At 65.6% G+C, this 56089-nt stretch carries 53 protein-coding genes and 1 pseudogene (2 of these 54 cut by a window edge); 22 read left to right on the top strand and 32 right to left on the bottom strand.

Translation table 11 applies throughout. The annotated features are described in order from the left end of the window. A protein-coding gene (locus tag ACIGJC_RS07590) for a sigma 54-interacting transcriptional regulator (protein ID WP_483711384.1) crosses the window boundary here: on the bottom strand, window positions 1-1495 show its 5' portion. Its footprint begins 128 nt before the window's first position; 1495 of the gene's 1623 nt are visible here — the first part of the coding sequence; it begins with the start codon at window positions 1493-1495; its stop codon lies off the left edge, out of view. Between the two features lie 341 nt (window positions 1496-1836). Here ACIGJC_RS07590 and ACIGJC_RS07585 point away from each other — a divergent pair, with 341 nt between their 5' ends. The 8 genes from ACIGJC_RS07585 to ACIGJC_RS07550 all read left to right on the top strand — a co-directional run bounded on the left by ACIGJC_RS07585 (window position 1837) and on the right by ACIGJC_RS07550 (window position 8161). After that, window positions 1837-2091 carry a phenol hydroxylase subunit gene (locus tag ACIGJC_RS07585; RefSeq protein WP_483711383.1) on the top strand — a complete coding sequence of 85 codons (255 nt, stop codon included), beginning with the start codon at window positions 1837-1839 and terminating at the stop codon, window positions 2089-2091. Between the two features lie 47 nt (window positions 2092-2138). Further along, window positions 2139-3146, top strand: a complete 1008-nt coding sequence (locus ACIGJC_RS07580; protein ID WP_483711382.1) for an aromatic/alkene monooxygenase hydroxylase subunit beta — start codon at window positions 2139-2141, stop codon at window positions 3144-3146. 17 nt (window positions 3147-3163) lie between these two features. Next, window positions 3164-3436: an MmoB/DmpM family protein gene (locus ACIGJC_RS07575; protein ID WP_483711381.1), complete on the top strand. Its 273-nt coding sequence runs from the start codon at window positions 3164-3166 to the stop codon at window positions 3434-3436. Window positions 3437-3474: 38 nt separating this feature from the next. After that, window positions 3475-5067 carry an aromatic/alkene/methane monooxygenase hydroxylase/oxygenase subunit alpha gene (locus tag ACIGJC_RS07570; RefSeq protein WP_483711380.1) on the top strand — a complete coding sequence of 531 codons (1593 nt, stop codon included), beginning with the start codon at window positions 3475-3477 and terminating at the stop codon, window positions 5065-5067. Window positions 5068-5087: 20 nt separating this feature from the next. Further along, window positions 5088-5450 carry a phenol hydroxylase subunit P4 gene (locus ACIGJC_RS07565; protein WP_483711379.1) on the top strand — a complete coding sequence of 121 codons (363 nt, stop codon included), beginning with the start codon at window positions 5088-5090 and terminating at the stop codon, window positions 5448-5450. A gap of 48 nt (window positions 5451-5498) precedes the next feature. After that, complete coding sequence (locus tag ACIGJC_RS07560) at window positions 5499-6557, top strand: 2Fe-2S iron-sulfur cluster-binding protein (protein ID WP_483711378.1); 1059 nt, start codon at window positions 5499-5501, stop codon at window positions 6555-6557. A gap of 52 nt (window positions 6558-6609) precedes the next feature. Then, window positions 6610-7527: a catechol 1,2-dioxygenase gene (gene catA / locus ACIGJC_RS07555; protein WP_483711377.1), complete on the top strand. Its 918-nt coding sequence runs from the start codon at window positions 6610-6612 to the stop codon at window positions 7525-7527. 253 nt (window positions 7528-7780) lie between these two features. Then, a complete protein-coding gene (locus ACIGJC_RS07550) occupies window positions 7781-8161 on the top strand; it encodes a hypothetical protein (protein WP_483711376.1) in 381 nt (126 codons plus the stop codon). A 72-nt stretch (window positions 8162-8233) separates the two neighbouring features. On the opposite strand, the gene ACIGJC_RS07545 is transcribed toward ACIGJC_RS07550, so the two are convergent. From ACIGJC_RS07545 to pcaB, 5 genes are all read right to left on the bottom strand, one after another. Further along, window positions 8234-9472 (bottom strand): hypothetical protein, encoded by a 1239-nt coding sequence (locus ACIGJC_RS07545; protein WP_483711375.1) that lies wholly within the window; start codon window positions 9470-9472, stop codon window positions 8234-8236. Between the two features lie 312 nt (window positions 9473-9784). Beyond that, window positions 9785-11176: a 3-deoxy-D-arabino-heptulosonate 7-phosphate synthase gene (locus ACIGJC_RS07540; protein ID WP_483711489.1), complete on the bottom strand. Its 1392-nt coding sequence runs from the start codon at window positions 11174-11176 to the stop codon at window positions 9785-9787. 128 nt (window positions 11177-11304) lie between these two features. Continuing rightward, complete coding sequence (locus ACIGJC_RS07535; protein ID WP_483711374.1) at window positions 11305-12693, bottom strand: class II fumarate hydratase; 1389 nt, start codon at window positions 12691-12693, stop codon at window positions 11305-11307. A 25-nt stretch (window positions 12694-12718) separates the two neighbouring features. Continuing rightward, the gene (locus tag ACIGJC_RS07530; RefSeq protein ID WP_483711373.1) at window positions 12719-14128 is read right to left on the bottom strand and encodes a cation:dicarboxylate symporter family transporter; all 1410 of its coding nucleotides are present in this window, start codon (window positions 14126-14128) and stop codon (window positions 12719-12721) included. Window positions 14129-14155: 27 nt separating this feature from the next. After that, window positions 14156-15529, bottom strand: a complete 1374-nt coding sequence (gene pcaB / locus ACIGJC_RS07525; protein ID WP_483711372.1) for a 3-carboxy-cis,cis-muconate cycloisomerase — start codon at window positions 15527-15529, stop codon at window positions 14156-14158. A 137-nt stretch (window positions 15530-15666) separates the two neighbouring features. Here pcaB and ACIGJC_RS07520 point away from each other — a divergent pair, with 137 nt between their 5' ends. Next, window positions 15667-16398 (top strand): GntR family transcriptional regulator, encoded by a 732-nt coding sequence (locus ACIGJC_RS07520; protein WP_483711371.1) that lies wholly within the window; start codon window positions 15667-15669, stop codon window positions 16396-16398. 161 nt (window positions 16399-16559) lie between these two features. Then, on the top strand, window positions 16560-16931 hold the full coding sequence (locus ACIGJC_RS07515) for a hypothetical protein (protein ID WP_483711370.1): 372 nt from the start codon (window positions 16560-16562) through the stop codon (window positions 16929-16931). Window positions 16932-16970: 39 nt separating this feature from the next. On the opposite strand, the gene ACIGJC_RS07510 is transcribed toward ACIGJC_RS07515, so the two are convergent. From ACIGJC_RS07510 to ACIGJC_RS07490, 5 genes are all read right to left on the bottom strand, one after another. Further along, the gene (locus ACIGJC_RS07510; RefSeq protein WP_483711369.1) at window positions 16971-17108 is read right to left on the bottom strand and encodes a hypothetical protein; all 138 of its coding nucleotides are present in this window, start codon (window positions 17106-17108) and stop codon (window positions 16971-16973) included. Window positions 17109-17250: 142 nt separating this feature from the next. Next, window positions 17251-17631 (bottom strand): hypothetical protein, encoded by a 381-nt coding sequence (locus tag ACIGJC_RS07505; RefSeq protein ID WP_483711368.1) that lies wholly within the window; start codon window positions 17629-17631, stop codon window positions 17251-17253. A gap of 160 nt (window positions 17632-17791) precedes the next feature. After that, window positions 17792-18985: a M20 aminoacylase family protein gene (locus tag ACIGJC_RS07500; RefSeq protein ID WP_483711367.1), complete on the bottom strand. Its 1194-nt coding sequence runs from the start codon at window positions 18983-18985 to the stop codon at window positions 17792-17794. Between the two features lie 24 nt (window positions 18986-19009). Beyond that, window positions 19010-20329 (bottom strand): MFS transporter, encoded by a 1320-nt coding sequence (locus ACIGJC_RS07495; RefSeq protein ID WP_483711366.1) that lies wholly within the window; start codon window positions 20327-20329, stop codon window positions 19010-19012. Window positions 20330-20527: 198 nt separating this feature from the next. Then, a complete protein-coding gene (locus ACIGJC_RS07490; RefSeq protein ID WP_483711365.1) occupies window positions 20528-21445 on the bottom strand; it encodes a LysR substrate-binding domain-containing protein in 918 nt (305 codons plus the stop codon). Between the two features lie 252 nt (window positions 21446-21697). On the opposite strand from ACIGJC_RS07490, the gene ACIGJC_RS07485 reads away from it, so the two are divergent. From ACIGJC_RS07485 to ACIGJC_RS07475, 3 genes are all read left to right on the top strand, one after another. Continuing rightward, window positions 21698-22222, top strand: a complete 525-nt coding sequence (locus ACIGJC_RS07485; protein WP_483711364.1) for a metal-dependent hydrolase — start codon at window positions 21698-21700, stop codon at window positions 22220-22222. A gap of 250 nt (window positions 22223-22472) precedes the next feature. After that, a complete protein-coding gene (locus tag ACIGJC_RS07480; protein WP_483711363.1) occupies window positions 22473-24227 on the top strand; it encodes a tannase/feruloyl esterase family alpha/beta hydrolase in 1755 nt (584 codons plus the stop codon). Window positions 24228-24446: 219 nt separating this feature from the next. Continuing rightward, complete coding sequence (locus ACIGJC_RS07475; RefSeq protein WP_483711362.1) at window positions 24447-25493, top strand: GGDEF domain-containing protein; 1047 nt, start codon at window positions 24447-24449, stop codon at window positions 25491-25493. Window positions 25494-25544: 51 nt separating this feature from the next. Here ACIGJC_RS07475 and ACIGJC_RS07470 read toward each other — a convergent pair whose 3' ends face one another. Both ACIGJC_RS07470 and ACIGJC_RS07465 read right to left on the bottom strand, forming a co-directional pair. After that, entirely contained in the window at window positions 25545-25691 is a 147-nt protein-coding gene (locus tag ACIGJC_RS07470; RefSeq protein ID WP_483711488.1) for a DUF3096 domain-containing protein, read from the bottom strand. A gap of 131 nt (window positions 25692-25822) precedes the next feature. Further along, the gene (locus ACIGJC_RS07465; protein ID WP_483711361.1) at window positions 25823-26950 is read right to left on the bottom strand and encodes a porin; all 1128 of its coding nucleotides are present in this window, start codon (window positions 26948-26950) and stop codon (window positions 25823-25825) included. Window positions 26951-27278: 328 nt separating this feature from the next. Between ACIGJC_RS07465 and ACIGJC_RS07460 the strand changes: the two genes are divergently transcribed. After that, window positions 27279-28328, top strand: coding sequence for a cytochrome D1 domain-containing protein (locus ACIGJC_RS07460; RefSeq protein ID WP_483711360.1), 1050 nt, complete (start codon window positions 27279-27281; stop codon window positions 28326-28328). A gap of 4 nt (window positions 28329-28332) precedes the next feature. Next, entirely contained in the window at window positions 28333-28911 is a 579-nt protein-coding gene (locus ACIGJC_RS07455) for a cytochrome b (RefSeq protein ID WP_483711359.1), read from the top strand. An 18-nt stretch (window positions 28912-28929) separates the two neighbouring features. On the opposite strand, the gene ACIGJC_RS07450 is transcribed toward ACIGJC_RS07455, so the two are convergent. Further along, entirely contained in the window at window positions 28930-29157 is a 228-nt protein-coding gene (locus ACIGJC_RS07450; protein ID WP_483711487.1) for a hypervirulence associated TUDOR domain-containing protein, read from the bottom strand. Window positions 29158-29321: 164 nt separating this feature from the next. Further along, window positions 29322-31775 carry a TonB-dependent receptor gene (locus tag ACIGJC_RS07445; RefSeq protein WP_483711358.1) on the bottom strand — a complete coding sequence of 818 codons (2454 nt, stop codon included), beginning with the start codon at window positions 31773-31775 and terminating at the stop codon, window positions 29322-29324. Window positions 31776-31930: 155 nt separating this feature from the next. Between ACIGJC_RS07445 and ACIGJC_RS07440 the strand changes: the two genes are divergently transcribed. The 4 genes from ACIGJC_RS07440 (at window position 31931) to ACIGJC_RS07425 (ending at window position 36245) form a co-directional block, all read left to right on the top strand. Then, window positions 31931-33283 carry a histidine kinase gene (locus ACIGJC_RS07440; protein ID WP_483711357.1) on the top strand — a complete coding sequence of 451 codons (1353 nt, stop codon included), beginning with the start codon at window positions 31931-31933 and terminating at the stop codon, window positions 33281-33283. Further along, a complete protein-coding gene (locus ACIGJC_RS07435) occupies window positions 33280-33900 on the top strand; it encodes a response regulator (RefSeq protein ID WP_483711356.1) in 621 nt (206 codons plus the stop codon). The genes ACIGJC_RS07440 and ACIGJC_RS07435 overlap by 4 nt, the downstream gene beginning before the upstream one ends. Window positions 33901-34096: 196 nt before the next feature. Then, entirely contained in the window at window positions 34097-35839 is a 1743-nt protein-coding gene (locus tag ACIGJC_RS07430) for a PQQ-dependent methanol/ethanol family dehydrogenase (RefSeq protein ID WP_483711355.1), read from the top strand. 82 nt (window positions 35840-35921) lie between these two features. After that, window positions 35922-36245, top strand: coding sequence for a c-type cytochrome (locus ACIGJC_RS07425; RefSeq protein WP_483711354.1), 324 nt, complete (start codon window positions 35922-35924; stop codon window positions 36243-36245). Window positions 36246-36307: 62 nt separating this feature from the next. Here ACIGJC_RS07425 and pqqE read toward each other — a convergent pair whose 3' ends face one another. The 5 genes from pqqE to pqqA all read right to left on the bottom strand — a co-directional run bounded on the left by pqqE (window position 36308) and on the right by pqqA (window position 39570). After that, complete coding sequence (gene pqqE / locus ACIGJC_RS07420; protein ID WP_483711486.1) at window positions 36308-37477, bottom strand: pyrroloquinoline quinone biosynthesis protein PqqE; 1170 nt, start codon at window positions 37475-37477, stop codon at window positions 36308-36310. Further along, window positions 37449-37721: a pyrroloquinoline quinone biosynthesis peptide chaperone PqqD gene (pqqD, locus tag ACIGJC_RS07415; RefSeq protein ID WP_483711353.1), complete on the bottom strand. Its 273-nt coding sequence runs from the start codon at window positions 37719-37721 to the stop codon at window positions 37449-37451. Before pqqD ends, pqqE begins: the two co-directional genes overlap by 29 nt. Next, on the bottom strand, window positions 37718-38410 hold the full coding sequence (gene pqqC, locus ACIGJC_RS07410; RefSeq protein WP_483711352.1) for a pyrroloquinoline-quinone synthase PqqC: 693 nt from the start codon (window positions 38408-38410) through the stop codon (window positions 37718-37720). The genes pqqD and pqqC overlap by 4 nt, the downstream gene beginning before the upstream one ends. Next, the gene (pqqB, locus tag ACIGJC_RS07405) at window positions 38407-39324 is read right to left on the bottom strand and encodes a pyrroloquinoline quinone biosynthesis protein PqqB (RefSeq protein WP_483711351.1); all 918 of its coding nucleotides are present in this window, start codon (window positions 39322-39324) and stop codon (window positions 38407-38409) included. The genes pqqC and pqqB overlap by 4 nt, the downstream gene beginning before the upstream one ends. Window positions 39325-39495: 171 nt before the next feature. Continuing rightward, a complete protein-coding gene (pqqA, locus tag ACIGJC_RS07400) occupies window positions 39496-39570 on the bottom strand; it encodes a pyrroloquinoline quinone precursor peptide PqqA (protein ID WP_009277446.1) in 75 nt (24 codons plus the stop codon). An 83-nt stretch (window positions 39571-39653) separates the two neighbouring features. Here pqqA and ACIGJC_RS07395 point away from each other — a divergent pair, with 83 nt between their 5' ends. Further along, window positions 39654-40595 (top strand): alpha/beta fold hydrolase, encoded by a 942-nt coding sequence (locus ACIGJC_RS07395; RefSeq protein WP_483711350.1) that lies wholly within the window; start codon window positions 39654-39656, stop codon window positions 40593-40595. Between the two features lie 22 nt (window positions 40596-40617). Here ACIGJC_RS07395 and ACIGJC_RS07390 read toward each other — a convergent pair whose 3' ends face one another. Then, on the bottom strand, window positions 40618-42642 hold the full coding sequence (locus tag ACIGJC_RS07390; protein WP_483711349.1) for a sigma-54-dependent Fis family transcriptional regulator: 2025 nt from the start codon (window positions 42640-42642) through the stop codon (window positions 40618-40620). Window positions 42643-42907: 265 nt separating this feature from the next. On the opposite strand from ACIGJC_RS07390, the gene pedF reads away from it, so the two are divergent. Together pedF and ACIGJC_RS07380 are read left to right on the top strand one after the other, a co-directional pair. Next, entirely contained in the window at window positions 42908-43387 is a 480-nt protein-coding gene (pedF, locus tag ACIGJC_RS07385; protein WP_483711348.1) for a cytochrome c-550 PedF, read from the top strand. A 65-nt stretch (window positions 43388-43452) separates the two neighbouring features. Next, the gene (locus ACIGJC_RS07380) at window positions 43453-44349 is read left to right on the top strand and encodes a substrate-binding periplasmic protein (RefSeq protein ID WP_483711347.1); all 897 of its coding nucleotides are present in this window, start codon (window positions 43453-43455) and stop codon (window positions 44347-44349) included. 3 nt (window positions 44350-44352) lie between these two features. On the opposite strand, the pseudogene ACIGJC_RS07375 reads toward ACIGJC_RS07380, so the two are convergent. The 11 genes and pseudogenes from ACIGJC_RS07375 to ACIGJC_RS07325 form a co-directional block, all read right to left on the bottom strand. Beyond that, window positions 44353-44570 (bottom strand): annotated as a pseudogene (locus ACIGJC_RS07375) (helix-turn-helix domain-containing protein); the annotation flags it as partial. 303 nt (window positions 44571-44873) lie between these two features. Next, window positions 44874-46274 (bottom strand): ISNCY family transposase, encoded by a 1401-nt coding sequence (locus ACIGJC_RS07370; RefSeq protein WP_483711346.1) that lies wholly within the window; start codon window positions 46272-46274, stop codon window positions 44874-44876. 619 nt (window positions 46275-46893) lie between these two features. Then, window positions 46894-47652 carry a tol-pal system protein YbgF gene (gene ybgF / locus ACIGJC_RS07365; RefSeq protein ID WP_483711345.1) on the bottom strand — a complete coding sequence of 253 codons (759 nt, stop codon included), beginning with the start codon at window positions 47650-47652 and terminating at the stop codon, window positions 46894-46896. 410 nt (window positions 47653-48062) lie between these two features. Next, a complete protein-coding gene (locus ACIGJC_RS07360; protein ID WP_483711344.1) occupies window positions 48063-48266 on the bottom strand; it encodes a cold-shock protein in 204 nt (67 codons plus the stop codon). A 237-nt stretch (window positions 48267-48503) separates the two neighbouring features. After that, window positions 48504-48725 carry a hypothetical protein gene (locus ACIGJC_RS07355; protein WP_483711343.1) on the bottom strand — a complete coding sequence of 74 codons (222 nt, stop codon included), beginning with the start codon at window positions 48723-48725 and terminating at the stop codon, window positions 48504-48506. Window positions 48726-48946: 221 nt separating this feature from the next. Continuing rightward, entirely contained in the window at window positions 48947-50380 is a 1434-nt protein-coding gene (locus ACIGJC_RS07350) for an HDOD domain-containing protein (RefSeq protein ID WP_483711342.1), read from the bottom strand. 8 nt (window positions 50381-50388) lie between these two features. After that, window positions 50389-52095 (bottom strand): putative bifunctional diguanylate cyclase/phosphodiesterase, encoded by a 1707-nt coding sequence (locus ACIGJC_RS07345; RefSeq protein WP_483711341.1) that lies wholly within the window; start codon window positions 52093-52095, stop codon window positions 50389-50391. Between the two features lie 448 nt (window positions 52096-52543). Then, the gene (locus ACIGJC_RS07340; RefSeq protein WP_483711340.1) at window positions 52544-52993 is read right to left on the bottom strand and encodes an ion channel; all 450 of its coding nucleotides are present in this window, start codon (window positions 52991-52993) and stop codon (window positions 52544-52546) included. Window positions 52994-53008: 15 nt separating this feature from the next. Further along, window positions 53009-54049 (bottom strand): DUF2955 domain-containing protein, encoded by a 1041-nt coding sequence (locus ACIGJC_RS07335; protein WP_483711339.1) that lies wholly within the window; start codon window positions 54047-54049, stop codon window positions 53009-53011. Then, window positions 54039-55154, bottom strand: coding sequence for an HlyD family secretion protein (locus ACIGJC_RS07330; protein ID WP_483711338.1), 1116 nt, complete (start codon window positions 55152-55154; stop codon window positions 54039-54041). Before ACIGJC_RS07330 ends, ACIGJC_RS07335 begins: the two co-directional genes overlap by 11 nt. Continuing rightward, on the bottom strand, window positions 55147-56089 hold the 3' portion of the coding sequence (locus tag ACIGJC_RS07325) for an efflux transporter outer membrane subunit (RefSeq protein WP_483711337.1). It continues 608 nt past the right edge of the window; the window shows 943 of its 1551 coding nt (coding positions 609-1551); its start codon lies beyond the right edge, outside the window — the gene reads right to left on this strand; its stop codon occupies window positions 55147-55149. The genes ACIGJC_RS07330 and ACIGJC_RS07325 overlap by 8 nt, the downstream gene beginning before the upstream one ends.

Below are 56089 nucleotides of genomic sequence, written 5' to 3'. Positions count from 1 at the left end.
CCTGCTGGTCCAGCAGCTTTTGCAGCAGGGCATCGGCGTCCTCGGGCGCTTCGGTGGCCTGCTGCTGGCTGGCGAACAGGTGGGAAATGTCGATCAGCCCCGCCGCGGGCGCGAGCAGCACGCCTCGCTCGATCATGTTCTCGAGTTCACGGATATTGCCGGGCCACTGGTACTGCATCAGCGCATCGCGGGCGCGCTGGCTCAGCCCGCGCACCTGCTTCTGGTAGCGCGCGTTGAAGCGCTGGATGAACGCCTGCGCAAGTTCCGGGATATCCTCGCGCCGTTCGCGCAGGGCCGGGATGGCGACCGGGTAGGTGCTGATCCGGTAGAACAGGTCCGCGCGGAACTGCCCCTGGCGGATCGCCTGTGCCAGGTTGACGTTGGTGGCCGCAATCAGCCGCACATCGATCTTGCGCGTCTCGACCCCGCCAAGCCGCTCGACTTCCGCGTTCTGCAACACACGCAGCAGCTTGACCTGTGCCGACAGCGGCAGGTCGCCGATCTCGTCGAGGAACAGCGTGCCGCCGTGCGCGCGCTCGAAGCGGCCGGGGCGTGACTGCTGTGCGCCCGTGTAGGCGCCTTTCTCGACGCCGAACAGCTCGGATTCGATCAGCTCGTGCGGGATCGCCGCGCAATTCACGGCAATGAACGGCTGCTCGGCGCGCGGGCCGTGGTCGTGCAGCCAGCGCGCGAACATCTCCTTGCCGGCGCCGGTCTCGCCAGTCAGCAGCACGGTGATATGGCTGTCCGCCGCCGCCGACAGCAGGCCGAAGGCTTCGCGGAACGCCGGGGACTGGCCGATCAGGTTGCCCTGGTTGGCGCCGCACAGGGTCTCGCGCAGCGTGCTGACTTCCTGCTGCAGCGTGAGCAGGTCGCTGATGACCGAGTCGGGCTCGAAGTACTTCAGGTAGTCGGGGTCGTCCCAGGCCTCGGCTGGCTTGCCGACGATGCGGCACAGCGCATCGAGGCGGCGCTGGCACTCGGTTTCCTTGTAGATGACCAGCCGGTCCATGAAGGTGCTGCTGTAGCCCGACGCATAGCCGAGCTGCACCCAGCAGCCGCCTTCCTCGCGGCTCAGTTCCTCGTTGTAGGGCGCTTCGCCTTCCCAGGAGTCCTGCCAAAGGAATTCCCCATAGAAGTGGCCGGTGTCGCGATCGATCTCCAGCCGGACCGGATCGACCCGCGTCACGCCTTCCAGCATGTGCAGTTGCGGGCCAAGCAGGAACGCGTCGTTGGGCGAGGTCTCGAGTTCCTCCTTGCGTTCGCGCTTGACCATCTCGGCGTCCCGCATGCCCTGCGCGTAGCCCATGCGGATCAGCAGACCCTTGCCGCGTTCCAGGCCCAGCGTATCGAGGATCTCCTTGCGCAGGTAGCTCAGGGCCTCGGTGTGCATCAGCACCATGCGGGAATCGCCGAGCCGGATCTGTGCGGCCTTGGGGTCGATCGTCAGCAGCGAAGCCAGGTCGAATGGCGGCTGCTTGGGGGGCGCGGTCATCTCCATCTCCAGAATGCCTGCGGGCGCGAATCGATCCGGAGAGGAACGTCCTTGGCCTCGGTTTTTCCGTAGCCTAACACGCGGTTTCGCAAGCCAGGCAAGCGCGGGGATTCCCCGTGGACAGCATGGTGCGTCGCAATATCCGTGGATTTGATCATTTGATGAAAACAGGCTTGATCCCCTCATCAAATCATCAAGCGGGTGCGCCGTGGCAACGCCTTGGAATTTCCCGCAGTCCCTTGTGCCATGCGGCCTGGCAGCCGGTGGCACGGCCTTCGCTATATGTCTCCACACCCGGAACCATGCACACCCACCGATGTGCATCGCAGCAGGAGCGAGACATGACCACACCGTTTTTCCATGCCAACGTCCCGGCCCGCGGACGTGCCCAGCCCTATGTCCGGGTGACCGCGCGCGATGAACACTGGGTCGAGTTCGAGTTCTCGCTCGGCGACCCGGCGCTCTACGTGGAGCTGGTCATGCGCCCCGAACAGTTCTCCGCGTTCTGCGCCACGCAGTGCGCCATCACGGTGTCGCACCTGCTGGGCCGCGCACTGGAATTCGAGCGCGACAAATGGAGCGAAACCGTGGCCTGACGCCGCGGCCGATCCGAACACCACAAGGGAGACAGGAGCAACCCACCATGCAAATCGATATCCGTACCGACAGCGTCAGTCCGATCCGCCAGACCTTCGCCAACCTGCAACGGCGCCTGGGCGCCGACAAGCCGGCCACGCGTTACCAGGAGGCGATGTACGACCTGCAGCCGGAGACCAGCTTCCATTACCGCCCGCTGTGGCAGCCGCAATACGAACTCTACGACGTGCGCCGCACGCAGGTGGTCATGCAGGACTGGTACGCGCTGAAGGACCCGCGCCAGTTCTACTACGGCACGTACGTCAACGCCCGTGCGCGCCAGCAGGACGCGATGGAGAAGAACCTGGACTTCGTCGAGAAGCGCGGCCTGCTGGCATCGCTGCCGGCGCCCCTGCGCGAACTGCTGACGCTCGGCGTGGTGCCGCTGCGCCATGTCGAGTGGGCGGCGAACATGAACAACGCCGCGATCACGGCCTATGGCTACGGCTCGGCCATCACCGAAGCCGCCATGTTCCACACCATGGATCGCCTGGGCATTGCGCAGTACCTGACCCGCATCGGCCTGCTGGTCGGCGACAAGGCCGCGGTCGAAGCCGCCAAGACGGCATGGATGGAAGACCTGGCCTGGCAGCCATTGCGCCATGCGATCGAAGACCTGATCGTGCGTAACGACTGGTTCGAACTGCACGTGGCGCAGAACCTCGTGATGGACGGGCTGCTTTACCCGCTGGTCTACCAGCGCCTGGATGCGCGCCTGTCCGCCGAAAGCCCCGCGTTCTCGCTGGTCACCGACTTCATGACCGCCTGGTATGCCGAGACCACGCGCTGGGTCGATGCAACGGTGAAGGCAGCCGCGCAGGAATCTCCCGCGAATGCCGGCGTGATCGCAGGCTTTGCCTTTGCATGGCTCGACCGCTTCCAGCACGCGCTGGCCCCGCTGGTACGCCGCCTGTTCGCCGGCGAAGCCGATGCGGTGCTTGGTGAAGCGGTTGCCACGCTGGACAAGCGCCTGGCGGGGCTGGGGCTGCTCCGCGTCACCGACGCTGTTGCATGACATCAAGGACGAACGCCATGACCGCACAGATCGTATTCATCGCCCTGCAGGCCAACGAAGAGATGCGTCCCGTGATCGACGCAATCGAGGCCGACAACCCGCACGCCACCATCAACCGCTATCCGGCCATGGTCAAGATCGACGCGCCCGGGCGCCTGGAAATCAACCGCGCCAGCGTGGAAGAGCGCATCGGCCGCGCGTGGGACGTGCAGGAACTGCAGCTCGGCCTGATTTCGCTGGCCGGCAATATCGACGAAAGCGAAGACCAGTTCGTACTGGCGTGGCACTGAGCCGAAAGTTGAACAGCAAGAACACTGGAGACAAGGATATGACCACCGCCACTGCAATCGCCACCGCCGCGCGGCAGGCTACCAGCCCCAAGCTGTCGCTCAAGGAGAAGTACGCGATCCTCACGCGCGACCTCGGCTGGGAAACCACCTATCAGCCCATGGATGCCGTATTCCCGCACGACAAGTTCGAAGGCATCGTGATCCATGACTGGGACGGCTGGGAAGATCCGTTCCGCCTGACCATGGATGCGTACTGGAAATTCCAGTCCGAGAAGGAGCGCAAGCTGTACGCGATCATCGACGCGTTCCAGCAGAACAACGGCCAGCTCAATGTCAGCGACGCGCGCTACGTCAACGCGCTCAAGCTGTTCCTGACAGGCGTGTCGCCGCTGGAGTATGCCGCGCACCGCGGCTTTGCCATGGCCGGGCGCACGCTGCGCGGCGTGGGCGCGCGCGTGGCGTGCCAGATGCAGTCGATCGACGAGCTGCGCCACTGCCAGACCCAGGTCCACACCATCAGCCACTACAACAAGTACTTCAACGGCTTTTCCGACTGGCGCCACCTGCATGACCGGCTGTGGTACCTGTCGGTGCCGAAGTCGTACTTCGAAGACGCCATGACGGCGGGGCCGTTCGAGTTCATCACGGCGATCTCGTTCTCGTTCGAGTACGTCCTGACCAACCTGCTGTTCATGCCCTTCATGTCGGGCGCCGCCTACAACGGCGACATGGCCACGGTGACCTTCGGCTTCTCCGCGCAGTCCGATGAATCGCGCCACATGACGCTCGGGCTCGAAGTGGTGAAGTTCATGCTGGAGCAGGACCCGGCCAACCGTCCGATCATCCAGAAGTGGATCGACAAGTGGTTCTGGCGCGGCTACCGGCTGCTGACGCTGGTGGCGATGATGATGGACTACATGCTGCCCAGGCGCGTGATGAGCTGGAAGGAAGCCTGGGAAATCTACTTCGAGCAGAACGGCGGCGCGCTGTTCGCCGACCTGGCGCGCTACGGCATCCGCATGCCCAAGTATCACGAGCAGGCCGCGAAGGAGAAGGACCACCTGTCGCACATCGCCTGGTCGATCTTCTACAACTTCAACCACGCCGCAGCGATCCACACCTGGGTGCCGGAGGCGTCCGAAATGACGTGGTTGGCCGAGAAGTATCCCGACAGCTTCGACCGGCACTACAAGCCGCGCTTCGATTACTGGCAGCAGCAACAGCAGGCCGGCCAGCGCTGGTACAACCCGGGCCTGCCGATGCTGTGCCAGGTGTGCCAGATCCCGATGGCTTTCACCGAGCCCGACGACCCGACGCAGATTTGCTACCGCGAGGCCGAGCACGACGGCGACCGCTATCACTTCTGCTCGGACGGCTGCCGCGACATCTTCGTTGACGAGCCCGAGAAGTACGTGCAGGCCTGGCTGCCGGTGCACCAGATCTTCCAGGGCAACTGCGGCGGCGCGACGCTGCCCGAGGTGCTCGACTGGTACCACCTGAGCCCCGCCGACCGCGGCGACTTCGCCGACTCGCAGGACCGCGCCAACTGGGACCGCTGGACCGGTGCCGCAGGCACGCCGGCAGCGGAGCAGGGCGGCAGCGCGCCGTGCTGCGACCACGGACACGACTGAACCCCACACCGGAGACCATCATGCCAGTCATCGCACTGAATCCCGGCTACGCGGGCGAAACCCGCGACCGCGTCGAGAACTTCCACGGCAACCAGCTGGTGTACTTCGGCTGGGACCAGCACCTGCTGTTCTGCAGCCCCTTCACGCTCCCGCTGCCACCTGACATGCCGTTCGGCGCCCTGGTCAGTGATGTCATCACGCCATTGCTGGCGGCGCATCCCGATGGTGCGGCTATCGACTGGACGCAAGTCCAATGGCTGCGCGGCGGCGAGCCATTCGCGCCGGACACGTCCGCCAGCCTTGCGGCCAACGGCCTCGGGCACAAGTCGCTGCTGCGGCTGCGTACCCCCGGCCTGAATGGCATTGGCGGCTCTGGCAACTGACGCTGTCACACCACGGCACCACGGCATTACGGCATTACGGAGGCTGACATGACCTACCAACTGACCATCGAACCACTCGGCCAGACCATCGACATCGAAGAGGGCCAGACCGTGCTCGACGCGTGCCTGCGCGCGGGAGTTTGGCTGCCGCATGCCTGCGGCCACGGCCTGTGCGGAACCTGCAAGGTGCAGACCCTGCAAGGCGAACTCGACCATGGCGAGGCCTCGCCGTTCGCCCTGATGGATTTCGAGCGCGACGAAGCGAAGTGCCTGGCCTGCTGCGCCAGGCCGATGTCGGACATGGTGATCGAGGCCGATATCGAGCCCGACCCCGACGCGCAATGCCTGCCGCTGCTGGACTTCACCGCGGAAGTGGCCCGCATCGAGGCGCTCACGCCAACTATCAAGGGCGTGTTCCTGCGCATCGAAGGCGAGCCGCTGCAGTTCCAGCCGGGCCAGTACGTCAATGTGTGGATCGGCAAGGAAGCCACGCCGCGCGCGTTCTCGATTGCCAGCGCGCCGGCGGCGGGCGAGATCGAGCTGAACATCCGGCTGGTCCCGGGCGGCAGTGCGACCACCTATGTGCATGAGCACTTGCAGGTCGGCGAACGCTTGCAGCTATCCGGCCCGCTGGGCCGCTTCTTCGTGCGCAAGAGTGATCCACGGCCGCTGGTGTTCATGGCCGGCGGCTCGGGGCTGTCGAGCCCGCGCTCGATGATCCTCGACCTGCTGGCATGCGGCGACCCGCGCGAGATCGTGCTGGTGCAAGGCGCGCGCAATGCCGGCGAACTGTATTACCGCGAAGCATTCGAGGCGCTCGCGCAGCAGCACGACAACTTCGCCTACCTGCCAGTGCTGTCCGGCGAGCCAGAGCAGAGCGCTTGGAGCGGCGAACGCGGCTATGTCCACGACCTGGCCGGGCGCCACTTCCGCCACGACTTCCGCGGCTGGCGCGCCTACCTGTGCGGGCCGCCGCCAATGATCGAGGCCTGCATCGCCACGCTGATGCAGGGCCGGCTGTTCGAGAAGGACATCTTCACCGAGAAGTTCCTGTCGGCGGCCGACGCGAGCCAGGCCACCCGCAGCCCGCTGTTCCGCTCGCTTTGACATCGACAACGTTCCCCATATCACTTCACCCACAAGGCCATAGGAGACAACCATGGACAAGATCGCCATCGACGCCGTACTGAACCGCATCGAAGAGACCACCGGCCCGGATGCCAATCCGCGCATCGCCGCGATCGTGCACCGGATGGTGCGCGACTTGTTCCACATGATCGAGGATCTCGACATCCAGCCCGAGGAGTTCTGGGCCGGCCTCAACTACCTGGCCGAGGCGGGCCGCAGCGGCGAACTCGGCCTGATCGCGCCCGGCCTGGGCTTCGACCACTTCCTGGACCTGCGCATGGACGAAGCCGAAGCGCGCGCGGGCATTGGCGGCGGCACGCCGCGCACCATCGAGGGCCCCCTGTACGTGGCCGGCGCGCCGGTCGCGCAGGGCGAAGCCCGGCTTGACGACGGCACCGACGACGGCGAGGTGCTGGTGATGGAGGGTCGGGTATTCGACGAAACCGGCAAGCCGCTGCGCAATGCGAACGTAGAGGTCTGGCATGCGAATTCGCTGGGCAACTACTCGTACTTCGATGCGACCCAGAGCGCGTTCAACCTGCGCCGCACCATCGTCACCGACAGCGAAGGGCGCTATCGCCTGCGCAGCATCGTGCCGGTGGGCTACAGCGTGCCGCCGGGCGGCGCCACCGACCGCCTGCTCAAGACGCTCGATCGCCACGGCACGCGCCCGGCCCATATCCACTTCTTCGTCTCGGCGCCGGGCCACCGCAAGCTGACCACGCAGATCAACATCGACGGCGATCCCTATCTGTGGGACGACTTCGCCTTTGCCACGCGCGAAGGGCTGGTGCCGCCGGTGACGCGCATCGACGACGCGGCCGCGATGCAGGCGCTCGGCGTCGACAAGCCGTTCTCGCTGATCCGCTTCGACTTCACGCTGCATGCCGACAACGCGGGCGCCCCGCAGGCCGAAGTTGCTCGCCAGCGGGCGGTGGCAGCGATGTAAAAGGGCGCTGGTCCCGAAGGAGGATTTTCGTTGGCTCCGCACCAACAGGGCATGGCAGGGGCGCCGCCGGGAGAATCATCTGGTCCGGCAAATATCCTGCCTCGCCGCGCAAGGGGTGGTGTCTCGCTCACAATTTGCCGTGCAAAGCGGGCCGGCCGGGCGGCAATGGGTCGGTTCGCGCACAAGGCCTCGACACTGGCCGGAAAATTGCTTCTCCTGCTGTGTGAAGCCACTCGCACAGTCTGGAGGTTCCATGCACGCGCGCATCACTGCTCACAAGGGGATTCTGGTTGTCGAACTGGTGCAGAACCAGACAGAGGACGGCGGCCGTTCAGGCGCGGACAAGCTGCGCACCCTCGGCACGATCGTCCATGACACGCGACGCTATCTTGGCGTGTCGAATGAGGCGCTGGCATTGTTGAAGGTCGTCAAGCGCGGCCTCGACCGGATCGGCGATTTCGCCTGGTTCCGAAGCGACGATGGCATGGATCATTTTGCCTGGCTTGGCGGCCCAAAGCGGCTGGTGGATCCGAAGGAAGTGGCGACGGCCCGCACTTACGAGATCCTTGCGCACCGGGTCATTCCGAACGAGGTCCCGGAGGGCGCAAAGGCCGCCATCGAAGCGAACTTCTGAACGCCAGAGCGGCGGCAGGATTTGCATCCTGCCGCCGCCCTGGCACCTCCGCTCCCCTGTTTGAGCCTGGCCTTATTTCACGCAGGCCAGATTGACAGCGAGCCCGCCCCAACCGGTAGCCTGGTTGGTGTTGAGCTGCACCTGCAGCTTGTCGTTATGGTTGACGGTCCCGGCCGGCATTTCCTGGCTGCAGCTTTGCTGCCCGTTGCTGATCCGGCAGCTCAGGTTGCTCACCGGGGTACTGGTCGCACCCGCGCCCGAGCCCGTAACCTTGTAAACCGCCATGGTGAGGCTTCCGATGGGCTTGCCGAGCGTGGACGCGGTCAGCTTGACGCTGGCGCAGTCATAAGGAATCACGACGGCGAAGTCCGACGGCAATGCCACCGCGCCCCCGGCACCCGTCATGACATACAGCCCGCGGCTGAGCGAGTCCGGCACGTTGAAGTTGCCGTTATAGACCGTAGGTACGGTGGCGCCCGTGGTCGGCCAATGGCCGCCGGCCTTGGGCCCATATAGCGTGCCGGTCGATGTATCGAAGTAGAAGTCGCCATCGACGCCAATGCTGTCGGTCGGCGCACCGCTGCCGTAGATCACCTGGCCGCCGTTGCCGACAGGGGTGCCTCCGGTGCCGCCAGTGCCGCCACTGCCACCGCCGGGCTGGCCGGCCAGCACCACGCCCGCGGGCCATTGGCCGTTGACCTTGGGTCCATAGAGCGTCCAGGTATCGGTGTCGAGGTAGTAGTCGCCATCGGCGCCAATATCGTTGCCCGGCGCCCCGTGGCCGGTCAGGACCGTGCCGCTACCGCTTCCCGATGAGCCGCCGCCGAGCTGCACGCCCGGTGGCCAGGTGCCATCGGCCTTCGGCCCGAACAGCGTCCCGGTCGAGGTGTTGATGTAGTAGTCGCCGTTATTGCCAACGGTACTGGTCGGGTCCACCGAGCCGGTCAGGATCGTGCTGCCGGCGGTCCCGGTATTGCCCGGTGCGCCCGTATCCCCCTTGGCTCCCGGAGATCCTGCGACCGCAACACCGGGAGGCCACGCGCCGTTTGCCTTGGGCCCGAACAGCATCCCGGTGGTGGTGTTCACGTAGAAATCCCCGTCCTTGCCGATATCGGGCCCCGGATCAGTGGTGCCCGACAGCAAGGCGCTGGTGGACGCAGTCGGCGTCGTCACTGGCGCGGTGGTGCTGGAGCCTGGAGCCGCCGTGGTAGCGGCCGGGGCCGAGTCGCCACCGCCTCCGCCACAACCGGCAACAACGACGGCCAGGCATGCTAGTGGCACGACCGCCAGCTTCACGTGGATGTTTTTCATGACCGCTCCCCGGGTTGTGCGAATGATCGAAGTTCGATGGCACTTCTTCGATGCCAGCGATGCGTTCAATCTAGTCGCGCGACAGGGAGGCGGAAATACGCTCTATGGACGAGCCGGGCATGGTCCAGAGTGCTGACCATCGGTATGGAAAAGGTCGAGTTTTCCCGCGGAAAAGTCGTGGTTTACGGTCCGACACCCCGACTGCCGATGGAGGCCGATCAGGCAACCCCACGAAGGGGGAAAGCAAAAGTGTGAGTCAGAATTGAAACGGGTGAGCGGGGAAGGCGGGGGCCAGCACTATCGATCGGGCCATCAAACCTTGCCAACGGCCCGGTCGATCGCACGAAGCAGGTCTTCGGTATGGACCATCAGTTCACGCACCTGCCGCAACGTCGAATACTGGTTGAGCACGGTTTTCCAGCGCTCGGCTTCCAGCAACGGAAGCCAGAGCGGTTCAAGGTCCCCGGCATCCGCAGGCTCGTTTGCCGCGAGGTGGCTGGCGAATGCAAGGCTCTCGTCCGCCGACAGGAGCTGCATGCGACTCGCCGCGCCGAGCAGGCGCGGGGCCGTCTCGGCGCGGGCGTCGCAGCAATAGAGCACCGTACGCGTCAGCGTGGGCGCGGCACAGAGCGCGGCAAGCGCGGCGCCGCGCAGGCGCACCGTTCCCTCGTGGGAGGCGAACGCATAAGCCGCATCGTCCTTCGCGTGGGCAAGCAGGCGCAGGCCGCGCAGCAGGCGCGGAAAGTCCGTGGTCGCCGCGTCCACGGACGCCTTGACCTCTACGAGCAGGCAGACATCCCAGGCTGGCTGGCGATCGACCGGAACCGACCGGCGCAGCAAGACCACGTCCCATTCGGTCTTTGCGCGTTCATGGCTCGCGGGAATCGAAGCCGGGACGCGCAGCGAAGTCACGACGCGATAGCGCGCAGGGTCGCGTTCCGCCTCGTTCAGGCGCTGCGCGAGAACCTGGAGCGCTTGCGCCGCCAGGGCCTCGGCGCCGGCCCCGCGTTGCTGCGCTGACGCACCCTGGGCAACCGCTGTCGCGCTTCCCGGGCGAGGTCCGGCGCGATCCCATAGCGAAGCGTACTGGCGCACCAGTTCGTCCGTTTGCAGGGCTTCGATGCGCTGCAAGCGCTGCAGGGCAGGGTTGTCCAGCAGCCGCGTCAGGGCGAGCGCTACGGGCGAGTCATTCTTGCTATCCGGCGCGTCGATGAGGCGTTGGGCAATGCCGCGCAGCGATGGCCATGATGAAGCAGCCGCCGACGCATGCAGGTCTGCCAATGCTTCACGCTGCGAGCCTGGGGCCATCCGTTGTTGCCGGTTCGGGTGCGCCACCGCGTTCACGGCAGCCAGGACCGCGCGCCGGTCCCCTTCGGCGCGCGCCGACAGCGACGCGAACTCGCGCACGGGCGCGGCCCTGTGCCGAAGCACCATGGCCTGGAAGACCGGGTCGCCGGAATCGGGATGAATGGCTTCATGGATCATGTCCGCGAGCGCGTCGGCAAACTGGCGTTTCAGCGAAGCATCCGGCACCTCGCCGCGGGCCAGCGAGTGCCGCGCCTGCTCGATGGCCATCGCGACCCGCTCGGCCGCGCGGGCTTCGCGGCTCTGGCCCGATGGAACGGGCGTCTCCGGCACCTGGTAGCGGCGGGTGACGGTACGCAGGACTTCGTCGAGAAGAGGCGGGGACGGCGTTGCGGTCATCACGGTGGCGACGGGGAAAAGGCGCTGCATGGTTTGCGTTGCCGTTCCCGATTGGCGCGCGCGGGAGTCTCGGCAGGCGTCAGGATAGCCGGTTCGCGTCGCGCCGTCTTCGAACCGGCCTCATCCGATCATCTTCCCGCCATGCGCCGCAGGTCCACCAGCCTGTCGAAGGTTTCCCCATCCAGCAATCCAAGCTCGATCGCCGCCGCGCGGGGCGTGATCTTGCGGCGCGTGGCGTGGTGGGTAATGGCAGCCGCCCGGTCGTACCCGATGACCGGATTGAGCGCCGTCACGGCCAGCAAGGGGCTTTGCAGATCCCGCTCCAGCCGTTCGGCGCCCGGCTGAATGCCCGGGATCAGGCGCGTCGCCACCACGTTCGCGCAATCGGCCAGCAGCCGGATCGACTGCAGCACGTTGTAGACCAGCACGGGCTTCGCGACGTTCAGTTCGAAGTTGCCGGACGAGGCCGCCATGGTCACCGTCACGTGGTTGCCCGCGACCTGCATGGACGCCTGCACCATGACTTCCGCGATGGTCGGATTGCGCTTGCCCGGCATGATGGACGACGTCAGCCTGTCGTCAGGCAGCAGCAGTTCGCCCAGCCCCGAGTTCGGGCCAGAGCTCATCCAGCGCAGGTCGTTGGCGATCTTCGTGAACGAGGCGGCAATCACATTGAGCACGCCCGAGAGTTCCAGCAGTGCATCGTGCGCCGCCATCCCTTCGACCTTGCAGGGATTGGGTCGGAATGCGAGGCCGCTCAGCCGGCTGGCCTCCTCGCAGAAGGCATGGTCGAAGCCGGGCGGGGCGTTCAGGCCAGTGCCTGCGGCGGTGCCCCCTTGTGGCAGCACCAGCAGGCGCGGCATGGCATCGCGCAGGCGCGCGAGCGCGTTGTCGACCTGCGCCGCGAAGCCGTCGAAACTGCGGCCAAGCGTGGTGGGTACTGCGTCCATGAGGTGGGTGCGGGCCATCTTGAGCACGTCGGCGAACGCGGCGGCGCGCTCGCGCAAGCTGTCGCGCAGGCCGCCAAGCGCCGGGACAAGCCGGTCTTCCAGCTCGATGGCCGCGCCCATGTGCATGACCGATGGAAAGCTGTCGTTGGAGGACTGCGAGGCATTCACGTGGTCGTTCGGATGAACGGGCGATTTGGTGCCCAGCGGCTGCCCCAGCCGTTCGTTGGCCCGGTTCGCGATGACCTCGTTGGCATTCATGTTGGTCTGCGTGCCGGAGCCGGTCTGCCAGATCGTCAGCGGAAAATGATCGTCGAAGCGGCCGCTGCGCAATTCCGCGGCGGCGGCGACGATGGCGTCGCCGAGCGGGGCATCGAGCACGCTACAACGCAGATTGGCCTGAGCGGCGGCCATCTTGTGCAGGCCGAAAGCATGGATCAGGCAGCCGGGGAAGCGTTCCTCCCCCACCTCGAATACGCCGAGTGCGCGCTGCGTCTGCGCCCCCCAGTAGCGGTCGGCGGGAATGTCCACCGGACCGAAGGCGTCATGCTCCGTGCGGTACGTTGCCATGATAGGTTCGTTCCTGTGGTGCCGTTCAGTGGGCGGTGGCGCGCTGCATCGGGATGCCCGACGAATGCGGATTGGCGGCGTTGGCGTCGTCCCCCAGCAGCGTGCCGTCGTCGAGCGTCGCATCGGCGGCGGCCATGTCGGGATAGCGCTCGGGATACAGGTGGCGCTTCGCGGTCTCGGCATCGAAGGTGCCGGACCACTTGGCCACGACCACGGTCGCGACGCTGTTGCCGATCGTGTTGCAGGTGGAAATCGCCATCGACAGGAAGCGGTACACGCCGAAGATCACCGCCAGGCCCTCGACCGGCAGCACCCCGGTCGACGTCACGGTTGCGGCGAACACCACGAAGGAACCGCCCGACACCGTGGCCGCGCCCTTCGACGTCAGCAGCATCAGCACGAGAATGCCGAGCTGGTGGTCGAGCGTGAGCGGCACCCCGTAGGCATGCGAGATGAACATCACGCCCATCGCCATGAAGATCGACGTGCCATCGAGGTTGAAGGCATAGCCGGTCGGCAGGACCAGGCCGACGGTCTGCTTGGCGCAGCCCAGCCGCTGGAGCTTGATCAGCAGGCGCGGCAGGGCGCTTTCCGACGATGCCGTGCCGAGCACGATCAGGATTTCATCCTTGATGTACCGCAGGAAGCGCCACAGGCTGAATCCGGCCAGCTTGGCCACGATGCCGAGCACGACGGCAATGAACAGCACCACCACCGCATAGAAGCTCAGGACGAACTGCGCCAGCGCGACCAGCACGGCGACGCCGTTGCTGCCGACCGAGTAGGCCACCGCGCCGAATGTGCCGATCGGCGCCAGCTTCATGACCAGGTTGATGAACGAGAACAGGACTTCCGAGATGGTGTCGAGGCCGTCGTTGATCCTGGCGCGGCGCGTCTCCGGAATGGCAAGGATGCCGATGCCGACCATCACCGCCAGCACCACCACCTGGAGCAGTTCACCCTTGGCGAAGGCGCCGACGAAATTGTCGGGCACGATATGCATCATGAACTCCAGGAAACCCTGCGGCGCGGCGGCCTTCGCGGCCGGCGCGGCGGCGCTGCCGGCGACGTTCGACATGCCCTTGCCGATCTCCAGCAGGTTGCCGGCGAGCATGCCGATCAGCAGCGCAATGGTCGAGATGACCTCGAAGTAGAGGATCGAGCGCCAGCCCACGCGCCCGGCGCTCTTCACGTCGCCGGCCGAGGCGATGCCGTGGACGATGGTCAGGAACACCAGCGGCGCCACGCCGGCCTTGATCAGCGACAGGAACATATCGCCGAGCAGCTTCAGCTTCGACGCGAACGCCGGGAACGCAAAGCCGACGGCGATGCCGAGGATCAGCGAAACGAGCACCTGCATGCCGAGCTTGCGATACCAAGGCAGCCGCGGGGCAGCCGGCGGTGCGGCAGGGGTCTGGATGGTCTGGTCTTGCATGTTGTCTTCCTCCACCGGGGTTCGTGCTCAGGCCACCTTGCCTGAAAGTTCGATGGCGCGATCCACCATCTGCGGGGCGAGCCCCAGATAGTTGGCCGGGTCGCACAGGCGCTCGATCGCCGCGCGGTCAAAATGCTCGGTCACGGCGGGCAGAGCGCACAGCGCTTCGGCCAGCGTGCCGCCGGCTTCATTGACGGTGCGGCAGGCGTCGTAAACTATGTCGTGGGCCTGTTGGCGGCCAATATGCGGCGCCATGCCCATCATTACGGCCTCGGCCACGATCAGGCCATTGGTGATGCCAAGGTTGTGCTTCATGCGCGCGGTGTCCACCACGAGTCCGCCGAGCGCAAACTTCGCCTGGTGCAGGGCGCCGGAGGTCAGGATGAAGCTTTCCGGAATGGCGATCCACTCCGCATGCCAGGGGCCGGTTGCGCGTTCGAAATCCTGCACCATCGCGTCGACCATCAGACCGGCGTGCTGGCGCACGGCCTTTGACGCCGCCAGCATCAGTTCGCTCGAGATCGGGTTGCGCTTCTGCGGCATCGTGCTGCTGGCGCCACGGCCCTTCACGAACGGCTCATAGACTTCCGCGAATTCCGTCGACGCCATGATCATGATGTCGAGCGCGATCTTGCCCAGCGAGCCAGTGACCAGCGCAAGCAGGTTCACGGCTTCGGCGAAGCCGTCGCGCGCCACGTGCCACGTGGTGGCCGGCACGCCCAGGCCCAGCTCCTCGGCCAGCGCGCGCTGCACTTCGAAGCCCTTGTCTCCGAGCGACGCGAGTGTGCCGGCAGCGCCGGCGAACTCCACCACGGCCACACGCGGACGCAGTTCGGCGAGGCGCTGCTGGTGGCGGTCGAACATCGCCAGCCAGATCGCGGTCTTGTAGCCGAAGGTGACGGGCAGCGCCTGCTGCAGGTGCGTGCGGCCGGCCATCGGGGTATTGCGGTGCTTCCCCGACAAATCGGCGAGAATGGCGCGCAGTTCGCGGATGTCGGCGTCGATGCTGTCCAGCGCATCGCGGACCTGGAGCGCGACCGCGGTGTCCATGATGTCCTGCGTGGTAGCGCCCCAATGCACGTAGCGGCCGGCTTCACCGCACATTGTCACGAGCTGGTGCACCAGCGGCAGGATCGGGTAGCCGACAATGTCGGTCTCCTCGCGCATGTGGTTGAAGTCGATCCGTTCGATGTTCGATTCGCGCGCGATGACCTCGGCCGCTTCAGCCGGAATCACGCCGACACGCGCTTCCGCCTTGGCCAGGGCGACCTCGACGTCGATGTAGCGTTGGACGAGCGCGCCGTCGGAGAAGATGGCTCGCATTTTCTTGGTGCCGAAAGCGTCGCGGAAGAGCGCGGAGTCGACTACGGTGCTGGCGGCGGGAATCGCGTAGAGGGACATGTTGCTACCTTGTGGCAAGAGATCGGGTTCGCTAATATGTTCGAACATGTTCAGCATTAAATATGTTCGAACATATTTATGAAATGAGGGTTTACCCCTTAACCGATTCCCATGACAACGGATGTAGTCGGAACCAGATGAGCAAAACCAACTCGGCGGAGATCGCCAGGCAACTTCTTGACGGCATCGTCGGCGGCCAGTTTCCCGTCGGGTCGCTGCTGCCCACGGAGTTCGAGCTATGCGAGCAGTTCAACGCGAGCCGCTACACGATCCGCGCGGTGCTGCAGGAATTGCAGGACCAGGGCCTTGTGTCGCGGCGCAAGAACGTGGGCACCCGGGTGGAGGCGTCGCGGCCCAAGGCGAAATTCCGGCCCACGCTGGCGTCGGTCGACGATCTGGTCCAGTTCGGGGTCGAACATTCGCGCCGGGTGCAATCGGTGGAGATCGTCAGCGTGGCGGGGGAACTCGCGCGCGACATCGGCTGTGCGGAAGGCACGCCGAGGCTGCGGATCTCCAGCATCCGCCTGGACGAAGGGCCTGCCGCCTCGCCGATGGCGTGGACGGACATCTATATCGACCCGGCCTACACGGACATTGGCGAGCTGGTGACCACGTCACCGGAGCTGGTCAGTACGCTGATCGAGTCGCGCTATGGCCGGCAGATCGCCGAGATCGAACAGGACGTGCGCGCCTCGACGCTTGCGGACGCGCGTGTCGTCAAGGCGCTCGGGCTGGAGGAGGGCGCGGCCGTGCTCAAGATCCTGCGCCGCTATCTGGACGCGGCCGGCGAAGCGTTCGAGTTCTCGGTGACGGTGCACCCCGCGGACAGCTTCTCGCTGTCGATGCGGCTAAAGCGCTCGACCGGATAAGCGACGCCACCGCGGCAAGATCGTCGCCCATCGAATTCCGGTCTCACCGCAAAGTCCTATCCTTGAAGGACGAGGGTATTGGACGCATCGCCGGGCCGCGCTCGCGCCACGCGCGAGGCGTCTCGCCAGCGTTGGGGTACAGGCAGCAGGACGGTGGCGAGATGAACCGGGTTCACGCATGGATTGTCGTATGCAGCCTGATGACGGGCTGTGTATCGACGGGCGTCGACGTCATGCCGGAACAACTGGAGAACTTCCTTCCGGGATTTACCACCATCGGCGACGTGACCGGACAACTTGGCGCACCGACATCCCGGGCGGCCTTGAGCAATGGGGCGCTCATACTGGTCTATTCGTTTGCGACCTCAAAGCCTCACGCGGAGAGTTTTATTCCCTTCATCGGCCCGCTGTTCTCGGGCGGCGAGATCCGATCGTCGACCGTCCTGTTCGAGTTCGACCAGGATGGCGTGCTCAGGAGCCAGCGCAGGACGACTTCACTCGGCGCGTCCGGGCTGACCGTATTGCCGCATTAAGGGAGCGCCAGCCAAGGCGCTTCATCCCGGGGACGGATATCACCGGTAACCGTGGCCGTGGCCCCAGTACCCGCGCGAACCATGGTAGCCATCGTAGTAGCCGCCACCGTATGGCACCACGACACAGCCGCCGAGCAGCGTGGAAATGGCAATCAGCAGCGCGACAATGACTTTCATGGCGACTCCACAACGATGACAAAGGCGGAGAGGCCAGGTGGAACCTGCCAGCCACCCGGCACTCTCCCCAAAGCTACCGCTTGCGAACAGCGTTGCGATGACTGCCCTGCAACCGACCTCCCGTTCGCGTGAGCGGAGCGACTTACTGCTTCTTCGTCTTGTCGGTATTGACGCTGGCTGTGGGGTTGGCCGCGTCGGCCGGCGTGCCAGGCTTGGCAGCCTCCGCGTTGTTCTTAGCCTGGTTGCCCTCCTTCTTCGCATCCACCTTTGTCTTGCCCGCTTCGGACTTGGCAGCCCCCATCTTGGCCGACTTGTGGTGGGTACTCTTCGCGGTGGACTTGCTGGCACCGGCCTTTGCACCAGCCTTTGCGTCGCCCGTTGCGTCGGTCTTTTCCTTGACCGCCGTTGCCTGGTCTTTCGTCGCGGCCGCCTGTGGCTGACTCGCGGAAGCTGGCACGCCAGTCTGCGCGAAGACGGTACCGACAAGGGCTGCGGAGGCGAGGGCAGCGAACAGCTTCTTCATGGCGTCAACTCCTGAGGATCGTTTGAGAGCGCGGCACTGCGCCGTGCTTGCCTCCTACAACGGCACGGCGCCGGGCCGCGATGACGCAGAACTCGTGACAATCCGTAAGTATTGAAACAGGCCGAAGCGATTCGCACAGCCCCCGCTCTTGCAAGCCGCGTCAGCACAGGTATTGCTCGGCCAGCGCCACCCAGCATGCCGCGCCGATCGGGATCAGCTTGTCGTTGAAGTCATAGCCATCGTTGTGCAGCGAGCATCCGACCCACGCCTGCCCGGCCATGCCATTGCCCAGCGCAAAGTAGCAGCCGGGCATTTTCTCCAGCATCCAGGCAAAGTCCTCGCTCCCCATCTGCGACGACGGCGGCACGCGGATCACGCGCTCGTTGCCGACCACCGATGCCACCGCGTCACGGGCGATCCCGGCCTCGCGCGTGCTGTTCTGGATCGCGGGGACCATGCGCTCATACTCGAGCTCTGCCTGCACGCCGTACGAGGCCGCCTGGTGCGAGACCACTTCGCGGATGCGGCGCTCCAGCAGTTCGCGCACTTCGGGCCTGGTGGCGCGCACGCTGAGCTTGAGCGTTGCCGTCTCGGGAATGATGTTGTACGTCGTGCCGGCATGCATTTCGCCGACGCTGATGACGGCTGCGTCCACCGGCGCCACGTTGCGCGCGACGATGCCCTGCAAGGCCACCACCGTGGCCGACATGGCGAGCGTCGGATCGACGGCGAGGTTGGGCATGGCACCGTGTCCGCCACGGCCGCGGAAGGTCACGGTGACGCGGTCGGACGAGCCGCCCAGCGGACCTTCCTGCACCACCGCAGCACCCAGCGGCAGCCCGGGCGCATTGTGGAACGCATAGATGCCATCGCAAGGGAAGCGCTCGAACAGCCCGTCGGCCATCATGGCGAGGGCCCCGGTCAGGCCTTCCTCGTCCGGCTGGAAGATCAGGTTCAGCGTGCCCGTGAAGTTGCGCGTCGAAGCGAGGTACTCGGCGGCCGCCAGCAGCGTGGCCGTGTGGCCGTCGTGACCGCAGGCATGCATGCGGCCCGGGATTTCGCTGGCGTAGGGCAGTCCGGTGCGTTCCTGCAGGGGCAGGGCGTCCATGTCGGCGCGCAGGCCGATGCGGCGCGTGCCGTCGCCCACCTTGAGCTGCCCCACCAGGCCGCGGCCGCCAACGGTGTGCACGCTGTAGCCCCACTGCTTCAGCAGGCCGGCCACCAGCTCGGCGGTATGGCCGACGTCCGCGCCCAGTTCCGGACGGGCATGGATGCGCTGGCGGACTTGCGCGAAGCGCTGCGAGGCCGCATGCAGCGCCGCGGGGATGTTCAGGTTCTCGGGCAGTTGGTTCATGGTGTCGTGCGTGGAAGGTTCGCGTCAGTCGCGACCGGGGTGCGAAGGAAACATCGACAGGGCGATCAGGCTGATGGTGCTGGCGCTCATCAGGTACCAGGCGGGCGCCATCGGCGAGCCGGTGGTGGCAATCAGCCAGGTCACCACCAGCGGGGCAAAGCCGCCGAAAACGGTCACGCCCAGGCTGTACATCACCGACATGCCGGTGGCACGGTGTTCGCGCGGGAACGCTTCCATCATCATGGCGGCGCCGGCGCCGCCGCTGATCGACATGATGGTCACGCTCACGCCGATCTGCAGCACCACCGAGACCAGCGTGGCATGCGTGGTCAGCAGCAGGAAGTTCGGATAGCACCAGGCCAGCGACGCCAGGATGGCCGCCACGATCATCGGCTTGCGCGTGGGCAGGCGGTCGGCCAGCTTGCCGAACAGCGGCGACATGACCAGCATGGCCAGCCCGGCCATGCACGCGGCCAGGAAGGCCGTGACCGGCGGCATGTGGATCGACTGGATCAGGTACGTCGGCATGTAGAAGACCGTGATGTACATGCCCGAGGTGCTGCCCGTCATCAGCAGCATGCCCAGCAGCAGCACGCGCCAGTACTTGCGAAAGACGGACTTCAGGTCGGCGTGTTCGGCGCCGCCCGTATGCGTTTCCTTCAGGTTGCGGCGGATGTAGAGGCCGACCGGCGCGATCAGCAGCCCGATCATGAACGGAATGCGCCAGCCCCACGACATCATGGCCTCCGGCGACAATGCCGCGGTGATGGCCGCGCCGGTGAGCGCGCCGGCCAGCGCGGCGCCGCCCTGGGTGGCGCCTTGCCAGCTCACCAGGAAGCAGCGCTTCTGCTTGCCGGCCGATTCCATCAGCAGCGCCGAGGCCGCGCCGATCTCGCCACCAGCCGACAGGCCCTGGAGCAGGCGTCCCATGACCACGATCACGGTCGCGGCAAGCCCGATCGACGCGTGCGTGGGCGCGAAGGCAATCAGCGCAGTGCCGGCCGTCATCAGGCCGATGGTCAGCGTGAGCGCTGCCTTGCGGCCGCGGCGGTCCGCGAAATGCCCGATCAGCACCGCGCCGAGCGGCCGCATCACAAACCCGGCGCCGAAGGTCGCGAACGACAGCATCAGCGACGCCAGCGGGCTGCTGCTCGGGAAGAACAGCCGGCCGATGGTAGCGGCGAAGAAGCTGTAGACGGTGAAGTCATACATCTCCAGGCCATTGCCGATGGCGGCGGCCACCACGGCGCGGCGCGCATGCGAGCGTTCGGCTGCTGGCGCGGCACCTGCAGCGGCGCCGGCCTGAGGCGGAAGGGTGAGTGACGCGGGCTGCGAATCGATCATTGAGTCCTCGCTGGTATGGCGCTGGGGCGTGTAGCCGGAACAGGAGACCGGTGCGCCCGATCCTGTGTGCGTCAGATGGTACGAGGACGGCCGCGTTCGCGGTCCTAGCTTTTGTTCATGGGTATGAGCAATGGCTATGCTCGGGTAATCCCGGAGAAGGGCGCCGTGCGAACGGGCGAAGAGGTTCGTGAGTCGCCGTCAGGCGGCGTGGGCGGCTACGCCGTGCACCTGCTGCAGCCCGTCAAGCAGGCGGCTATGCAGGCGTTCCGCCGCCCGGGTGAGGGTGTGGCGGTCCCGCGTCACGAGCGACACCATGCGGTCCGGCAGCGGCTCGTCGACGGTGATGAAGTCGATGGTCTGCAGGATCAGCGCGTTGCGCAGCGATTCGGCCGAGAGCAGCAGCAGCGCATCGGACTTCCAGCACAGGTCCAGCGCAAGGCTCATCGACGTGCATTCCACCACGCGCTGCGGCAACTCCAGCCCCGCGCTGGCGAACAGCAACGGAAAGGGGGAGTGGAAATCGCTGAGCGGATCCAGCGTGAGCCAGTCGGCCTGCTGAAGCTCGCGCAGCGAGCGCGAGCCGCGCAGCGCATGGCCCTTGCGGGCGCCGATCACGGACGGCACTCGGCACACGGGAGTGCAGTCGAGCCCGCGATCGGCCGGCAGCAGTTGCGACGTCAGCGCGAAATCCATCATGCCCTCGCGTACCTGCTCCAGCAATTGCGCCGGCCGCATTTCCTGGATGCGCAGGCGCGCCCCGGGGAATTCGCGGCGGAAGGTGTCGAGCACGGCAGCCACCGGCCGTATCAGGGCCGTCACCGGCGTGACGCCGAAACTGATTTCGCTGACGACGGCGCCCTTCATGTCCTCGAGGTCGTCGCGCGCGCGGCGCACATTCTCGCTGATCAGCCGCGCATGGCCGACCAGCCGCTGGCCAATTGGCGTCAGGCGGATGCCCTTGCTGGAGCGCACGAAGAGCGTGGCACCGACCGAGGTTTCCAGTTCCTTCATGGCCTTGCTGAGCGCGGGCTGCGTGATGTGCAGCACGCGCGAGGCCTCCTGGATGCTGCCGGCGTCGGCGACCGCGGCGAGCGCGCGGAGCTGGTGAAGTTTCATGGGATGGGCTGCGCAAGGTCGGCTCAGGCGCGAATCGGCCGGTTTCCGGAACGGGTGCCATTGTGTCGTGGATGGAGGCGAGACGGCAATGCTCTCGCGCGCGTCCCGGCCATCGGACGGCGTGTGCTGCGGCACAGCAATGACATCGCCCGAGGCGCCTGCGATCCGGCTCTGGCGGCTCTGGCGTTTTAAGGACATATCTGCCAAGATGCGCGCCCTCACTGATCACCGGCAAAGCAACGCAGTCCTATCATGGCCTCAACAAAAGCACACCACGCCACGGGTTGGGCGACGGCGGTCATCGCCGCCTCCGTCATTGCAAAGTGCGGCGGTGGCGGGTGGGTATGGGAAAGCGCGGCAGGTTTCGTGGCGGCGCTGCTGGGCAGCACCGCGCCGGACTGGCTCGAAGTGGCATGGTGGTCAAGGTCGCGCCGCCTCTGGATTACCCATCGGACCTGGACGCACTGGGGCATCGCGTGGGTCGGCCTGCTGGGGGGGGCCTACCATGCACTGGGAACACACGTCTTGGCGGCGCCGGCATTCGGATTTGCCTGCGGGGGCGTCATGCACCTGCTGGCCGACTGGCCGAATCCACTTGGGGTGCCGTGGATCGCCGGCCGGCATTCCCTCAACTGGTGGAAGAGCGGGCGCTGCGACCTTGTCATCGTCGCGGCGTCCTGGCTGATTGCCCTCGCGATTTCGGATGAAATCTGGCTGCATGGGTTACACAGTCTTGCGCTCGTCCACCAGCTGCGCATCGGGCCGTCCTATTTTTGAGCGCCAGGACGGCTTATTGCCTGCCCCCTATGCAGATTCTTTCAAGCGTTTGAAAAAGATTCATATCGACGCGCGCAGGCGATTTTGAGCCACGTATAACAAGCGCACCACATATGAAAGCCACAGCATATTCCAATCCACATCCGCTCCCGCACCGGCGCTGGCACGTCGATTGCGGAAGGTCTTCCGGGATATCTCGTCCGGCGACACCGCGGGCTTATCCCACCCCTGGAGACACCTGGAGAAGAAAATGTCAAAAGACATTGGATGTAGACGCTTGCCAGCGCCAGTCGGACTGGCCCCACGCCTCATGGCGACTGCCGCTGTACTCGTCTTGAGCGCCTGCGGTGGCGGCGGTGGCGATGATAACCAAGCCAATAATCCTACGCACCCGGTGACCCCGGTGTCGTGCGAGAACATGCCCGGCCAGACCGTTGCATCGAGCAGCATCGGACTGCCCACCAAGGGCGCGACCGTCACTGCCGCGGTCAAGGTGCCGGCCTCCGGCGGCGGCCAGCTTGGCACCGGCGAGTACTGCAAGGTGACCGGCACGATCACCTCGGTCGATCCGACCGCGCCGGCCATCAAGTTCGAAGTCGACATGCCGGCGAGCTGGAACCAGAAGGTCGTCATGTTCGGTGGCGGCGGCTACGACGGCACCATCCCTAACACGGCCGGCAACGTGCCGGCAGGCCCGACTGACCAGCCCACGCCGCTTGCGCGCGGCTATGCCACGTTCGCCAGCGATTCCGGCCACCAGGCCGGCGCACTCGGCAGCCGCGACGGCTCGTTCGGCACCAATGACGAGGCGCTGCGCAACTTCGCCGGCGACGCGCTGAAGAAAACCCGCGACGTCGCGGTGGCGCTGATCAAGCTGCACTACCAGGCCGATGGCCCGAAGAAGGCCTATTTCGCCGGCGGTTCATCCGGCGGCCGCGAAGCGCTGGCAGTGGTGCAGCGCTGGCCTACGGACTGGGATGGCGCGATCGTGCTCTATCCGGCGTGGAATGCCGCAAGCCTGGACCTGCAGTTCGGCCGCATCACGCGCGCGTTCGCCGCGCCGGGTGCTTATCCGAACCAGGCCAAGCGCAAGGTCCTGTATGACGCAGCCATTGCCGCATGCGACAACCTGGACGGTGTCAAGGACGGCCTGATCAGCAATATCGCCGCCTGCAACGCCAGTTTCGACCCGTCGACGGCGATGCTGAACGGCCAGGCTGTGCGTTGCGCCAACGGCGCCGATACCGGCGACACTTGCCTGTCAGACGCGCAGATCAGTGCCTTGAAGGTCTATAACTCGGAAATCGTGTTTGGCTATGCGCTGGGGAGCGGAGAGACAAGATATCCTGGTTTCAACGTCTGGGGCGCTGACCTCGGGCTTGCCGGCACTGCATCGGTACAGCCTACGGTCATCTCGCTGGCCCTCAATACCGACGCCCCGGCCAACCCGATGCCGGCCACCGCGCCGTACATGAGCGTGTTCTGGGACCAGTGGGTGCGCTACTTCGTCACGCGCGACCCGACCTTCAACTCGCTCACGCTCGACCCGCAGAACCCGGGGTCCTGGCAGGACCGCATCAGCCAGCTCACCGCGATCCAGGACGTCAACAAGACCGACTTGTCCGCCTTCAAGAACCATGGCGGCAAGATCCTGATGGCGCACGGGATGTCCGACGCGCTGGTCAGCACGCGCTCGACTGAGGACTATTTCACGCGGGTGCAAAGCACCATGGGCGGCGCGGACAATGTCAGCGCGTTCATGCGCTACTACGAGATCCCCGGCTATGGCCATGCCGTGAGCTCAGTATTCAACGCCTCGTGGGATTCGCTGACTGCGCTGGAGAACTGGGTCGAGAAGAATACGGCACCGTCTTCGCAGGTCGTGACCGACACCGTCGGTGTCCCGGGCCGGACCCGGCCGCTGTGCGAGTATCCGAACTGGCCGAAGTACAGCGGATCCGGCGATGTCAACATGGCCGCGAGCTATACCTGCGCCACCAAGTGATGTGACACGTGAAGGCCAGGGCCGGCCACCGAGGCAGGCCCTGGCCGCCGCCACTTCCGATCCCTGACGCGTCGATGCCGCGTTGCGGGCAAAAGGGCTCCCGGCTTCGCGGCAGCGATCACCGGGTCGAGGGCAGGGGAGGGCCAAGTTTACTTAAGAACTACGCCCGCCCTGCCGTTAGCCAGTCGTGCTCCCAACCTGCAACCGCGAGTGGCCAACATGAACAGCCCGGAATCGTCTCACATCCTTCTTCAGGCAGCATTCCTGCGGCATGAGGAAACCCTGGCACGGAACCAGCACGTTTTCGGAGATGGCGACGGCGCCGTCTACCGGACGCTGCTGGAATCGACCAAGGCCATCCCGTGGAGAATCGACTGGGCCACCATGACGTTCACCTATATCGGCCCGCAGATCGAAGCCTTGCTCGGGTGGGCACCGTCGAGCTGGCAGACCGTGAACGACTGGGCCGAGCGCATGCACCCCGACGACCGCGCCGCCGTGGTCGAATTCTGCGTGGCGCAGTCGCAGAGCGGCACCGACCACGAGGCCGACTACCGCGCGCTGACGCGCGACGGGGGCTACGTCTGGCTGCGCGACGTGGTGCACGTGGTGCGCAACGAGCGCGGCGAGGTCGATGCCCTGGTCGGCTTCATGTTCGACATCAGCGAACGCAAGCGCACCGAGCAGGAACTGGCGCGCCTGCAGAAAGAGCTGGAAGACCTCTCATTTCGCGACAGCCTGACCGGCATTGCCAATCGACGCATGTTCGACCGCACGCTGGAGCGCGAATGGGCCGCAGGCCAGGCGTCGGGCAAGCCGCTGTCGCTGATCCTGGCCGATATTGACTTTTTCAAGTCGTACAACGATTACTACGGCCATCTTCAGGGCGATGCCTGCCTGAAGCGCGTCGCCGGCCTGCTGCAGCAGGCTGCCGGACCGGACGCCTTCGTGGCGCGCTTCGGCGGCGAGGAATTCGTGCTGGTCCTGCCTGATACCGGCGCCGACGCCGCGGTGCTTACCGCGGAGCGTTGCCGCGAGCTGATCGCCGGGCAGGCGATCGCCCACGTCCGCTCGCCGTACAACCAGTGCGTGACGGCAAGCTTTGGCGTGGGCACCGTGGTGCCGACTGACCGCGAAGACACGGCGACATTCGTCAATCTGACCGACGCGCAGCTCTACCATGCCAAGGACAATGGCCGGAATCGCATCGCTGCGGTGGACCGCGCGGGCAGGGGAGGCGAGACGTTCAAGGTGCATTCCCGCTGACGGATTCTCCGTCCGGGGCTGCCACCGTCACTGGCGGGTCACGGCTTGCGCTCAGTGCAGGTGTCCGCCAAACAGTCCCAGCAGTCCGATGACGATCAGGTAGATGGCGACGATGTAGTTGAGCAGTCGCGGCATGATCAGGATCAGGATGCCGGCGATCAGCGAAATGAGAGGCCCGGCGCTGGTGATGACAGTGATGTCTTTCATGATGCTCTCGCTATGAGCTGCCATGACATCAGTCTCGCGTCGTATGGCCGGGGTGGGATATCCGAGGATGTCCTACACGCGGCCAACCCGCGCCGGGCGGACGCGGGCCGTGTCCGTGCCGGTCAGAACGAATGCTTCATTCCGGCACCCACCAGCAGCGTCTTTGCGCCGGGTGCGGTACCTCCGGCAACGATGGTGGTCTTCAGGCCCTCGAGCGAATCGGCGCTACCCACCGAGCCCGCGTCGACATACGCCAGTTGCGTGTACTGCGTGGTGCGCTTGGAGAACGAATAGTCGTTGCTCAGTACCACTGACCGGGTCGAGCTGTTGTGTGCATCGCTCTTGTAGTGGCTGTAGTAGCCGGCGAGGGTGGTCGTGTTGTTGCCGTTCCAGCTGTAGTCGATCCCGGCGCCGGCCGACTGGACCGTGGAGATGCGCGCCCCGCTCGTGGCATTGCTGGCGATATCCATGTAGTTCAGCCTGCCGTGGAAGGCGCCGCCGAATGGCACCGCGATGCCGGCGCTCCAGAGCCGGCTGACGGTCGATCCGCTGGTGCTGTCCTTCATCGCCTGATAGCCGAGGGCGACGGTTGCCGGGCCACTGTAAGTCGCACCGAGCGAGACTTCATTGCCCTTGTTCATGCTGCCGGGCATCTCGCCGAACGAGTAGGCACCGGCCACCCAGACCGGACCGAAGCTGTTCGAGTACTGCACGGCGTTGCCGATGAACACGCCGATGTCGTTGCCGCTGTTGGCACCCGCATTCAACGCGTTGCCGGGAGCCGAGAGCTGGTTGTAGGCCCAGGCGTACAGGTTGGAGAACTGCTCCTTGAAGCCGCGCGCTTCCGTGCCGATGACACCGGTCAGCGCCGGGCTGTACTGGCGTCCCAGCGTGATGGTCCCCCAGTTGCTGATGAGGCCGACGTTTGCCTCGCGGCGGAAAAGCTCCGCGCCAAAGCCAGGTCCGCTCGTCAGCTCGCCGGTATCGCTGCTGAAATGCCCCTGGAGGTTGAAGGCAGCCTTCAGCCCGCTGCCAAGGTCCTCCACGCCCTTCATGCCCCAGATGCTGGGGCTGATGCCGCCCGACCTCAACTCCGTGAGGCTGCCTGTGTTGTTCGCGCTCTTGTTGCGGTACTGAACTCCGGAGTCGACGGTGCCATAAAGCGTCACCGTCGATTGCGCCATGGCCGTGCTCGCGGCACAGGCCATGGCAATTGCGCCGAGGGTTCCCAGCATGTCATTGCGCTGCATGAAGTCTCCTTTTTTTATTGGGACCGGTGAGGTCTCCATTGCCAAGTCAGTGCCAGAAGTTCGATTCGAATGGGGCCTGGCACCGGCCGCGCCTCTGCAAGGTGCGTACCAGGGACGACCCGACGACGGGGCGCTCGTTCCCATGGCATGGGGCCAGCGTCCGGTGTGACATGGCAGAGCAACCGCACAACAACTGTTCCGTCCTGAGACAGCTTGCGGCGAGGGCCGGGCAGGCTTCCTCCCGTTCTGCGCCTGCTTCACGGATGGCCTGCATCTTGCTGTGCGCAAGCGCCATTGAAGCGGCCCACAACACAAGGAGAGCGAGACTGTGAATCCACTGATCCGTTGCATCGGCCTGGCGGCGTGCAGCCTGGTACCGGCATTGCCGGCGCATGCCGCCGTGGGCGGGGTCGCTTATGTCACCAATCAAGGAGGCGGCGTCACCGTGCTGGACACGCGCACCTTCAGGCCGATCGCCGACATCGCGGTAGGACGCGACCCGCGCGGCCTGGCGGTGTCGCCGGATGGCCGCTGGCTGCTCACTGCCAACCAGGGGAGTTCGGACGTGTCGGTGGTCGACACCGGCACGCGCGAGGAAGTCAGGCGCATTGCGATCGGCAAGAACGTCGAATTCATGCGGATCTCGCCCGACGGTCGCCGTGCGTTCGTGACCTATGAGCCCTCCTCGCGCGGCGGACCGCAGGGCAGGGAACGCAAAGACGGGAAGGAGGGCGACGAGACCCCGGCCGAAGTGGCCGTGGTCGACCTCGGCCAATGGCGCGTGGTCGGCCGTATCCAGGCGGCGCGTGAAACCGAGGGCATCGAGTTCTCGGCGGACGGGAAATTGCTGGTGGTAGCCAACGAAGGCGACGATACGCTGGTCGCTTACGACCTCGCGACGCTGCAAAAAACCAGGTCGATCGATGTATCGCCATATGGCAGCCGGCCGCGAGGGGTCAAAGTGGCGCCAGATGGAAAGACCTATGTGGTCACGATGGAAAACTCGGACAACCTGTTGCTGCTGGACGCCGGCCTCAAGCCGATCAGGACCGTGCCGACCGAACGCGGTCCCTATGGTGTCGCGTTTGACCGCGATGGCCGGTATCTCTGGGTTGCTGCCAGCCGCGCGGATCGCCTGCAGGTCTTTGACGCAAAGAGCCTGGCCCCCGTGGTGTCGGTGCCGGTCGGCAAGCGCTGCTGGCATTTCAGCTTCACCCCGGATGCGCAAAAGGTGCTGCTGGCCTGCGGGCGCTCGAACAGCCTGCAGGTGATCGACGCGCAGCGCTATGAGGTCGTCGATACGTTGCAGGGCTACAAAATGCCGTGGGGCGTGGTCACTTACCCGGTCATGGTGGGGAGCCTCGATGCGCCACGCTAGCGCAGTGGCACAAACGCGCGGGAAGGGATCTTCCACTGCGTTGCGTGCGTATGCGGGGATTCAGATCGCGCTGCATTGGGTCAGCGCCTTGTTGCTATTTGCCTTGTTCCCGCTGGGCTATTACATGACCACTCTGCCGCGGGGGGCGCCCGGAAAAGCCGAATGGGTCAATCTGCATAAGTCATTGGGGCTCACAGTCGCGCTCGTGATCGCGTGGCGGGTTGCCGAGCGGATCCGACGGCCCGAGCCGCCCCCCATGCCAGGGCTGCGCTGCTGGGAAGCGGAGGTGTCGCGCATCACGCACCGCGCGCTCTACCTGTGCATGGCCGTCATGCCGCTATCGGGCTATCTGGGATCCTCGTTCAACCAGTACGGCACGCGATTCTGGGGCTTGCCGCTGCCGCGCTGGGGCTGGCTCGATGCGAGCTTGCGGCAACTGTTCTACTCGGTGCATACCACGATGTCGTATCTTCTGCTTGGGCTGCTTGTCCTGCACGTTGCCGGCGTGATCAGGCACGAGTGCCTCGACGCCCAAGCCTGCCTGCGGCGCATGCTGCCGGGCAGGCGCGATCGTTCCAGATAGGCGGCGGGGAGCGGGACATCACCTGCTGCCCTTGTGGGGTGTCAGTGCCAGCACTGCGCCCCGGTGGGCAGCGATATGGTCCGTCTTGTCGCTCTTGATTTCGTACTGCGGTTCGTCTTCTGAAGCACGATGGACATGTCCCTTATAGTCGAAATCCCGCGTATGGACGGCGATGATGGTCCCCGACACCTGGCCCGCCTCGGAATCCCAGCTGACATGGTCGCCGACCTTGAACCGCGTCGTCATGTTGTGAGCCCTTCGTTTATGCGGGGCGCTGTTACCGCCTGCAATCGACTGCATCGGACATCCCCTTGCTGATGCTTTCAGTCTAGTTCAGCAACCGTTCGGTCAGACTGACTCATTCTTGCTCACGCTTGAACAAAGCTGACTTGCTGCTAAGCCTGCCCCCGCTACATGCGGTACACCATACCCAGCCAGATGCTCCGCGGCGCCCCTGGCGCCACGAACAGCGCCGTCGCACTGTCTCCCGGCGCGACATGCGGCTGCACCAGCGTGCCGCCGGGAAACAGGTTGTTGGCGATCTGGCCGTAGGTCTCGTAGCGCCGATCGAACAAGTTGGCCACGCGGGCATAGAACTCGACGTGCTTGTTGACCTCGTATGTCGCGCGCAGGTTAACCGTGGCGTAGCCGGGTACGTGCCAGTTGGCCGCCTTGGGCGGCTGGCCCGGCTGCGGGTCGCTGCGCAGCCCGTCTTCGTTGCCGCTGGAAGCGCTGTCGGATACGGCGACGAGATCGGCGCCCAGCGTCAGTCCCGCCAGCGCTTGCCAGTCTGCACCGAACTTGAATGTGTGGCGTGGCAGTCCAGCTATGCGCATGCCGGGATGGACGTCGATGGTGCGCTCGCCGACCGCCAACTGCCCGGTCGACTGATAGGTCGCCTGCAGGTAGCTGTAGGCAAAGCGCAGCGTGACATCGCCCACGCGCTGGCGGGCCGTCAGGTCGAGGCCCTGGTTGCGGGTGCGGTCGAAGTTGGCGAAGTACCCCATCTGGGTGTTGGGCGCGCGCAGGAACAGGATGTCGTCGTGGTTGTCGATGCGGTAGAGCGTCGCGGTGACGTCCGTGTCCTTGCCGGGGCGCCAGCGCACGCCGGCTTCATACGCGTGCGAGACCACCTGCTTCAGGTACGGGTCGGCCTGCAGCCCGGCGGGCAGGCGGCACGGTTGCGCCGGATCGGCGCAGCCCAGTTCGAGTACCGTGGGCACGCGGTTGTTCTGCGCGTAGCCGCCAAACACCGAGACGCCGCCACCGAGCTTCTGCACCAGGCCCAGCGCCGGATTGAGGCGGCGGTAAGTAAAACTCTCGCGCGCCTGCTCGCTGCCATCGCTGTTTTGCAGGGTATTGCTCACCGTGGCGAGATTCCATCGTGCCGACGCCGTCAGGAACGTGCCTGGCGTCAGGGTCCAGGTGTCCGACAGGTACATGCCGAACGTGCGCGCGTTGCCGCCGACGCCCGAGACCAGGTTGTTGGGCGCATCGGGGTCGGCCACCGCGCCGCGGTCGTTGGTGAAGGTGCCAAGCTGGGCGTACTGCGAATAGGTCAGCCGGCTTCGGTCCAGGCTGATGCCGGCGTTGAGCACATGGCGCTCCGTCTCCCTGGCCAGGCTGAGCGCCACGCCCACGGTCTGCTGCCGCATATGGCTGGTGTTGACCACGGCGGGATGCAGTGCCGCCCCTTCGGCTCGGGTCACGCCGCAACTGTCGCCCCGCGCGCTGCCGTCGGCGTTGAAGCCGTCCTCGCAGGCTTCGGCATAGGTCTCGTAGTCAGGGTTGACGTCGCCGCTGGTGGTGTCGCGCCGGCTGTTGCGCACATAGGCCAGCGCGGCGGCGCTGGTCTTGTCGTCGAACCAGTGGCGGGCGTTGACGGCGACCTGCGTAACCTGGTTGCGGGTCTGGTCCGGATAGGTGTACACCGCGCGGCGATTCAGCTGGTAGATGTCCGGCTCGGTGGCATGGCCGCTCGCATGGTAGGCCGGTACCAGCCCGTTGCCGGTCAGCGTGCTGCGGCCGTGCAGCAGCGACACATCCAGGCTGTCGGTATCGCCCGCATAGCCCCCCTTGGCAAAGATGTTCCCAAGCTGCCCCGACGAGTCGTCGCGCCAGCCGTGCTCCTGGAACAGCGTGCCGGCGGCAAAGGCGTGCCAGCCGCCTGCGCTGCGCACGCCACCCGACAGGTCGGCGCGCTTGCGGTTGCCGCTGCCATAGGACAGGTCGGCAGTGAAGCCGGGCGAATCCAGGCCGGAGCGGGTCGTCATGGCCAGCGCGCCACCCAGGCTGTTCAGGCCATAGGCCGGGTTGGCGCTGGAGACCAGCGACACGCTTTGCAGCGCGGCCTCGGGGATCATGTCCCAGCTGATTACATCGCCGAAGGGCTCGTTGACGCGGATGCCATCGAGATAGACCGACAGGCCTTGCGGCACGCCCGCGATCGATGAAGCGCGGTAGCCGCGGTAGGTGATGTCGCTCTGGAACGGGCTGCCCTGGATATCGTTGACGTTGACGCCAGCCAGGTTGCGGCCCAGGTAGTCGGCCAGGTTGCCGGCGCGCCTGCCGTTCAGGTCATCGCCGCGCACGGTCTGCACCGTGTAGGGCACCAGGTTGCTGTCCACGCCGATGCCGGGCAGCGGCGCGGCCGCCACCACCATCACCTCCGGCAACACGGCACTGTCCTGCTTTGGAGCAGAAGTGTCCCATTGCGCAACAGCGGGGCGCTGCGCCAGCGCGGCCACGGCCAGGGCGATCGCCGTGGCCGTGCGGCAGCAGCGCTTGCCGCGCCGCGCCTGGGCGCGTTCAATGGCCTGCGGGATGGCCTGCAATGGCGGTGCAGGGAACGGGTTGGCTGGCATCTTGCATCTCCTCCGGAATCGGGACGCGCTGCCTGCGTTGGGCAGCGACTGGACCTGAACAAACTGAGGGGATGGGGAGCAGGTTCCGTACCGCGCGCAACGGGAAAAACTCCCGACCCCGCGCGGACTCCACCTTCCTCCGGAGGAGCACTGCCATGACGATGTTGCGTTTCCTGGCCAGCCGTGCGCTCTGGCTGTCCTGCGCCTGCCTCGGTTGCGCCTTGCTGGTGACGCTGTGGCTGGCGCAGCAGGCCATTGGCGAAGAGCGCAGCGGTGCCGCCGCCACGGCGCAAGTGATCGCGCGGCTGTCGGCGCTGCAGTCCGCCGGGCCGGCGGAGCGTGCGGCCCATCTCGCCGCGCTGCGCGCCATCAATCAATCGGCGCGCATGCGCCACCTGCGCCTGCACGTCGAGGACGCCGCCGGCCACGCGCTGGTGGAAACGGCGCCGAAAGCGGAGCTGGCCCACGCGGAAAGCCAATGGGACATCCGCGCGCGCGATGGCACGGTCTACCATGCCGCGCTGCGCTGGAACCCGGACAGTGAAGTGCGCGAGGCACGCCGCGACGTCATCGGCAACCTGGCGCTGCTGAGCGCGTACAGCGTGCTGTTGCTGGGCTGCCTGTCATGGCTGCTGCGCCGGGCGCTTGCGCCCTTGCAGCAGATTCTCGACGCCATTGGCCACTACGAGCGCAAGGACTACAGCCTGCGCCTGCCCGCCATGCGCATCCGCGAACTGGATCAGGTGCGCCGCGCGCTGAACCACCTGGCCGGCGCGCTGGCGCATCACCAGGCCGAGCGGCGCGCCCTGAGCCGCAAGCTGCTGGACGCGCAGGAATGCGAGCGTGCGCGGCTGGCGCGTGAATTGCACGACGAGTTCGGCCAGGTGCTGACCGCCATGCGCGCCGATGCCACCTACCTGGTGCGCAAGAGCGCGCACGCGCCAATGCTGCAGATCGTGGCCAACGACCTGGCCGGCCATTGCGCCCGGATCCAGGACGAAGTGCGACACCTGCTGCATCGGCTGCGCCCGCATGGCGCGCAGCCCGACGGACACGTCGCCTGCGTGGCCCGGCTGCTGCAGGACCTGGTGCGCGGCTGGCGTGGACAGCCGGGCCAGTCGGTGCGGCTCGATTGCGCCGTCGAACTTGGCGGCGCCGTGCTGGGGCCGGACCTGACCTTGACGCTCTACCGGATGACGCAGGAGGCGCTGACCAATGTCATGCGCCACGCCGGCGCCAGCCGGGCGTCGATCTGCATCGCAAGGAATGGTGACCAGGTCTGCTGGTGTGTGGAGGACGACGGCGCGGGCATCGGCAACATCGACGCAGCCCTGCAGCGCAGCCATGGCCTGCGGGGCATGCAGGAACGCGCCTGGGCGCATTGCGCCACGCTGCTGGTCGGGGATGCCGAACGCACCGGGGATAGGCGCGGTTGCCGGGTGAGCGCGAGCTTTCCGCTGCCCGCGCCCGAGCCATCACCGATGCAGGCACGGAGCCAGCCAGCATGAACACGATCGATGTGGTGATTGCCGACGACCACGCCGTGGTGCGCACCGGCTACCGGCGCCTGCTCGAACTGGACGCAGGCATGCGCGTGGTGGCGGAGTTCGGCGATGGCGATGCCGCCTACGACTGGCTGGTCCGTACACGGGCTGACGTGCTGATCCTGGACTTGTCGATGCCGGGACGCGGCGGCCTGGAGATACTGCAGCGGCTGGGCGTGCGTGTGCCGTCGCTGCGCACGCTGGTGTTCAGCATGCACGACAGCGCTGCCGTCGTGATGCAGGCGATGCGCGCCGGCGCGGCGGGCTACCTGACCAAGAGCAGCGCCCCCGACGCACTGGTGGACGCGGTACGCAAGATCGCGGCGGGGCAGCAAGTGCTGTCCGATGACATTGCCGGTTTGGCCGACATGGGTGCGCAGCCGCCGCATTTCGCACTGTCGCCGCGAGAGTTCGACCTGTTTCGCCAGTTCGCGCGCGGCACCGCAATCGAGGACGTCGCCGCGCATTTCTGCCTCAGCACCAAGACCGTGGCCAACTACCAGACGCTGATCCGCAAGAAGATGGGGCTGGCCAACCGCGTCGAGATGCATCGCTATGCGGTGGCGCACGGCTTCGGCTGATCGCGGCCAATGCCGGTTGTTCAGTTCCGGAGCAGGTGCAACGCCATGTTGCGTGCTGACACAGCCCCCACGCCACCATGCGGCGGAAAGCGGCAGGTTGGCGCCGAAAACCGATTGGCATGGGAATTGCCAAGTGGGCCACTGGTTGCGGCGCAGTGGCGCACCGGTGGAAACGGAAAATAACGAGGAGAAGACAATGAGGACGTTACGAGTAGTGATGGCAGTGGCGGCGGCCGTGGCCACGCTGGCCGCGCAGGCGGCGGTGACCGATGCCATGATCGAGAACGATGCGAAGAGCCCCGGCGACGTGTTGTCATGGGGCATGGGACCGCAAGGCCAGCGCTATTCCGGGCTGACCCGCATCAACACCAGGAATGTCGGCGACCTGGTGCCGGCGTGGTCGTTCTCGTTCGGTGGCGAGAAGCAACGCGGGCAGGAAGCGCAGCCGCTGATCCACGACGGCAAGATGTTTGTCACGGCGTCGTACTCGCGCATCTACGCGCTGGATCTGAAGACCGGCAGCAAGCTGTGGAAGTACGAGCATCGGCTGCCGGAGGGCATCATGCCGTGCTGCGACGTGGTCAACCGCGGCGCGGCGCTCTACGACAATCTGGTCATCTTCGGCACGCTCGATGCGCAACTGGTCGCGCTCGACCAGAAGACCGGCAAGGTGGTGTGGAAGGAGAAGCTGGCGGACTATGCCGAGGGTTATTCGTACACGGCAGCGCCCCTGGTCGTCAAAGGCATGGTGCTCACGGGCATTTCGGGGGGCGAGTTCGGCGTGGTCGGCCGGGTCGAGGCGCGCGATGCCAAGACGGGGCAACTGGTATGGTCGCGCCCGGTGGTCGAAGGCCACATGGGCTACAAGTACGACAAGGACGGCAACAAGACCGAGAACGGCGTGACCGGCACCCAGAACGCCAGCTGGCCCGGCGAGACCTGGAAGACCGGCGGCGCCGCCACCTGGCTCGGCGGCACCTATGATCCGTCCACGGGGCTGGTCTATTTCGGCACCGGCAACCCCGGCCCGTGGAACAGCCATATCCGCAAGGGCGACAACCTTTACTCGGCGTCGACCGTCGCCATCGATCCGGCCACAGGGAAGATCGTCTGGCACTACCAGAACACCCCGAACGACGGCTGGGACTTTGACGGCGTCAACGAGTTCGTGACCTTCGACCTGGACGGGAAGCGCATGGGCGGCAAGGCCGACCGCAACGGCTTCTTCTATGTCAACGACGCGACCAGCGGCAAGCTGGTCAATGCGTTCCCGTTCGTGAAGAAGATCACCTGGGCCACCGGCATAGACCTGAAGACCGGCCGGCCCAACTACATCGACGAAGGCCGCCCCGGCGACCCGGCCGGCGGCACCGACCCGAAGAAGGGCAAGTCCGTGCTCGCCGCGCCCGGCTTCCTGGGCGGCAAGAACCAGCAGCCGATGGCATACAGCCCGCAGACGGGCCTGTTCTACGTGCCGGCCAACGAGTGGGCCATGGATATCTGGAACGAGCCCGTCAGCTACAAGAAGGGCGCCGCCTACCTCGGCGCCGGCTTCACCATCCATCCGCTGAACGAGGACTACATCGGCGCGCTGCGCGCGATCAACCCCAAGACCGGCAAGATAGTCTGGGAGGTCAAGAACAACGCGCCGCTGTGGGGCGGGGTCATGACCACCGCCGGTGGACTGGTGTTCTGGGGGACGCCGGAAGGCTTCCTGAAGGCCGCCGACGCCAGGACCGGCAAGGAGCTATGGAAGTTCCAGACCGGCAGTGGCGTGGTGGCGCCGCCGGTCACCTGGGAAGACAACGGCGAGCAATATGTGGCCGTGGTATCGGGCTGGGGCGGCGCCGTACCGCTGTGGGGCGGGGAAGTCGCCAAGCGCGTGAACTTCCTGGAGCAGGGCGGTTCGGTGTGGGTGTTCAAGCTGCATAAGGGCTGAATCCGGGCCGCTTGATGGCCAGACAAGGGCGTCGCCGCGGCGACGCCCTCTTACTTGCAACGTGATAGAGCGGGGAAGCGGTATGAAGAAGGAATGGATGGTATGCGTAGCGGCTTCGCTACTGCTGCCTGGGGTGGTTCTGGCGGGCACGGCGGCCGCTATGCAGCCCGTGGCGGACAAGAACGGATGCTTCGCCTGCCATGGCATGCAAACGAAGCTTGTGGGTCCCGGCTTTGCGGAGGTGGCGGCCAAGTACAAGGGGGACAGCGAGGCGGGCGAGCGGCTCGGCAAGAAGATCCGCGAAGGTGGCAAGGGTGTGTGGGGGCCGGTTCCCATGCCGGCGCACGGCAACCTGAGCGAGGCGGATGCCCGGAAACTGGCGGAGTGGGTGCTGAGCGTCGGGTAGGTAAGGGGCAGTGGGTGCGTGGCACTACGTCCGTAGTGCCACGCGCGCTGCGGGACATCCCATCATTCGTTGCCGCTGCCCAGTCGCAGCGAGTTGCCATCGCTGCGAAACACCATCGCTTGCACGTCGGTGTTCGGCTGCAGTGTGGCCAGCCGGCCCTGCAGCACGATTTCCCGGACCTTGCCATGCTCGCCGGACCGCTCGCACACCGGATCCGTCGCGGCGGGGTCGCCGGTCAGCAGGAGCGCCTGGCAGCGGCAGCCGCCATGGTCTTTCTCGCGATGGTCGCATGAGCGGCAGGGCTCCTGCATCCATCCGGTGCCGCGAAAGCGGCGGAACGCCTCGCTGTCGCGCCAGATCTCCCGCAGTCCATGCGCGGTGACATTCGGCAATGCCAGGCCGGGCAGCATCCGTGCCGCATGGCACGGCAGCGCGGTCCCATCGGGCGCCACGCCAAGGAAGGTCGTGCCCCAGCCATTCATGCACTTCTTGGGCTTGCCTTCGAAGTAGTCGGGCACCACGAACAGGATCTGGCACTGCCTGCCGGCGCGCGCCCGATATTGCCTGACGACCGCCTCGGCTTCCAGCAACTGTTCCTGCGTCGGCATCAATGCAAGGCGGTTGTGCCAGGCCCATCCGTAATACTGCGTGTTGGCCAGTTCCAGGTATTCGGCGCCCATCTGCAGTGCCATTTCGATGATGGTGCCGACATGCGGCAGGTTGTGCCGATGCAGCACGCAGTTCATCACCATCGGGTAGCCATGCGCCTTGATCAGCCTTGCCACGCGCTGCTTCAGGTCAAAGGTGCGGGTGCTGGACAGGAAGTCGTTGAGCTCGCGGGTGGAGTCCTGGAAGGACAGCTGGATATGGTCCAGGCCCGCTTCCCGCAACGCGGCGAGCCGGTCTTCGGTCAGGCCCACGCCGGACGTTATGAGGTTGGTATAGAAGCCCAGCCCGTGCGCGTGCCGCACCAGTTGTTCCAGGTCCTTGCGCAGCAGCGGCTCGCCGCCGGACAGGCCGAGCTGCACCGCGCCGAGCGCGCGGGCCTGGGTGAAGACCTCGCACCATTGCGCGGTATCGAGTTCCGCCGTGTGCCTGGCATAGTCGACCGGGTTGGAGCAGAACGCGCAGTGCAGCGGGCAGCGGTAGGTCAGTTCGGCCAGCAGCCACAGCGGCGGCCCGGGCTGCGTGGCGGCCGACGGCTCAGACCAGCCAGCCGCGTTCGGTTGCATGTTTGACAAAGGCATGTACCTCCGGGGCGATGCCCTGCACGCCGAAAGCGGCCTGCAGGTCGTCGATCAGCATGTCCAGCGTATGGCCGCCGTCGCAGCGCTGCAGGATGGCGGCGGCGCTGTCGTTGAGGGTGACCATGCCTTCCGGATACAGCAGTACCCAGCTTTGCTGGGCCTCTTCCCACTGCAGGCGGAAGGTCCGGTGCAGGACGGGGCGGGCGAGTTCTGGCGGATTGGCGGTCATGGATTGGCGAGCTGGATCGCGTCGAGCATCGACCAGAGGATGTCGAGCTTGAACTGCAGGATATCGAGCGCGCGTTGCTGTTGTTCCGGGGTGCGGAAGTAGCCCAGCGTCACGCGCAGGCCGTGATCGACATCGCGCTGTGCGAGCGGGATGCGCGAGCGGAAGTAGTCCAGCCCGGCGGCCTCGATCCACGGGTAGTGCGTGGGCCAGCCGGCCAGCCGCTCCTTGTGGATTCCGGGCGCGAACATCTCGGTGAGCGACGAGCACACGGCCTCCTGCCACGGCGCGCGCCGCGCGAAGTTGACATAGGCATCGACGGCGAAGCGCACGCCCGGCAGCACGTGCCGTTGGTCGAGCAAGGCCTCGCGCTCCAGTCCCGCGGCCTGGCCCAGCCGCAGCCAGGCCTCGATGCCGCCGGGCCGGGTGTCGGTGCCGTCGTGGTCGAGGATGCGTACCACCCATTCGCGGCGCGTGTCGCGCTCGGGGCAGTTGGCCAGGATGGCGGCATCCTTGAGCGGGATGTTGGCCTGGTAGTAGAAGCGGTTCGCGACCCAGGCGCGGATCTGTTCAGGCGAGCACTGGCCGGCCGCCATGCGCTGGTTGAACGGATGGTGAATGTGGTACCCGCTTTCCCTGGCGCGCAGCCGCGCTTCGAATTCCGCGGGGTTCCATGCAGTGGCAGATGTCATAGCGCGATTTCCATGCCGTCGCAGGCCAGTTCGATGCCGTGCCGCGCCAGCACGGCGCGCTCCGGCGAGTCGTCCACCAGCACGGGATTGGTATTGTTGATGTGGATGAGGATCTTGCGGCTCGCGGGCAGCCGGTCGAGGATCTCGATCATGCCGCCGGGGCCCGACAGGGGCAGGTGGCCCATGTCGGCGGCGGCCTTGGCGGAGAAGCCGAGCGCCTGCATCTCGTCCTCGCGCCAGAAGGTGCCGTCCACCAGCACGATGTCCGCGCTGTGCAGTTCGGCGAAGACGTGGTCGTCGACGCTGCCCAGGCCTGGCGCGTAGAACGCCCGGCGGCCGCTGCGCCGGTCTTCGATGCGCAGGCCGATGTTGTCGCCGGTGCGCGGCGCGTGGCGGCCGGGCGAGTAGGGCGGTGCCTTGCTTTGGAGCGGCACGGCGGTCAGCACGACGTCCTCCAGCTGTGCTACCGAAAACGGCGTGCCGTCGCAGGGCAGCGTATGCGTCTGCAAGCCGCAGTAGTGCGACAGCATGCGGGTCAGCGGGAACGCGCTGCCCAGGTCGTCCAGCACCGCGGCGGTGGCATAGAGCGGCAAGGGCTGGCGGTTTTCGCGCAGCATCAGCAGGCCGGTGACGTGATCGATCTGCGCATCCATCAGCAGTACCGCGGCGATCGCGGTATCGCGCGGGGCGCGTGCCGGTTGCAGCGCGGGCGTCTGGCGCAGCTGCTGCAGGATGTCGGGAGAAGCGTTGACCAGGATCGAATCCGGTCCGTTGCCGGACAGCGCGATCGATGATTGCGTGCGCGGCGTGGCCCGCACGGTGCCCCGGCGCACGCCGTCGCAGTTGTGGCAATTGCAGTTCCACTGCGGAAAGCCGCCGCCGGCGGCCGACCCGAGTACCCGGATGGTTGTCATGGCGCGAGCGAGTTGGGGTGGATCATGGTCGCAAGGGGCAGGCGCGCGGGCCGCGAAGCCGGAGCCGATGCCGGCCCGGCTTCACGGTGCGTGCGTCGCGCCTGCGTACCGTGCGCCTGCGATCGCGGCGGTCATGCCGGGACGCTGACATGTCGCCGCGCGCAGCGGGCTTCAGCGGTTGGCGATATACATCGTGATTTCGAAGCCCAGCCGCAGCTCGGTATAGGCAGGCGTGGTCCAGTTCATGTCTCTCTCCTTGGTTGGCATGTTTAGTGATAGTTCGACTTGGCGCGGCAGGCTGGCTGCCGCCTCCCTTCAAGGCAACATCCATGCCCGACTTGCCGCTCGCATCCGATTGCTTCTACCTGCGCACGCCCGATGCGCAGCGCCTGCATGTGCGGCTGGCCGGGCCACCGCATGGCGAGCCATGGCTGGTCCTGCACGGCGGTCCCGGCAGCGGTTGCTCGGCGGCGATGGCAGCGTGGTTCGATCCGCAACGGCACCGTGTCGTGATGCCGGACCAGCGCGGTGCGGGCAAGTCGCGGCCGACCGGTTCCCTGCGTCGCAATTGCGTGAGCGCGCTGCTTGCCGACATCGAGCAGCTGCGCCAGGCGCTGGGCATCAGGCGTTGGGGCGTGGCCGGTGGCTCCTGGGGCGCGGCGCTGGGGCTGGCCTATGCGGCGAATTACCCGGACGCGGTGGCGGCGCTGGTATTGCGGGGAACGTTCCTGACCGGGCGCGACGATGTCGCCAGCCTGTTCGCGCCGCGCCGCGGAGGCCGTCGCATGCTGCAACGCGTCAAGCCCTGCGGCGAGCGCCTGCCGGATGCCCGTGCGGACCTGCTCACTGTGTCACGACTGTTGCAAAGTGGAACACCTGTCCAGAAATGGGACACCGCCGCGGCGTGGCGCGACAGTGAACTGGCTTTGCTGGGGCTGCCCGCGCGGCAAGCCTTGCGCCGCCCGTCACTGCGCACGCGGGAAGCAATGGTCGCCAAGTACCGTATCCAGTCACACTACCTGCGCAATCGCGCCGGTCTGGGCAAGCCGGGCCTGCTTCGGGCGGCGCAGACAATTGCCGCGCATGGCCTGCCAGTGACATTGCTGCACGGCCGGGCGGACGCGGTCTGCCGTCCCGCCAATGCCCGGCGCCTGCAGGCCGCCATGCCTGGCGCGCAACTGCAGTGGGTCGACGGCGGGCACCTCGCCACGGGCGCGCTGGGCAGGGCGCTGGCCGCGTCGATCGCCGCGGCGCGCTGGCAGCGAGGGTGACAGCACGCCGAGACCGGAAAGATCAGTCCGGAGCTTGCGGCAGGCCGCGCGCCTCGTCCATCTTCCGGTAGACCGTGTTGCGCGAGATGCCCAGCGCCTTGGCCGCGGCCGAGATATTGCCGTGGTGCGCCTTGACGGTAGCCACGATGACCTGTGCCTCGACGTCGGCCAGCCGGGTCGGGGGTGTGCCCGGCTGGCCGGCCGGGCGCGCCACGGAAACCGATAAGCCGCGCCCTACGTGCCCGTCCGACAACGCCTGCTCCTGCCGCTCGCGCAGGTCGTCCAGGAAGTCGTCGGGCAGGTGGTCCTCGGTGATTTCGGCTTCGCCTTCGGCCATCAGGCGTGCCGTGCGCAGCAGGTTGCCGAGCTGGCGCATATTGCCCGGCCAGTGATAGCGGCGGAACAGTTCCATCACGGAATCCCGAATGCGAGGCGGTTCCCCGCCGGCCTGGCCCTGGTCCTGGCGCAGCAGCTTGCCCGCCACCACGTCGAGGTCGCTGCGCTCGCGCAGGGCGGGCAGGCGCACCACGAGCCCGTTCAGGCGGTAGTACAGGTCTTCGCGGAACTGGCCCGCGGCGACCATCTCGCGCAGGTTGCGGTTGGTGGCGCACACCACCAGCACATCGACCTGGATCACCTTGCTGCTGCCCAGCGGCTGGACGGCGCGCTCCTGCAGCGCGCGCAGCAACCGCCCCTGCAAGTGCAGCGGCATGTCGCCGATCTCATCGAGGAACAGCGTGCCGCCGTTGGCCAGGAGCATCTTGCCGATGCCGCCCTTCTTGCGGGCGCCGGTAAAGGCGCCTTCCTCGTAGCCAAACAGTTCGGATTCGATCAGGTTCTCCGGAATCGACGCACAGTTCACCGCGATGAACGGCCCTGCGTGCCGCGGGCTGTCCGCGTGGATCGCGCGCGCCATCAGCTCCTTGCCGGTGCCGGTTTCACCCAGCACCATCACCGGTATGTCCTTGCCGATGACCTTGCGCAGCTTGCCGATCACGGTCCGGATCTGCGCGTCGCCGGTGTCCAGGTCAGCCAGTCCTTCCGGCCGGGGCGGGGCGGCATAGAGGCGGCGCGGCGCCGTGACGGCATCCATGGTGCCAGCGGCCACTGCGGCCGTGCCGGGCATCGAAGCGGGGCTCGATTTCCATTCCACGCGCGCGCTGACCTTGACGCCGCTCGGCAGTTGCAACTGCACGATGCCGGCCGGCGCGCCGCGCACCGCATCGAAGAGCAGGGACATCGGCATCCCGAACAGCGAAGAAAAGGTGTGCGCCTGAAGCGCCGCAATGGACAGGCCCAGCTGGAACTGTCCGCTGCGGTTCGAGGACAGGAAGCGCCCGCCGGGCGTGAACGAGACGATGCCTTCCACCAGCGTGCCCAGGAACTCCGCGCGCGAATGGAAGCGGATGCACACCATGTCGCGGAACGCGTTGCCGAACAGCTGGTTCTCGATCATCTGCGCCGACATCCGCACCAGCGCCATGGTGTGCTTGTGGAAGCCACGCTGGTCGCCGGTCACGTCGAGCGCGCCCACGGTCTTGCCGTAGGGGTCGAGGATGGTCATGCAGGAGCAGGTCAGGAACTGATTGGCTTCCAGGAAATGGTCGGCGCCGTGGACCAGCGTGGCGCGGTTTTCGGCCAGCGCGGTGCCGATGGCATTGGTGCCGCGGCTCTCCTCCGACCAGTCCGCGCCCGCGCGCAGCGCGACCTTGTCGGCCCGGGCCAGGAAATCGTCGTCGCCCAGCGAGTGCAGGATCAGGCCATCGGCATCGGTCAGGATCACCATGCTCTGCGTGTTCACGATCTGGTCGTAGAGCGTTTCCATCACCGGCAGCGCGTAGGTGAACAGGGACTGGCTGCGTTCGATCCGGGTTTTCAACTCGCTTTGCAGCACGGGGCAGAAGTCCGGCGACTCATAGGGGCGCAGGCCATAAGACGTGGAACGCTGGTGGGCCAGGGCAATCTGCTCGGCGCGCTCGGGCTGGCCGGCCAGATCGCCCGCATTGCCGGACGCGGCAGGGTAGCCGGGCTCCGCTGGGGTGGTCATGTCTGGATCTCCTGTGGAATAGTCGCCCGCGATTATTTTTGCGCGGGTCGCTGTCGTCGCCTTCATCGCCGGGGCTGGGGTGCGGTCGACAGTGTTGCGTCATGTAGCAAAACGCTTGCCAGTATGTGGCATTCCAGGACACCTCCGTGGCGATGGTGCGCTGCACGCGCCGGGAGCCGGTGTCCGAAAGCCTGCTGCGGGGCTGGTATGGCTCTTGCAGAAGCGGTGGCAAACAAAACCTCATCCACCACTGTAGGAGACATCCATGAAATCGCAGCGCCGCCTGCTTGCCTTGTTCTCGCTGTGCGCCTTGCTGGGCACCGCCCCCGCCATAACCGCATGGGCCCACGGCGATGTCACGCCGCAAGCGGTCGACACCAGGACCTTGCCACAGCTTGGCGGCGAATGGCGTCCGGATAACCCCTATCGCGCCGGCGCCGAACAGCAGGAGGCCCAGCGCATCGGCAGCTCGGCCTATAACCAGAACTGCGCGCGCTGCCACGGACTGGAGGCGGTGTCCGGCGGCATCGCTCCCGACCTGCGCAAGCTCGATGGCGATTGCATGTCGCTGGCCGATGCCAAGAAGAAGCAGGCCTGCATCGGCGAGATCTCGCAGTACTTCACCACCACCGTGCGCAAGGGCCGCACCCGGGATGGCCGTGTCTACATGCCGCCTTTTGACGGCGTGCTGAGCCAGGAAGCCGTGTGGGCGATCAAGACCTATCTGGAGTCGCGGCGCGAGTGAGGCGGCGCAGTCCGTCAGCGAACCCCTGTTTCAGAAGCGTCGTTTCCACATTGAGGAGAAACCCGATGTCACTGCCCATGTCACCGCGGCTTTGTCCGGATCCGGCCGCGCCGGCCGGTACCCGGCGCGGGTTTTGCGGCGCCTTGCTGGCGGCTGGCGCGCTGCTTTGTACCCGGCCGGCAATGGCAGACCTGGCCCGCATCCGCCAGAGCGGCACGCTGAAGGTAGCGGTCTACAAAGGCTTGCCGCCGTTCTCGGCGGCCGCGGGCAACCAGTATGACGGCATCGACGTGGCGCTGGCCAAAGCCCTGGCTGGCGAGTTGGGCATGCAACTATCGCTTTTGCCGTTCGATGCCGACGAAGACATGGCCGACGACCTGCGCTCGATGGTCTGGCGTGGCCATTATCTCGGCTATGGCCCGGCGGACGTGATGCTGCACGTGCCGGTCGACCGCGCCTTCATGCGTGCCAACGACAAGGCGCTGATCTTCGCGCCGTACTACCGCGAAACCATCGTGCTGGTGCGCGACCGCGAGCGCGTGCCGGACCTGCGCGGCCTGGAAGACCTGGGCGGGCAGGCCACCGGCGCCACCGCGGGGTCCGCCGGTGCCAATGCCTTGTTGTCCGGCGCGGGCGGCGCCCTGCGTGACCGGGTGAAGATCTACTCCGAGGCCGACGAAGTCCTGCGCGCGCTGTTTTCCGGCGACATCGCCGCTGCCATGGTGACCCGCGCGCAATACGAGAGCGCGCTGAAGGCCACAAATCAGTCCGCTTCGCGCTTTGCCGCGGCTGACATCGCTTCACCGCTGTTGCCGCCACGCGGATGGGCCATCGGCATGGCCATCAAGGCTGACGACAAGCCCCTGGCCGAAGCGCTGGAGAATGCACTGCAGGCGCTGCGGCGAAAGGGGGAACTGGCCCACATCTTCGCCAGCCAGGGGGTGACATTGCAGGAGCCATAAGGAGAGGGGGCGATTGCTGTCACGGCAGCGTTTGCGCGAGCCTAGGCCACTGGGACCGTCCTCGCGGTAGCGCAGCACCAGACGTTCCACCTGACGCCGGGACAGGCCGAGCTTCTCGGCGGCGGCGCGCCAGACCATCAGGCCGTCCTGCACGACGGCCTCGATGACCTTGCAGGGATCCAGTCCCGCATGCTCATGGTGATCGTGTCGGGTCGGCCCATGATCGCGCTCCTGGCTGGGCAACAAGGCCGCCAGCTTGGCATGATCCGGGACGGGGTACGACATTTCTATTTGGCTCAAATGCGACATTACTATTTGGGGCCAACATTTGTCGAGGCAAAGTTGAAATGACCGGGCTCCAGCAAAGTTGAAATGTCCGGTTGTCCGGCGTCTTTTCAGCTTGTTTGTTCAGTCTTTTGGGGTTCCCGTAGGGCGGTGGTGCTGGCCTGACACGACGGAGTCCAGCTCAGGGTGGGGCTGTCATTCCAGCAGGGCGGATTTGAATTCCCAGGAGTAAGCGGAAATCAGTTCTCAGTTCCGTTAAGCGGCCACGGTTGCTGCTGTAAGCGTTTTAGCGCTTCCAACATATCGTTCTGATCCAGCGAGCGCTGCGACTTCTTGCCTGATGGTCGCCCACGCTTGCGGACAACGCCTTCCGTGGCAGGCAAAGAGAGAGATCGCGTGTTGTCGCGTTTCTCCTGAACGTATTGCGCCAGTTGCAATACGTGCCCCAACCGTTTGTTGTCGACGATCGCACCTTGATCCACTTCCGATAGCCGGTCGTAGGTGGTGTAGGGCAGGGCGACGCCATTCGCACGTGGCTCGATCCTGCCGTCGGCATAGTGATAGACATCGATATAGCGACCAGCCAACTTCCGATGCTCGGGTGTATCCGCCAGCAGGTAAAGCATCTTGTCGTACTGGATGGTCAGGCTCTTGGAAACGCAGCGCGGCTCGCGCCAAGCGAAGATCAGATCCAGGTTCTCGTCCGATCGCAGCGGACGATGGGCGTTATGGCTGTTACGCGGGACCTTGGCGAAGCGCGCGTTGTAGTCCGCGATGAAGTCGGGCATGAAGACATTGGCGGCTTCCATGGTGCTGATATTGCGAAGGCGCAGCTCCTTGACCAGGCGGTCCTGCAACGTCAGGTGGGTCCGTTCGACGCGGCCCTTGGCCTGGCTGCTGTTGGCGCAGATGCCTTCGATGTTCAGCTCGAACAAGGCCCGGGAAAACTGGGTATGGCCATCGCCGCCGGTTGCATTCGGCTTGTTGACCCGGAAGACGCTGGCCTTGTCGCTGTAGAACGCCACCGGCTTGCCATGGCGCTCCAGGTAGGCGCGCGTCGCAGCGAAGTATGTGAACGTGGCCTCGGAATGGGTAAAGCGCAGTTCCATGATCCGGCTGGTGGCGTCGTCGACATAGACCAGCAGCGTGCAGGCCGGCGCGCGCTCCTCAAACCAGCGGTGATCGCAGCCGTCGAACTGAATCAGCTCGCCATAGCAGGCACGGCGGTTGCGCGGCTGGTAGACCTTCGGCGGCCGCTGTTTGCGCGGTATCCAAAGCCCAGATGCCGTCATCAGGCGGCGTATCGTTTCCTTGGACAACGTGAGTCCATGGCGTTCGCGCAGCTTCTCGCAGGCCAGCGTCGGCCCGAAGTCGACGTAGTGTTCCCGGATCAGGCCCAGCGCCGCGGCTTCGCGGTCGGCCGACAGCCGGTTGTTGCTCGGACGGCCGCGCTTGCGGGTCACGAGCCCCGACGGGCCTTCTTGCCGGTAGCGCTCCAGCAACCGCCGCAACTGCCGGTCCGTGATCTCCAAGCGTTCGGCGGCGACACCAGGCCGTAACTGACCATCCACGACCGCCTGGACGGTCTTGAGCCTGTCTAATTCCTGCATGCTGACTGTAATGACTTCGGATTTAGCCATCCTCTGGCGTCTCCATCGTGTTCAACCGGGCAGGCTAAATAACACGAATAGAGCACTCAGGCGGACATTTGAACTTTGCCAAAACCGGACATTACAACTTTGCCGCTACAACATTGTCACGCATAATGGTTATTATGTTAAATCAGCGACGTATTCTGCGCTGGCTACGAACGGCGATTCCCACAGTCGGCCGGCAAGACTCCATGATTTCCCTTACTGCCTTTCCCCAAGTGCTACTGATTGCAGTTGTACCCATACTGGTGGCTCGCCGTTTAGCGCGGCGATCACATTGACTTACGGAACCGCCACGATGCTTGCAATTGCTGCCTGGATCACCTGCTCCTTCGCGGTTGGCCTTTTTGCCAACGCACTGGGACGCTCCGGCGCCACATGGACTATCTTTTCGTTGACCCTGAGTCCGTCGCTTGGATTGATCGTTGTCGCCGTCCTCGACAAGAAATGGAACAGGTCCGCTCGCGTGATGACTGCCATCGCCCCTGCAGCGGTGTCAGTGACCGTATAGCCTGCCCACAGGACCTCTTCGGGATCATCGCCGAGACCCCACACGCTAGCAGTGAGGTATCGTCAGCATTTGCAAGGAGGGCCGGATGGCCCTCACTTACTTCAGCATCTTCAACCGGTTGCTAGCCGCATGCGCGCCTTCGGTACCGGGATACTTGGTCACCACCTGTTCCAGCGTTTTGCGCGCGGCCGCCTTCTGCCCGGACTCCAGCTCATTATTGGCAACCGCGATCATTGCGTCCGGCACCTTGGGATGCGTCGGATAGGCATTGATCATTTTCTGCAGCACCCAGGTGGACGCCTTATAGTCGCGCTGCGCGTATAGCGAGTTGCCGAGCCAGAACTGCGCCAGCGGCAGGTACGGGCTCTGCGGATACCGCTTGATAAACGACGAGAATGAATTCCCGGCGCTCTTGAAATCGCCCGACTGAAAATGCTTGAGCGCGGCGTCGTATTCGGACTTCTCGCCCGGCTGCGAGGTGCCTTGGCGGTTCTCGACCGAAGCATGCTGCGGCTCGAACTTCTTCAGGCGCGCATCGAGGTCTGCGTAGTAATCCTTCTGCTGCTTCTGCAGCGTCGCCACCGTGTTCTGCAGCACTTCGTTCTGGCCGCGTAGCCGAGCCAGCTCCTGGCGTAGCCCTTCGAGCTGGTTCTGCAGTTCGAGCGTGGTGCGGCTGTTTTGCTCAAGGCGTTGGGTCGCAGTCGCCTGGAAATTGTTGAACTGGTCGCGCAGGTTGATGACCGTTTTGCGCGCCTGGTCATCCTCGAACACTCCGGCATGCGCCTGCGTGGGTGGCAGCATGCCTGCGCCAGCAATGGCGGCGAGCCACAACAGGGTGGAAACACGTACTTTCATGGATAGTCAGTGAGCTGATGTCGTTGATGTCCACGCGGCGGCTCTGCGCCCGCGAGGCTTCATCATGGCCTTAACCAGAGCGGCTGAAGCGCAGGGTCCCTGCTCGCCGCGCTGGTCCGCCAGTATCGCTTAGATGATTGAGGGAATGCGGAGGACGGCATCCCGGCAGGCACGCGATGGGAGGACGTGCCGCACAATTTTTCGTGGGTGGATGAACGCGAGTCGGGGCGTCGAGCGCTTCGAGGCATCACCGCGACGATAGATGAAGCGCCGTGCCCAGATGAACTGACAATCCGGGACGCACAACGAAAGCCGTGTTTGCGCCCCTTCAGTCACAAACACGGACAATCGAACGCCACCGAATGGAACAGAGACCCTCCCGCCGGGGTGTGCACCTTCTTACTTGGCGACTAGAGTTTCCGAATTTGTGAGGCTTGTGGACCCTTTGGGCCTTGCTTCACTTCAAATTCGACCTTGGCACCCTCGTCCAGCGACCGGTATCCACTTCCTTGAATTTCGGATTGGTGGGCAAACAAGTCCGCGCCCCCGTCGTCCGGCGTGATAAATCCATAGCCCTTCTCATTGTTGAACCATTTCACGGTGCCAGTTGCCATCTCGTCCTCTGAACTTTTTGTGTGAACAGAACGTGCAACGCCGGTACCACCTGGCGCTGCATACAGACGAGCATAGCCGAAGAGCTCATCATGGCGTCTCAGGGTTTACCGAGGTGACTGACTCGACGAACGCAGGTGCAAACCGTCACGTTGCGCGTGATTGCGCGTGATACTGCTTGGGGCGCCACAACAGTGGATTGCAGGCGTCACTACGCGCGCCTGACGGAACCCGGCCCTCTAATCCCGGCCTGCCCGCAGAACGGTCAATTCCAGGCCTGATCCACCTTTGGCAATCTTCAGCGCGGCCAGTTCTCCATCGAGACGAACGAAAGGTGCCAGGAGTCGCCTTAGCTGGTCCAGCAATGCACTTCCCAATTGCTCATCGTCCCGTCCGCCTTGCGCCCACTCATGATATTGATTGTGAGCTTCCACAACGCCATTCATAAATTCCAGCGCCATTGCAGTCCCCTCTTGCGATATTTCCGCCAAAGCGTAGTCCCGTGGTGCGCTTTCGGAATATCGGGCAAAAGTATGTTTCGCGGATGAATAATGGGGCGTTGGAACCAGAATAATGCCCGGCTGAAAGGACGGGCATCACCTCCGGATCCGGAGGTTCGGTGTCGACAACAGCGTCTCAGTGGCGCGCTGCAGGCGGAGCAGCGGTTTTGTCCTGGCTGCCGCTATCGCTGCGGCGCGGAACGCAAGACCGCTGTCGCGATTTCCCCGGCGAGTTCGCCCGCCGCTGCCAGTTCATTCTTGCTCAGGCCGCCGGCAATGCGGGTCGTGCCCCAGTCGCCGCAGATCATGGCGACGCAGCGGTTGCGTACCTTGACGGGAATCAGCAGTACGGAACGCGTGTCGGGCATGGCGTCGCGATACCAGCGCGGGACGCGATGCGATACGGCTTTGTCCCTCAGGTCCTCGATCAGCAAAGGCTGCGGCGCGATCATCGCGAAATGGAACATGTCGGGCACGAAGCCTTCTTCGAACGACAGCCGCTCAAGCTTGTCCCGCATGCCGTCGCCAAACCCCAGGCGCGCGCTGAAGCGCTTGCTCGTCGGGTGCAGCAGCATCAGGAAACAGTGCGAGAAGTTCAGCGCCCGCATGGCCGACTCCAGCACCAGCGGAGCAAGCTGGGATACCGTCCTGCCCGCACCCTCCTGCCGAACCTCGTCGAGCGCGTGCAGCAGGCGCTTCAGCGTATCGGCGGGCTTGCCGCCCTCTTCCGCAACGCTGCCATCGCCCGAGTCAGGGGTCTCCGAGCGCGCCATCGTTGTCTTCAGCTTCCCGGCCTGCTGGATCGCCGTATTGACGTGGGACGGCTCCAGCCCGAGTCTCTGCGCATGGGCCAGCAGCGGTCCCAGTACGATTTCCTCCGGTTGCTCGGCAAGCATCGAGGCCGCCGCGTCGGACGACAGGCTGGCGACCGCGCCCAGCCAGTCGGCATGGGTTTCCAGGACGGATTCTTCGTGCAGTTCGCGGCCCAGCATGCCGTCCGCGATCAACGTCGGCAGGCGCCACCGGAAGGCTGCCGCCTTGGCGATCTCGTCGAACGAGATGCCGATGACTTCGCGGCAGGCATCGCTTTCGCTCATGGCGCCATCCGCGCTCAGCGTCGCGATGCGGTCCCACTCGTCCGGGAAATAGAAGATCACCATCAAGCGGCTGACGTGGTGCATCAGCGTGCAGACGACGCCCTCTTCCCCACCCAGGATGCCGCGCGCATCGTTCAGCGCACGGGTGATCTCGCCGGCCATGATGGCCTGCTTGAGCGCCCTCCCCGCCTGAGGCCGGTTGGGGGCCACGCCCTGGAAAAAGTCGAGTACCTGGACGCCCAGCGTCAGATGCGTAATGGTGTCCACGCCCAGCACCATGATGGCGCGGGATACCGTGGTGACCTCGCCGCCGAATGAACGGTACATGGCCGAGTTGGCCAGTCGGATGACTTTCTGTGAAAGGCTGAAGTCCGACAGGACCGTGCTGGCCATTTCCCCAATGCTCATGTCGCTGTTCAGCGTCTTGAAGACATTGTCGATGCAGTACTGCAGCGTCGGGAAATCGCCCTTCTGGACCATCCTGGCCCAGAGCTGATCAAGAAACTGTTTCTTTGGCATGTTCTCGATTACGCGGACAGTGCGTCCTCGGCGTCGATGCGGAACCTGCCTGCGCGGACAGCGTCCTCGAAATCATTGGGGGCCATCGCCCGGGCGAAGCGCCAGCCTTGTGCCAGCTCGCAGCGCTGGGCCGCCAGCAGATCGCATTGCGCGTCAGTCTCGACGCCTTCCGCAATGGCCACCAGCCCGAGTTCCCGCGCCAGCGACAGCACGGCGTAAACAATGGTTTGGGCGTGCGGGGAATCCACCATGTCCGCGACAAAGCTGCGGTCGATCTTCAGTGCCGACAGCGGAAACCTGCGCAGATAGGACAGGCTGGAATAGCCGGTGCCAAAGTCATCGACCGCAAAGCGGATACCCAGTGCCCTGAGTTCCTTCAGTAGATTCCCCGCCCCCTTCGGGTCCGTCATCAGCGCGCCTTCGGTGATCTCGAGCACCAGCCGGTGCGGGTCGATGCCGGTATCGCGGATCGCGCTGCGCACGCTGTCGACAAAGCCCGGATGCCTGAACTGCACCGGCGACACGTTGACCGACACGTAGCCAAGCTCCACCCCGTTAGCGTCCCACGCGGCCAGCTGCGCGCACGCGCAGCGTACCGCCCAGGCGCCAAGATGATTGATCAGTCCGTTGCTCTCGGCCAGCGGCACGAAAATCTCGGGCGAGATGGCCCCCTCGTTGCAATGCTCCCATCGCATCAGCGCCTCGACTGCGCAAACGGTGTCGGGGCCGACCCGGAAGATCGGCTGGTAATGCAAGAACAGTTCACCATTGAGGACCGCCTCGAACAGGTCCTGCTCGATGCGGAACTGCTCGTTCAGCCGGTGATCCAGTTCCGGCGAGTACAGGCAATAGCGGTTGTTGCCCTGCGCCTTGGCCTCGTACATGGCCCGGTCGGCCCGCCGCAGCAACTGCGCCTCGGTCTCCCGCTCGCCCGTGGCGAAGGCCAGGCCAATACTGGTCGTGACACGCACCTGGCAGCCGGCCAGGTGGAATGGCTGCCGGCAGACTCGCATGATCTGCTCGAGCACGCCCATTGCCGCCTCTTCCGTAGTCACGTCGTCGAGCAGGACCACGAATTCGTCGCCCCCCAGGCGCGCAACGGTGTCGCGGGTGCGTAGCGTCCCGGCGAGTCGCAGGCTAAGTTCTTTCAGCAGGATGTCGCCGACCTCGTGGCCGAGCGAATCGTTGACCTTCTTGAACCCATCCAGGTCCATCAGCGCAATCGCAAAGCGGCCGCGCTGCGCGGCATCGCCGGTGAAATACGCGTCCACCCGATTGCGGATCAGCCCCCGATTACCGACACCGGTGAGCGGGTCGGTGAGCGATTGTTCAGTCAGTCGGGCGAGTTTCCGGGCCCATTTGGTGACGTCGGTGCCAAACAGGAGTATTGATGTCCGGCCATCCGTGCCAGCATGTCGGCAAATGCGCAGATCGATCCAGCGCGTGCCGGTAATGGCGTTGGCAAATCGGATCTCGGCCTGTTTGGGAAGACCGTCGCGGAAACAGGCTTGCAGCAGTTGGGCGGCGCGCTCGCGTTCGTCGAAGGCGACAATGTCCTTGAGCGAGGCGCGCAGCAGGTACTCTCGCGGAAACGCCAGCAGATCGGCCGAAGCATTCGTGGCCTGGAGGATATTGCCGGTTTCGCTGACCTGCAGCGCCAGTCCACCCCATGCTTCCAGCAGCGCCCAGGCATCCCTGCTTCCGGCAGGAGCCATCGCTCCCGCAACGCCGCCGGAACGGTTCGGTTCCCGTGCGTTGCCTGCCTGAACAGCATCAAACGTGGACGACGTCATGTGGTCTTTGGCCTAGCCTGTTTGGCGATCGCGCCTTGCCGATCCCGGGGGCCGGCGGTACCGCGAGGGAACTCGGTAAAAAAGACAGCATTAATGGTTCAAAAACACGACTTGCCGCCGTGGGTGAATCGACGGGAAGCCAATTCTATTACGGCTACCCGGGGTCGCGCTTGAAAACACGTCATGCCATTGACATTCACAACCTAATCCTCTCGTTTCAATAGCCGGGGGGTAGACAAAGCCCGGATCTACGGATATGCGGCCGCGTTAACGAGACTCAGGATTTCGCTATGTCAGTGGTTATCGGCAATGGTTGCCTTGTCTTTAGATTCCACGTGAACGCGAGTGGACGACGTCGCTCAATTCGCCCCTATGTCGGCTCTTCATGCTTCAGCCTTGCCGCACTGTTCTTGATGACATCGAGCACGGCGGCCGTCATGACCGCCGTCGATACGCCGAACATCAGGATGCCGTGGGCGGCCTCCATCGGACCAAGCAGGCGCCAGCGCTCGGACATGACAATGTCGCCATAGCCCAGTGTCGAGAAATTCACCGCCGAGTGGTAGAGCGCCTTCCCGAAGTCCGCGAACTCGCCAAGCAGCATGAACAGTGCCGCCCAGATCGTCACCTGGGCAAAATTGCCAAGCAGTGTGACCAGCATGATCGCCGACAGCATGGCGACATCCAGCCAGAGTGGTTCGCGGCCCTGCCACTCGTTTCGAAAGCGGGCATAGCGGCGCAGGCACACGGCCACGGCCAGTGCTTGCAGCACCAGGCACGCCAGCATGACCGGGGCTGCGACCAGCAGATGGAGGCGCATGGCGAGGTTTCCTTGTCAGGGCGTGGACGGCGAAGGGCGGCTACGCTGCTCTAGCAGTTCCAGCATCAGGCAGGCATACAGAGTGACCCCGATGAACAGGCCCATGCGGACTGCGAAGGCATGGTAGACGTCCTTGCCGGCCGCGCTGTCCTCGACCGACTGGCCCAGCAGGATGATCAGCGTCACCAGGGTGTTGAGCCAGAAGCCCGGCGAAAGCCCGCCGGCAGGTCCGGCAAAGAGCTTGCGCGCCAGCACCAGCGAGAACAGGAACATCCAGAGAAAGTACATCCACAGATGGACGAACAGGCCCAGGGCCCACCAGAACAGGACGGCCAGCAGTCCGCCGAGCAGCGTGGAACCAATCAGCTCGCGTGCGGCGCCGCGCGCCGTCGTGCAGCTTTGCCGCCCCAGGCTGACCGCCTTCATGAGGATTGGCATATAGGCCGCCGGATCCCCCAGCGCCAGCAGGACGGGCGGCATGACCACGAGCGCCGCGCGCAGCGCCATCCAGTCGGCGGTGCTTTGCGACACCGCTGGCGGACGCCGTGGTCCAGGCCCGGCCGCCGGCTCGGGAATCAACCAGAAACACAGCGCCAGGACCGTCACCGCAAGCAGCAACCCTTTGACGAGCGCGGCCACCACGGTCAGGGCCAGGCCGATGTCCGCGGTCCCCGCCACCGAAACCATGGTCAGGCCAGCCGCCAGGAACGTGCCGACCAGGCTGTTGCCGCCCCGCAAGCCATAGCGGAAGGCCAGGAACAGTCCGAGGCCGGTGATCAGCACCCCGCTGAACGGATACTGGCTCAGGAACGGCACCACCAGCAGGCCGCTGCCGGTGGCCAGCATGGCGACCAAGGCCAGCCCCACGGCAGCCCTTGCCGGCAACGGCCGGTCGAGCGAAGCCAGCACGAACGCGCCCAGCACCGGGGCCACCATCGGGATGGGCCAGTTCAGCCCGTAGCTGGTGGCAAGGCAGAGCGCGGTGCCAAGCGCCAGCCGCAGCGCCCGACGCCCGCGAATCGCAACCGCACCCGCCACGCCGCCGTCAGTAGACATAGGACAGCCAGCTCATCACGCGCAGGAACAGGCGGCCGAGCGGATTGAGCACGTTGCCCTCGGCCGGGAAGGCCATGACCTCGGCCTGCCCGCCCACGCGAATGCCCTTGAGCGTCTCCAGTTCGCCCTTGTCGATCTCGACGATCACCGGGAAGCGCTGCGCCGGACGCAGCCAGTCGCGGCTGTTCTGGATCGTCGGCAGGCTGCCCGGCGGCGGGCTCTGCCCCGCGCTGACGCCGTAGCCGACGCTGCGCACGCGGCCCGCAAGCACCCGCCCCGGCAAGGCGTCCAGCACAATCCCGACCGGCGTCCCGGCTTCGACGCGGGCAAGGTTGTTCTCGGTCATGTCCGCGCTGATCCAGAGGTCATGGATGGCAATCAGCGTCATGACCGGATTGCCGGCAGCGGCGTACTGACCGGCTTCCGTGCGCAGGTCGGTGATCAGGCCGGCGGTGCGTGCGCGCACCTGCGCGTTGGCAAGGTCGAGCTCGGCCTTCTCCAGCGCCCCCGCCGCACTGCGCAGCTTGGCGTTGTCCTCTTCGCTGCCGCCCTGCTGCTCGCGCGCGCGTTCGACCTCGGCCCGGGCCGCATCGACCTGGCTGGTGGCCTGGGTGTGGGTGGCGCGCGCCACCTCCAGCCGCCGCAACGATACGGTGCCGGGATCTTCGCTGTACAGGCGTTCCAGGCGATCGCTATCCTGGCGTGCCTTGACCTCGTTGGCCTGGGCGGCACGCAGCGCGGCCTGCGCCGACGCGATGCCCGCGGTGCTGGCGCCAATCTGCCGGCGCATCGATTCCAGGTCCGCGCGCGCCCGGTCCGCCGCGATGCGGTAGTGCTGCGGATCGACCTCGAACAGGACTGTGCCGGCCTGCACGTCCTGGTTGTTGCGCACCAGTACGCGCGTCACGCGGCCCGATACCTCCGACGCCACGGGGACGACGAAGGCCTGTATGCGCGCCTGCTGCGTATAGGGCGTAAGGCGATCCGCGAACAGGTACCACGCCAGGCTCAGCACGATCAGCGCCACCACCCACCTGACGCCCTTGCGCGCGGGGTCCGCCGATGGCGGCGGCGGTGCCGGTGTCGGTGCAGCGACGTCACTCATCAGGTCTGTCTCCTTGCACGGATGAGCGTTTGCCGGCTGGCTCGCTCGTTGCCTCTTCGATCAGCCCGCCCCAGTCGGTGCGTTGCTCCATCTGCTGACGCGTCGGCGCATCGACGAGCGGCTGCCCGGTCTGCCAGCCGCCGCCGAGCGCCTTGTACAAGGCGATAAGATTGCCCACGGCCGCGCTGCGGTTGACGAGGTAGGCATCCTGCTGGGCAAACAGCGCGCGCTGGGCATCCAGCACGCGCTGGAAATCCGAATACCCCTCGCGGAACAGGGCATTGGCCAGGGTCAGCGAGCGGTTGGCGGCCGTCGACGCCTCCCCCAGGATCGCCTCTCGCTCCAGCGCCTTGATCAGCCCGCTGGCGGCATCGTCCGCTTCGCGCGCGGCCTGGCGCACGCTGTCCTGGTAGGACACGATCAACTGCTGCAGGCGGGCATCCTGGATGCGCACGTTGTTGCGGATGCGTCCGTAATCGAGAATGTTCCAGCGCAGGCTCGGCCCCGCTATCACCACGAAGCCGTTCGGCGTGCCCGGCAGCGAGCTGGCCGACCAGCCGATGTTGCCGAGCAGGGTCAATGATGGATAGAGATCGGCCTTCGCCACGCCGATCAGCGCCGATTGCGCGGCCACCTGCAGCTCGGCGGCGCGGATATCGGGGCGTCGTAGCAGCAGGTTGGCCGGGACATCCTGCAGCACGGCGCGGTCGATCAGCGGCACGATGCCCTCTTTCTCGGGCATATCGAGCAATGCATGCATGGGCGCTGGCGGACGGCCAATCAGGATCGCGAGCGCATTGCGCGCATGCAGGATCTGGCCCTCCAGTTCCGGGATGCTGCTCAGGGTGCCGAGGTACTGCGTCTTGGCCTGCTGGAGGTCGAGCTCATCGCTCTCGCCGCCCTTGAACAGGCGCTCGGTGATTTCGAAGCTGCGC

It is taken from the genome of Cupriavidus sp. C3SS-1 (assembly GCF_057073755.1).
The sequence above is the reverse complement of the archived record's forward strand: the minus strand, read 5'-3'. Positions and strand labels throughout refer to the sequence as shown.

Coding starts and splice junctions, on each gene's coding strand:
- ACIGJC_RS07395 (WP_483711350.1), top strand. CDS start 39,654: ATGCCCGACTTGCCGCTCGCATCCGATTGCTTCTACCTGCGCACGCCC.
- ACIGJC_RS07570 (WP_483711380.1), top strand. CDS start 3,475: ATGACCACCGCCACTGCAATCGCCACCGCCGCGCGGCAGGCTACCAGC.
- pedF (WP_483711348.1), top strand. CDS start 42,908: ATGAAATCGCAGCGCCGCCTGCTTGCCTTGTTCTCGCTGTGCGCCTTG.
- ACIGJC_RS07520 (WP_483711371.1), top strand. CDS start 15,667: ATGAGCAAAACCAACTCGGCGGAGATCGCCAGGCAACTTCTTGACGGC.
- ACIGJC_RS07565 (WP_483711379.1), top strand. CDS start 5,088: ATGCCAGTCATCGCACTGAATCCCGGCTACGCGGGCGAAACCCGCGAC.
- ACIGJC_RS07510 (WP_483711369.1), bottom strand. CDS start 17,108: ATGAAAGTCATTGTCGCGCTGCTGATTGCCATTTCCACGCTGCTCGGC.
- pqqE (WP_483711486.1), bottom strand. CDS start 37,477: ATGCAACCGAACGCGGCTGGCTGGTCTGAGCCGTCGGCCGCCACGCAG.
- ACIGJC_RS07475 (WP_483711362.1), top strand. CDS start 24,447: ATGAACAGCCCGGAATCGTCTCACATCCTTCTTCAGGCAGCATTCCTG.
- ACIGJC_RS07450 (WP_483711487.1), bottom strand. CDS start 29,157: ATGACGACGCGGTTCAAGGTCGGCGACCATGTCAGCTGGGATTCCGAG.
- pcaB (WP_483711372.1), bottom strand. CDS start 15,529: ATGTCCCTCTACGCGATTCCCGCCGCCAGCACCGTAGTCGACTCCGCG.
- ACIGJC_RS07485 (WP_483711364.1), top strand. CDS start 21,698: ATGGCCTCAACAAAAGCACACCACGCCACGGGTTGGGCGACGGCGGTC.
- ACIGJC_RS07505 (WP_483711368.1), bottom strand. CDS start 17,631: ATGAAGAAGCTGTTCGCTGCCCTCGCCTCCGCAGCCCTTGTCGGTACC.
- ACIGJC_RS07480 (WP_483711363.1), top strand. CDS start 22,473: ATGTCAAAAGACATTGGATGTAGACGCTTGCCAGCGCCAGTCGGACTG.
- ACIGJC_RS07370 (WP_483711346.1), bottom strand. CDS start 46,274: ATGGCTAAATCCGAAGTCATTACAGTCAGCATGCAGGAATTAGACAGG.
- ACIGJC_RS07380 (WP_483711347.1), top strand. CDS start 43,453: ATGTCACTGCCCATGTCACCGCGGCTTTGTCCGGATCCGGCCGCGCCG.
- ACIGJC_RS07355 (WP_483711343.1), bottom strand. CDS start 48,725: ATGGCGCTGGAATTTATGAATGGCGTTGTGGAAGCTCACAATCAATAT.
- ACIGJC_RS07425 (WP_483711354.1), top strand. CDS start 35,922: ATGAAGAAGGAATGGATGGTATGCGTAGCGGCTTCGCTACTGCTGCCT.
- ACIGJC_RS07350 (WP_483711342.1), bottom strand. CDS start 50,380: ATGCCAAAGAAACAGTTTCTTGATCAGCTCTGGGCCAGGATGGTCCAG.
- ybgF (WP_483711345.1), bottom strand. CDS start 47,652: ATGAAAGTACGTGTTTCCACCCTGTTGTGGCTCGCCGCCATTGCTGGC.
- ACIGJC_RS07345 (WP_483711341.1), bottom strand. CDS start 52,095: ATGGCTCCTGCCGGAAGCAGGGATGCCTGGGCGCTGCTGGAAGCATGG.
- ACIGJC_RS07530 (WP_483711373.1), bottom strand. CDS start 14,128: ATGCAAGACCAGACCATCCAGACCCCTGCCGCACCGCCGGCTGCCCCG.
- pqqB (WP_483711351.1), bottom strand. CDS start 39,324: ATGACAACCATCCGGGTACTCGGGTCGGCCGCCGGCGGCGGCTTTCCG.
- ACIGJC_RS07585 (WP_483711383.1), top strand. CDS start 1,837: ATGACCACACCGTTTTTCCATGCCAACGTCCCGGCCCGCGGACGTGCC.
- ACIGJC_RS07490 (WP_483711365.1), bottom strand. CDS start 21,445: ATGAAACTTCACCAGCTCCGCGCGCTCGCCGCGGTCGCCGACGCCGGC.
- ACIGJC_RS07550 (WP_483711376.1), top strand. CDS start 7,781: ATGCACGCGCGCATCACTGCTCACAAGGGGATTCTGGTTGTCGAACTG.
- ACIGJC_RS07495 (WP_483711366.1), bottom strand. CDS start 20,329: ATGATCGATTCGCAGCCCGCGTCACTCACCCTTCCGCCTCAGGCCGGC.
- ACIGJC_RS07545 (WP_483711375.1), bottom strand. CDS start 9,472: ATGAAAAACATCCACGTGAAGCTGGCGGTCGTGCCACTAGCATGCCTG.
- ACIGJC_RS07560 (WP_483711378.1), top strand. CDS start 5,499: ATGACCTACCAACTGACCATCGAACCACTCGGCCAGACCATCGACATC.
- ACIGJC_RS07430 (WP_483711355.1), top strand. CDS start 34,097: ATGAGGACGTTACGAGTAGTGATGGCAGTGGCGGCGGCCGTGGCCACG.
- ACIGJC_RS07360 (WP_483711344.1), bottom strand. CDS start 48,266: ATGGCAACTGGCACCGTGAAATGGTTCAACAATGAGAAGGGCTATGGA.
- pqqC (WP_483711352.1), bottom strand. CDS start 38,410: ATGACATCTGCCACTGCATGGAACCCCGCGGAATTCGAAGCGCGGCTG.
- pqqD (WP_483711353.1), bottom strand. CDS start 37,721: ATGACCGCCAATCCGCCAGAACTCGCCCGCCCCGTCCTGCACCGGACC.
- ACIGJC_RS07435 (WP_483711356.1), top strand. CDS start 33,280: ATGAACACGATCGATGTGGTGATTGCCGACGACCACGCCGTGGTGCGC.
- ACIGJC_RS07440 (WP_483711357.1), top strand. CDS start 31,931: ATGACGATGTTGCGTTTCCTGGCCAGCCGTGCGCTCTGGCTGTCCTGC.
- ACIGJC_RS07330 (WP_483711338.1), bottom strand. CDS start 55,154: ATGAGTGACGTCGCTGCACCGACACCGGCACCGCCGCCGCCATCGGCG.
- ACIGJC_RS07515 (WP_483711370.1), top strand. CDS start 16,560: ATGAACCGGGTTCACGCATGGATTGTCGTATGCAGCCTGATGACGGGC.
- catA (WP_483711377.1), top strand. CDS start 6,610: ATGGACAAGATCGCCATCGACGCCGTACTGAACCGCATCGAAGAGACC.
- ACIGJC_RS07445 (WP_483711358.1), bottom strand. CDS start 31,775: ATGCCAGCCAACCCGTTCCCTGCACCGCCATTGCAGGCCATCCCGCAG.
- ACIGJC_RS07465 (WP_483711361.1), bottom strand. CDS start 26,950: ATGCAGCGCAATGACATGCTGGGAACCCTCGGCGCAATTGCCATGGCC.
- ACIGJC_RS07540 (WP_483711489.1), bottom strand. CDS start 11,176: ATGACCGCAACGCCGTCCCCGCCTCTTCTCGACGAAGTCCTGCGTACC.
- ACIGJC_RS07535 (WP_483711374.1), bottom strand. CDS start 12,693: ATGGCAACGTACCGCACGGAGCATGACGCCTTCGGTCCGGTGGACATT.
- ACIGJC_RS07575 (WP_483711381.1), top strand. CDS start 3,164: ATGACCGCACAGATCGTATTCATCGCCCTGCAGGCCAACGAAGAGATG.
- ACIGJC_RS07580 (WP_483711382.1), top strand. CDS start 2,139: ATGCAAATCGATATCCGTACCGACAGCGTCAGTCCGATCCGCCAGACC.
- ACIGJC_RS07390 (WP_483711349.1), bottom strand. CDS start 42,642: ATGACCACCCCAGCGGAGCCCGGCTACCCTGCCGCGTCCGGCAATGCG.
- ACIGJC_RS07335 (WP_483711339.1), bottom strand. CDS start 54,049: ATGTCTACTGACGGCGGCGTGGCGGGTGCGGTTGCGATTCGCGGGCGT.
- ACIGJC_RS07340 (WP_483711340.1), bottom strand. CDS start 52,993: ATGCGCCTCCATCTGCTGGTCGCAGCCCCGGTCATGCTGGCGTGCCTG.
- ACIGJC_RS07500 (WP_483711367.1), bottom strand. CDS start 18,985: ATGAACCAACTGCCCGAGAACCTGAACATCCCCGCGGCGCTGCATGCG.